This window comes from Mycobacterium sp. NGS33, from assembly GCF_059812885.1.
Map to the genome: position 1 here is coordinate 1 of NZ_JCALDN010000003.1, position 56,005 is coordinate 56,005.

Here is a 56,005-nt window from a genome sequence, read left to right on the forward strand (position 1 = left end):
AGCCCAGGATGCCCATCATCGCGCGGATCGCGCCCGCGTGCCGCAGCGCGCCTTCATGATCGCCGGAGTCCAGCGCCCGGTTGCCCTCGGCGCGCGCCTGGTGCACCTCGGCCAGCGCGGCCGGCACGGCCAGGTCGTCGTTGAGGGCATCGGCGAAGCGGTCGGTCCATTGCCCGGGTTCGACGCCGCCCACCCGCACCCGGACGCGGTGCAGAAATTCCTCAACGCCGACATAGGCTTTCACCGCGTCCTGCAGCGCGGTCTCGGAGAATTCCAGCATCGAGCGGTAGTGGGCGCTGCCCAGGTAGTAGCGCAGCTCGGCCGCGCGCACCCGCTGCAGCAGCGCCGGTATGGCCAGCACGTTGCCCAGCGATTTGCTCATCTTCTCGCCGCCCATCGTCACCCAGCCGTTGTGCAGCCAGTAGCGGGCGAACCCGTCGCCGGCGGCGCGGCTCTGGGCGATCTCGTTCTCGTGGTGCGGGAAGACCAAATCCATTCCGCCGCAATGGATGTCGAACTCCGGACCCAGGTAGGTGCGGGCCATCGCGGAACATTCGAGGTGCCACCCCGGGCGGCCGCGGCCCCACGGGGTGGGCCAGGACGGCTCGCCGGGCTTGGCGGCCTTCCACAGCGTGAAGTCGCGCTGATCGCGTTTGCAGGTGGCCACGCCCTCGCCCTGATGGACGTCGTCGATCTTGTGCCCGGACAGCTGCCCGTATTCGGGGTAGCTGAGCACGTTGAAGTACACGTCGCCGCCCGCGGCGTAGGCGTGATCGGTGTCGATCAGCCGTCCCATCAATTCGACCATCTGGGTGATGTGCCCGGTGGCCCGCGGCTCGGCCGACGGCGGCAACACGTCCAGCGCGTCGTAGGCGGCGCTGAAGGCCCGCTCGTAGGTGGCCGCCCATTCCCACCACGGCCTGCCCGCCGCGGCGGCCTTGTTGAGGATCTTGTCGTCGATGTCGGTGACGTTGCGGATGAACGCGACGTCGCAGCCGCGCGCGATCAGCCATCGGCGCAGGATGTCGAAGGCCACCCCGCTGCGGACGTGGCCGATGTGCGGCAGCCCCTGGACCGTCGCGCCACACAGATAGATGGAGACGTGGCCCTCGCGCAGCGGAACGAAATCACGCACGGCACCCGCCGCCGTGTCGTGGAGCCGCAAGCGGGCCTGATCGGTCACGACGTGCCAGCTTACCGGGTAGTTCCGCGGCCCCCGGCGCTGAGCGTGCTTACCCGGCGGAGACGACCAGCGCGGTGGCGATGGCGGCGAGGCCCTCACCGCGTCCGGTCAGGCCCAACCCGTCGGTCGTCGTCGCCGACACCGACACCGGGGCGCCCAGCAATTCCGAGAGCACCCGCTGCGCCTCGGCGCGGCGGGGACCGATCTTCGGCCGGTTCCCGATGACCTGCACGGCCGCGTTGCCCACCCGGAAGCCGTGGTGCGACGCCAGATCCGCGACGTGGCGCAGCATGTCGGCGCCGCTGACCCCGGTCCAGCGCGGATCGTCGACCCCGAACACCTCCCCGAGGTCGCCCAGCCTGGCGGCCGACAACACCGCGTCGCACAGCGCGTGCGCCGCGACGTCGCCGTCGGAATGCCCGGCGCAGCCGTCGGCGTCGGCGAACTGCAGGCCCAGCAGCCAGCACGGCCGCCCGGGTTCGATGGGGTGCACGTCGACGCCGAGGCCGACTCTTGGCAGGGCGTTCACCGGCGCACGACGGCTTCGGCCAGCAGCAAATCGAGCTGGGTGGTGATCTTGAATGCCAGCGGGTCGCCGTCGACCACCTGGACCCGGCCACCGACATGCTCGACCAGCGACGCGTCGTCGGTGAAGCCGGCGTGCCGACCGGCCCGATAGGTCCCGTAGGCGCGCAACAGCAGAGCGGTCGCGAAGCCCTGCGGGGTCTGCACGGCACGCAGCCCGGCGCGTTCCGGCGTCCCCAGCACCGCCCCGTTGGCGTCCACGGCCTTGATGGTGTCATGCAGGGGCAGGGCGGGCACCACGGCGTCGTGGCCGGCCCGCAGCGCCGCCACCACACGGGCGATCAGCGACGGGGGCGTCAGCGCCCGCGCCGCGTCGTGCACCAGCACGAACTCGGGCGCGGCCGTGGGTATGGCCGCCAGGGCCAGGTGGACGGACTCGGTGCGGTCGGTCCCGCCGGCGACGACGGTGGCGTGGCCGGCCCCGACGTGATCGGCCAGAACCCGTGTGGCCTCGTCGATCCGGTCGGCGGGAACGGCCGCCACGACGTGATCGACCACCCCGGAGTCCAACAAACCGGCGACCGCGCGCTGCAGCAGCGTGCGGCCGTCGACCAAACAGAATGCCTTGGGAATTCCTGCGGCCAGTCGTTCGCCCGACCCTGCGGCGGGGACGACTGCGACTACGTTGCCTGACGCGCCCGTCTCCGGGGCCACCGAAGTGTCAGGACCTTCAGGAAGCGGCGGCGAGCACCTCGTCGAGGATGGTCTCGGCCTTGGCGTCGTCGGTGCTCTCGGCCAGCGCCAACTCACCGACCAGAATCTGGCGGGCCTTGGCCAGCATCCGCTTCTCGCCGGCCGACAAGCCACGCTCCTGATCGCGACGCCACAGGTCGCGGACTACCTCGGCGACCTTGTTGACGTCGCCGGAGGCGAGCTTTTCGAGGTTCGCCTTGTAGCGGCGCGACCAGTTCGTCGGCTCCTCGGTGTGCGGGGCCCGCAGCACCTGGAACACCTTGTCCAGACCCTCTTGTCCGACGACGTCGCGGACACCCACGTACTCAGCGTTGTCGGCGGGAACTCGAACGGTCAGGTCGCCCTGCGCCACCTTCAAGACGAGATATTCTTTTTGTTCCCCTTTGATCGTCCGGGTTTCGATCGCCTCGACTAACGCAGCACCGTGATGCGGGTAAACAACGGTGTCGCCGACCTTGAAGATCATCTGATTCGAGCCCCTTTCGTTACTTCATCCTAACACGGCCGCCCAACTACGCGCGAAGCAACGATGCAGGTCAGGGGCACAACACGCGCAGATTAGGGGTTGACATGCGGACCAAGTCGTGCAGTGCAACACCTTACCAACGGCCCCGACGCGGCCCGGCGGCGGCCTTGAAACCCTCGCTGGCAGCGCTCCGGCGCTGGTCTGGCGCCCCGCGCTACCGCGCGCGAGACGTCCCTACTACTGTGCATAGTTGCATCAGTCGAACAGCAGGAGGCTCGAGAGAGTGAACCGCTTCAAGATCCGCCTCGGCCTTCCCGCGCTCGCCGTCGCCGGCGTGCTGGCCGCTCTGGCCGCTCTGGTGAGCGGTTGCGGAGCCGGACAGGTCTCGCAGATGGCGGTCCAGGAGCCCGCCATCAACGGCAACAAGGTCACGTTCAACAACGTGGCGCTGCGCGACATCCGGATCCAGGCCTACCAAACCGGCGACTACCTGCAGCCCGGCCGCACCGTGGACCTGGTGCTGGTGGCGGTCAACCTGTCGCCGAACACGCCCGACCGGCTCGTCGGCGTGAGCAGCGACATCGGCACGGTGACGGTCAGCGGCGACGCCCGGCTGCCCGCCGGCGGATCGCTGTTCATCGGCACGCCCGAGGGTGAGAAGGTGGCGCCGGGTCCGGTCGGTGCGAACACCGCCGCGGCCAAGGCGACCGTCAATCTGACCAAGCCCATCTCCAACGGGCTGACCTACAACTTCACCTTCAATTTCGAGAAGGCCGGCCAGGCGACCGTCTCGGTGCCGATCTCGGCCGGGCTGGCGCCTCCGCAGCGAAACCAGGCGGGCTAACCGCCTGTCGTGACACGGGCTTGTCGTAGCGGCTCGATACCGTCATGGCGTGGCAACCGCGCGCAAGCAATACCGCTGTTCGGAATGTCGGCACGTCACCGCGAAGTGGGTGGGTCGCTGCCTGGAGTGCGGCACCTGGGGCACGGTTGACGAGGTCCCGGTTCTCAGCGCGGTCGCCGGGCGCCGCAGCGGCCTGGCCGCGGCCGCACCGGCCGTGCCGATCACGTCCATCGAGCCCAACGCCAGCCAGCACCGCACGACGGGGGTAGACGAACTCGACCGCGTGCTCGGCGGCGGCGTGGTGCCCGGCTCGGTCACGCTGCTGGCCGGCGATCCCGGGGTGGGCAAGTCGACGCTGCTGCTCGAGGTCGCGCATCGCTGGGCGAAGTCGGGCCGCCGCGCCCTGTACATCTCCGGCGAGGAGTCCGCCGGCCAGATCCGGCTGCGCGCGGACCGCATCGGCTGCGGCAGCGACGAGCTCTACCTGGCGGCCGAATCCGACCTGCACACCGTGCTCGAGCACATCGCCACGGTCAAGCCCGCGCTGGTGATCGTGGACTCCGTGCAGACCATGTCCACCACCGAGGCCGACGGCGTGGCCGGGGGCGTCACGCAGGTCCGCGCGGTGACGTCGGCCCTGACCGCCGCGGCCAAGACGAACGGGGTGGCGCTGATCCTGGTCGGGCACGTCACCAAGGACGGGGCCATCGCCGGGCCGCGTTCCCTCGAGCATCTCGTCGACGTGGTGCTGCACTTCGAGGGCGACCGCAACGGCTCGCTGCGGATGGTGCGGGGGATCAAGAACCGGTTCGGCGCCGCCGACGAGGTCGGCTGTTTCCTGTTGCACGACAACGGGATCGAGGGCGTCGCCGACCCGTCGAACCTGTTCTTGGATCAGCGTCCGGCCCCGGTGCCGGGCACCGCGATCACGGTGACACTCGACGGCAAACGACCGCTCATCGGCGAGGTGCAGGCGCTGCTCGCCACGCCGCAGGGCGGCTCGCCGCGCCGCGCCGTGAGCGGCATCGACCATTCCCGGGCCGCGATGATCACCGCGGTGCTGGAAAAGCACGCCAAACTACCGGTCGGGGCCCACGACATCTACCTGTCCACCGTCGGGGGCATGCGGCTGACCGATCCGTCGTCGGATCTGGCGGTCGCGGTGGCGCTGGCGTCGGCGCTTGCCGACCTGCCGCTGCCCACCACGGCGGTGATGATCGGCGAGGTGGGGCTGGCCGGGGACCTGCGCCGGGTCAGCGGGATGGAGCGGCGGCTGAGCGAAGCCGCCCGCCAGGGCTTCAGCATCGCGCTCATCCCGGACGGCGACGACCCCCGGCGCGAGATCGTGCCGGCCGGGATGCGGGCGCTGCGCGCGCCGACCATCGTGGCGGCGATGGAGCACATGCTCGCCATCGCCGACCGGCGCGGCGGCATGCCCGCAAACGTGCGACGGCTGGACGGACGGCGCTTCGGGCCTGAAGAATGATTCGCTGTGAACCGTCCGACCCTGCGTGAAACCGTCGCCCGCCTGGCCCCTGGCACCGGGCTGCGTGACGGCCTGGAACGCATCCTGCGTGGCCGCACCGGCGCGCTGATCGTGCTCGGCAACGACGAGGCCGTGGAGGCCATCTGCGACGGCGGCTTCGCCCTGGACGTGCGCTACGCGCCCACCCGGCTGCGCGAGCTGGCGAAGATGGACGGCGCCGTCGTGCTGTCCACCGACGGCAGCCGCATCGTGCGGGCCAACGTCCAGCTGGTGCCCGACCCCTCGATCGCCACCGACGAGTCGGGAACTCGGCACCGGTCCGCGGAGCGGGCGGCGATCCAGACCGGCTACCCGGTGATCTCGGTGAGCCACTCGATGAACATCGTCACCGTCTACGTGGGCGGGGAGCGCCACGTGGTCGCGGACTCGGCGACGATCCTGTCGCGAGCCAACCAGGCCATCGCCACCCTGGAGCGGTACAAGATCCGGCTCGACGAGGTCAGCAGGCAGCTGTCGCGCGCCGAGATCGAGGATTTCGTCACGCTGCGCGACGTCATGACGGTGGTGCAGCGGCTCGAGCTGGTCCGGCGGATCGGCCAGGTGATCGACAACGACGTCGTCGAACTCGGCACCGACGGCCGCCAGCTGCGGCTGCAGCTCGACGAGCTGCTGGGCGGCAACGACAACGCCCGGGAGCTGATCGTGCGCGACTATCACGCCAGCCCGGAGCCGTTGTCCGAGGCGCAGATGACGGCCACGCTCGACGAGCTGGACGCGCTATCGGATACCGAGCTGCTCGACTTCACCATCCTGGCAAAGGTTTTCGGATATCCGACCACCACCGAGGCGCAGGATTCGGCGGTCAGCCCGCGCGGCTACCAGGCGCTGGCCGCCATTCCCCGGCTGCAGTTCGCGCACGCCGACCTGTTGGTCCGTTCGTTCGGGACGCTGCAGAACGTGCTGGCGGCCAGCGCCACCGACCTGCAGTCGGTCGACGGCATCGGCGCGATGTGGGCCCGCCATGTGCGCGAAGGCCTTTCGCAGCTGGCGGAGTCGACGATCACCGACTCGTTGAGCTAGGTGCGCGATCGGCCTCAGCCGGCGGGCGGCGGGGCCATCGGCGGCGCCTCCGGCTGCGGCACCGCGCCCGGCTGACCCGGTCCGGGCACCGGGCCCGGCGGCGGTGGCGGCTGGTTCATGATGAACGGAACCGGCATCGAGCGCAGGTTGCCCAGCTGCACGACCAGGTTGTAGGTGCCCGGCCCGATCGCCGGCCGGGGCAGCGGGCAGTGCGGCGCCGAGCCCATTCCCGTCCACGTCACCGCGGTGGTCACCTGCTCGCCCGGGGTGAAGGTCTTGATCAGCGTCTCGTTCGACGGCGCGCAGTCCAGGTTCGACCACAGCCGCTTGTTGTCCAGCGAGTAGACGTAGGCCGCCAGCACCGCCGCGCCGACGTCGCGCTTGCAGGCCACCAGCCCGATGTTGGTGACGACCATGGTGAACTTCGGCTGGTCACCGATGAAGTACTGGGGCGCGTTGGTCAGGCCCTTGACCGCCAGCGTCGAGTCGGGGCAGTCGTCGCCCTCTTTGAGCACCGGCGGCGGCTGCACCGCGGCGGTGGGGGTGGGTGTCTCGGGGTTCTGTCCCTGCCCCGGCGGCACCGCGGGGGCGGGGCCCTCGGGTCCGGGCGGCGGGGGCACCTGGGGCGCAGGCGATCCCGGCTTGTTCGCGGCGGCGCTGGCCTTGTCGGCGTTGGCGGGCTTGGCTCCCCCGCTGTGCCCCATGAAGGCGATGACGACGGCGGCCACGATCCCGATCACGACGACCGCGATACCAATGGCCAGGCCTCTGCGCCGCCAATAGATCTCGGTGGGTAGCGGGCCACGCGGTTCCAGATCGAGCACGTTCGCAGCGTAGGCCCAGGTCACGTCGATTCGGCTGACCCGCCCCGGCGTGTCGCGAGGTTTGCTGGCCGGCCGGCGTGTAGGGGCGGCCGATGTTCGGCCCCCGCGTGCCTATTGGGCGTTACTCACCGATGTCGCCGGCGTGATCGCACAACTCCGCCCGCCCGTCGGCGAGGTGGTAGGTGACTCCGGCCACGGCCACCGTTCCCGCGGCCACCCGCTCGGCGATGACGGCCGACCGAGACGTCAGCTGCGCAACCGTTTCGCAGACGTGTCGCTTCTCGAACTCGTCCACGCGGCTCAGGCCCTCGCGGCGGCCCATCAGGATCGACGGCGCCACGCGTTCCACCACGTCCCGCACGAAACCCCCCGGGATGGTGCCGTCGTCGATCGCGGCCAGCGCCGCCTTGACCGCGCCGCAGCTGTCGTGACCCAGCACGACGATGAGCGGCACGTCGAGGACCGCCACGGCGAACTCGATGGAGCCCAACACCGCCGAGTCGATGGCCTGCCCGGCGGTGCGCACCACGAACATGTCACCCAGGCCCTGATCGAAGATGAGCTCGGCGGCCACTCGGCTGTCGGCGCAGCCGAAGACGACCGCGGTGGGGCTCTGGCCCGCGGCCAGGCTGGCTCGATGCTCAACACTTTGGCTGGGATGCTGCGGCTTACCGGCGACGAATCGCTCGTTACCCTCTTTGAGTGACTTCCACGCGGTTACCGGGTTGGTGTTAGGCATGGCTGACATCATGCCGCAACCGGCGGTGGCGGGCGCAGGGTTCATATCAGTCGCCAATCTTGTTCACTGGTACGACAGCTCGCGCCGCGATCTGCCGTGGCGCGAACCGGGGGTCAGCGCCTGGCAAATCCTGGTCAGCGAATTCATGCTGCAGCAGACCCCGGTGTCGCGGGTGCTGCCGATCTGGACGGATTGGGTGCGGCGCTGGCCCACCCCGTCGGCGACGGCCGCGGCCAGCGCTGCGGACGTGCTGCGCGCCTGGGGCAAGCTGGGCTATCCGCGCCGGGCTAAGCGGTTGCACGAATGCGCCACGGTGATCGCGCGCGATCACGGTGACGTGGTGCCCGACGACGTCGACACCCTTTTGACGCTGCCCGGCGTCGGCGCCTACACCGCCCGCGCCATCGCCTGTTTCGCCTACGGCCAGTCGGTACCGGTGGTGGACACCAATGTGCGCCGCGTGGTGGCGCGCGCGGTGCACGGCCTGGCCGACGCGGGTGCGCCGTCGGCGACGCGCGACCACGCCGACGTGGCGGCGCTGCTGCCCACCGACGCCACCGCACCGAAGTTCTCCGTGGCGCTGATGGAGCTGGGCGCGACGGTGTGCACGGCGCGCGCGCCGCGCTGCGGGCTGTGCCCACTGGACCGGTGCGCCTGGCGCGACGCCGGCCATCCGCCCGCGCAGGGGCCGGCGCGCCGCGTGCAGACCTACGCCGGGACCGACCGCCAGGTCCGTGGGCGCTTGATGGATGTGTTGCGCGCCAACGATTCTCCGGTGACCCGCGCCGAGCTGGACGTGGCGTGGCTGACCGACACGGCGCAGCGCGACCGGGCGCTGTATTCGCTGCTGGCCGACGGCCTGGTGGCCCAGACGCGCGACGGACGCTTCGCCCTAGCCGGCGAGGAATGACTCCACCGCTTGGCGGTACAGCTGGGGCGCTTCGTCGTGGATCAGGTGGCCGGCTTGCGGAGCCTTCAAATAGGTTGCGGCGCTTGATATTTCCGCCATCTCTTGCATCTGGCCCGGCGGGGTGACCGAGTTGCCGGCCTCGATGAGCAGCGCGGGGGCGCGCACCGCGCGCCACTGCGCCCAGTAGTCGCGGGTGCCCCATTCCGCGGCGATCTCGATCCAGCGCGCGGTGTGTCCGTGCAGCCGCCAGCCTGCGTCGGTGCGGTCGAAGGCCTCCAGGAAATACTGGCCCGCGACGGGGCCAAACTCGGCGAAAACCCGCTCGGCGGAATCGAATTCGACCGGAAGGGCATGCAGCCACGGTTCCCAGGGGCCGGTGGTGCGGCCGCGGAAGTCCGGCGCCATGTCCTCGAGCACCAGGGCGGAAACCAGGTCCGGGTGCTCGGCGGCCAAGCACCACGAGTGCAGGGCGCCCATCGAATGCCCGACCATCCGCACCGGGCCCCGCAGCGCGCTCACCGCGTCGGCCAGATCGGCCACGAACCGTTCGGTGCTGATCGGGTGTGGATCTGCGACGTCGCGGCCCCGATGCCACAACGCGTCGTAGGTGTAGACGGTGCCCAGCCGCGTCAGCCACGGCAGTTGGCGCGGCCAGGTGGTTCCCCGCCCCATCAGGCCGTGCACCAGCACCAGCGGCTCACCGTCTCCGCCGTGACACGTCAACAGATCGCTGGGCATGGCACCATCTTGCGTGCACCGCCCAGGGCCGCCGCACCGGGATGGGCGAGGTAGCCTAGCGGCATGTCGCCTGTGGTGAAGATCAACGCAATCGAAGTACCCGCCGACGCAGGCCCGGAGCTGGAGAAGCGGTTCGCCCACCGGGCGCACGCCGTCGACAATCAGCCCGGCTTCCTCGGCTTTCAGCTGCTCCGTCCCATCAAGGGCGAGAACCGCTACTTCGTGGTGACCCAGTGGGAGTCCGAAGAGGCATTCCAGGCGTGGGCGCAGGGGCCCGCCATCGAAGCGCACTCCGGGGAGCGGGCGAAGCCGGTGGCCACCGGGGCCTCGCTGCTGGAATTCGAGGTTGTGATGGACGTTGCCGGCAACAAGCAGGCTGGCTAGCGGCGCATCGGCCCGGCGCCGCGCATTGACGCTGAGCGCGGCCGCCGCACTGATAGTGACATTGGCGCCCGGTTGCGCGCCCAATCCGTCCCCGCAGGCGAACGCGGCGAATCCGGGACGCCAGATCGACACCCGGACCCCGCCCGGCGTCCGGGCCCAGCAGACGCTGGACATGCTCAACTCCGACTGGCCCATCGGTCCGGTCGGGGTCGGCACCCTCGCCGCCCCCGACAAGGTGGAGTCGGTCGAGACCACCATGGAGGCGCTGTGGTGGGACCGTCCGTTCACCCTCAACGGCGTCGACCTGGGCGCGAGCGTGGCGACGCTGCACCTGACCTCGTCCTACGGTGCCCGGCAAGACATTCGGATCCACACCGACGACGGCGGTTATGTGGATCATTTCGACCTCGACACCCAGGCGCCCACCATCAATTCGTGGCACGACATCGACGCGGTGCTGGGCAAGACCGGTGCGCGCTACTCCTATCAGGTCGCCAAGGTCAACGACGGCGACTGCGATCCGGTGGCGGGCACCAACACACACCAATCTTTGCCGCTGGCATCCATTTTCAAGCTTTACGTGCTGCATGCGCTGGCGGGCGCGATCAAGGACGGCACGGTGTCCTGGGACGACCAGCTGACCGTCACCGAAAAGAGCCGGGCCGTCGGCTCGTCGGGATTGGCATTGCCTGCCGGAGCGCATGTTTCGGTGCGGACCGCCGCCGAGAAGATGATCGCCACCAGTGACAACATGGCCACCGACCTGTTGATCGGGCGGATGGGCACGCACGCCATCGAACAGGCGCTCGCCACGGCCGGCCATCACGACCCGGCCAGCATGACCCCGTTCCCCACCATGTACGAGCTGTTCTCCGTCGGCTGGGGCAGGCCCGACCTGCGCAGCCAATGGGAGCACGGGTCACCGCAGGTCCGCGGGCAGCTGCTCGAGCAGGCGAACGCGACGCCGTATGACCCGGATCCGATGCGGGCGCACTCGCCGGCGTCCTCCTACGGCGCGGAGTGGTACGGCAACGCCGAGGACATCTGCCGGGTTCATGCGGCGCTGCAGGCCGACGCGGTCGGCAAGGCCGCACCGGTGCGCGAGATCCTGTCCGCGGTCGCGGGCATCCAGCTCGACCACAACGTCTGGCCGTACATCGGCGCGAAAGCCGGTGGCCTGCCGGGCGATTTGACGTTCAGCTGGTATGCCGTCGACAAGACGCAGCAGCCGTGGGTGGTGAGCTTTCAGCTGAACTGGCCGCGCGACCACGGGCCCACCGTGACCAGCTGGATGCTCAAGATCGCCAAACAGGCCTTCGCGCTGATCGCGCCGCGCTGAGTCTTTACAGGCGCAGCGTCCAGCGTCCGCTGCGGAAGTGCATGGCGACGCGGCCGGCCGGTGCGACGTCGACGCGCCAAAACGATGCCGGGGTGATGTCCAGGGCCGCCACGATCGCCGCGCGGATCACCGCCGGATGGGTCACCGCCACCGTGCGTAAGGGGTTGGCGGTCAACGACTCTAGCCAGTGCGACACGCGTGAGATCAGGTCGGTGATCGACTCGCCGCCGTGCGGCGCGGCGCCCGGCCGGCTCAGCCACACCTCGAGTTGCTCGGGCGCCACGGCCGCAAGCGCCTCGCCGCGCCACCGTCCACAGTCGAGATCGGCCAACCGTGGCTCGATTTCGGCTTGCAGCCCAAGCAATTCCGCGGTCTGCCCGGTACGCCGCTCGGGTCCGGCCAGCGCACGCGGCGCGGCGCCGGCGAGGTCGCCGGCCGCTTCAACCTCGCGACGGCCGATCGCGTTCAGTGGTTCGTCGGCGGGAAAGCGCCTGTGCGCCATGGCATCGGTCATGCCATGGCATACCAGGGTCAGCCGGACGACGACGTCGGTCACGCCGCGATGCTCGACTCCTGCCCTGCCCGCGCGCCGAGCAGGCGCCCGCTGATCGCCGCGAACACCAGGCCGATACCCGCCCACAGCACCAGCTGGGTGGCCAGCGACAGCAGCCGGAACTCGTAGAGGTCGTCGGCGGGAAATCCCGGATAGACGATCGTGCCCGCGGCATCGCGCAGCGGCCCGGGTGTTTCGTCGACGCTCGGCAACAGCACCGCCACCACGACGACGGCCACCAGGTACCCCGCGGCCGCCAACAGCCCGGCGTTCCACGCGCCGACGCGCGCGGCCAGGCGCCGGGCCAGCCACACCGCGCCGATCGCCAGCCCCACCGAGACCAGCATCATCAGCAAGTACCAGCCGGTGCGCGCGCCGATGGTGTCGGCCTGCCCGACCGCCGGCGGATTCGGCGGATACTTCACGAACGGCACCACGTACACCGCCCCGAACGCGGCGGCCGCCAGCCGCAACGAAAGCGCTTGCGGTCGAGCCGTTTCCGTGCGCGCATAGGCCACGCTGAACAGCACGGCGAACAACGCACCCATGGCGAGACCGAAAATCAGCACGCCGAATCCCAGCCCGGGACCCGATTGCACGCCGCGGGTGAACAACTCCGCGCCGTGCTCGTGCACGCCGTGCGCGTTCTCGGCGTCGGTGCGGCCGTCTTCAAAAGCGATCGCGCGGCCAATGACGGGCTCGGCGCACAGGCGGGCGAAAATGAACGCCAGCACCGCACCGACAGCACCCGCCAGCAGACCGCCCGCGATCAGGCGTTTCTCCACGAGACGGGGTCAGTGGCAGGGGAAGCCGAGCAGGTGGCGCGCGTCGTGCACGAACTCGTGCACGTGCGAGTCGCTGCCGAACAACGACACCGCCCCCTGGTCGACGCCGACGAAGTACAGCGCCAGCAACGCGAGGAAGAGGGTCGCGGCCAGCCAAAGCGCGGTGCTCGCCGCTGAAAGATCGATCGATCGGGTGCGGCCGCCGGTGAGCTGCGGATGGGACACAATCGGCTCCTTCTGGGGATTACGCGTCCCCGCTGGGTAATGACGAGTCTCGGGTCTGACTGTGGACAGTGGCGCGACCGTTCTGGACTTTCACCAGATTCCGTGACTCGTCGATGACAACGGTCAGTGTAGGGCGCAGCGAAAACGGGCGGTAGTCCGACTGAGACTAATCCGAGGTGGCGACCCGCTTCGCCCGGCTCCGCCGCGCTCGCGATCGCCACGCCGCCCGTTTTCGTTGGCCTGCTACTGCGCGTCCGGGCCCGGGTCCGCGGCGCTGTGCGCGCCCGCCTTGGCCAGGTCCGGCTCGGCCGGCGGCTTGCGGGTCCCCGTGAAGGTGAACGTGGCCTCCTCGCCGGCGCTTTCGCCGTCCCAGTTGTCCACGTCGACCGTCACGATCTGACCCGGACCGACCTCCTCGAAGAGGATCTTCTCCGAGAGCTGGTCCTCGATCTCGCGCTGAATGGTGCGCCGCAGTGGGCGGGCACCCAGCACCGGGTCGAAGCCGCGCTTGGCCAGCAACGCCTTGGCCTTGTCGGTCAGCTCGAGGGCCATGTCCTTGCTCTTGAGCTGGGTCGCGACGCGGTTGATCATCAGGTCGACCATCCGGATGATCTCGTCCTTGGTCAGCTGGTGGAAGACGATGATGTCGTCGATGCGGTTGAGGAACTCCGGGCGGAAGTGCTTCTTCAGCTCGTCGTTGACCTTCTGCTTCATCCGCTCGTAGTTGTTCTCACCGCCACCCTGGGTGAAGCCCAGGCCCACCGGCTTGGAGATGTCGCCGGTACCGAGGTTCGACGTGAAGATCAGCACGGTGTTCTTGAAGTCGACCGTGCGGCCCTGACCGTCGGTGAGCCGGCCGTCCTCGAGGACCTGCAACAGGCTGTTGTAGATCTCCTGGTGGGCCTTCTCGATCTCGTCGAACAGCACCACCGAGAACGGCTTGCGCCGCACCTTCTCGGTGAGCTGGCCGCCCTCCTCGTAGCCGACGTATCCCGGCGGGGCGCCGAACAACCGCGACGCGGTGAACCGGTCGTGGAACTCACCCATGTCGATCTGGATGAGCGCGTCGTCGTCGCCGAACAGGAAGTTGGCCAGCGCCTTGGACAGCTCGGTCTTACCCACACCGGACGGGCCGGCGAAGATGAACGAACCCGACGGGCGCTTGGGGTCTTTCAGCCCGGCCCGGGTGCGGCGGATCGCCTTGGAGACGGCCTTGACGGCGTCCTCCTGGCCGATGATCCGCTTGTGCAGCTCGTCCTCCATGCGCAGCAGGCGGGTGGTCTCGGCCTCGGTGAGCTTGAACACCGGGATGCCGGTCCAGTTGCCCAGCACCTCGGCGATCTGCTCGTCGTCGACCTCGGCGACCACGTCGAGATCGCCCGAGCGCCACTGCTTTTCACGCTCGGCGCGCTGACCCACGAGTTGCTTCTCGCGGTCACGCAGGCTCGCGGCCTTCTCGAAGTCCTGGGCGTCGATCGCCGATTCCTTCTCCCGGCGCGCCTCGGCGATCTTCTCGTCGAACTCGCGCAGGTCTGGCGGCGCGGTCATCCGGCGGATCCGCATCCGGGCGCCCGCCTCGTCGATCAGGTCGATCGCCTTGTCGGGCAGGAACCGGTCGTTGATGTACCGGTCGGCCAGGGTGGCCGCGGCCACCATCGCGCCGTCGGTGATCGACACCCGGTGGTGCGCCTCGTAACGGTCGCGCAGGCCCTTGAGGATTTCGATGGTGTGCTCCACCGTCGGCTCGCCCACCTGCACGGGCTGGAAGCGGCGCTCCAGAGCGGCGTCCTTCTCGATGTACTTGCGGTACTCGTCGAGCGTGGTGGCGCCGATGGTCTGCAGCTCGCCGCGGGCCAGCTTCGGCTTGAGGATGCTCGCGGCGTCGATCGCGCCCTCGGCGGCGCCGGCACCCACCAGGGTGTGCAGCTCGTCGATGAACAGGATGATGTCGCCGCGGGTGTTGATCTCTTTGAGCACCTTCTTCAGGCGCTCTTCGAAGTCACCGCGGTAGCGGCTGCCCGCCACCAGCGAACCCAGGTCGAGCGTGTAGAGCTGCTTGTCCTTCAGCGTCTCGGGAACCTGGCCGTGCACGATCGCCTGCGCCAGGCCTTCGACGACGGCGGTCTTACCGACACCGGGCTCGCCGATCAGCACCGGGTTGTTCTTGGTGCGACGGGAGAGCACCTGCATCACCCGCTCGATTTCCTTCTCGCGGCCGATGACCGGGTCCAGCTTGCCTTCCATCGCGGCGGCGGTCAGGTTGCGGCCGAACTGGTCGAGCACCAACGACGTGGACGGGCTGCCGGATTCGCCGCCGCGGCCACCGGTGCCGGCCTCCGCGGCCTCCTTGCCCTGGTAGCCACTCAGCAGCTGGATCACCTGCTGGCGCACCCGGGTCAGTTCGGCGCCCAGCTTCACCAGCACCTGCGCGGCGACGCCCTCGCCCTCGCGGATCAGCCCCAGCAAAATGTGCTCGGTGCCGATGTAGTTGTGTCCGAGCTGCAGCGCCTCGCGCAGGCTCAGCTCGAGGACCTTCTTGGCGCGCGGCGTGAACGGGATGTGTCCCGACGGGGCCTGCTGGCCCTGGCCGATGATCTCCTCGACCTGGCTGCGCACGCCCTCGAGCGAGATGCCCAGCGACTCCAGCGACTTCGCCGCGACGCCTTCACCTTCGTGGATCAAACCCAGCAGGATGTGCTCGGTGCCGATGTAGTTGTGGTTGAGCATCCGGGCTTCTTCTTGCGCCAAGACGACGACCCGCCGTGCTCGGTCGGTGAATCTTTCAAACATCGGGTTACCTGCTCTCCCTCAACATCGGTACAAACTAGTTAGCGGCCCTTCGAGCAATCCTGCCGGTTCCCTGTGGCCGGAATCGCGTACCTGTCTCCACTGTAATGGTCGGCTTGCCGGCGGGCCTAACCTTGCCGGCGCCATCTTCGCTGCGGGCCCGCTCGGTCTTTGGGTGGCCTTTCTATGGCCGGTCTCGCCTGCGACTGTCTGCGGCGTTGCGCGCCGTACCTGAAGAAACGTCGCGCGCTCCCAATTCGTTTCCCGCGCCGCCCGGCTATTGTTTCGCGCCCAGCGAAATGACAAACCGGCGCCCAGGCTCGGGGCCCGGGCGCCGGTTGGTACGGCCGCTACGTCGCCGCGTGGAATGCGTCGATCACGTCGGCCGGGATGCGGCCGCGGGTCGACACGTTGTGCCCGTTGCGGCGAGCCCAGTCGCGGATCGCTGCGCTCTGCTCGCGGTCGATCGCGCCGCGCCCGCGTCCCGACCCGGACCGGCCGCGCCGGCGGCCGCCGACGCGGCGGCCGGCCTCCACCCATTGCTTGAGATCGCCGCGCAGTTTCGCGGCATTCTTGGACGAAAGATCAATCTCGTAGGTCACCCCGTCAAGCCCGAATTCCACCGTTTCGTCGGCCGCGCCGGCACCGTCGAAATCATCGACCAAGGTGACGGTCACTTTTTTTGCCATTGGCTTACCCTCGCATTTCGTCCTGAGCGGATACTGAACAGATTGGATCGGACCTCCCCGGTCACCAATCTGCCATAACAGCGAAGCATACTCAATCTGTACGGAAGCCGCACAGTTGAAAGTTTGAACTACGAGTGCGGCCGAACAATCGGGAACAAAACTGTCTCTCGAATTGACAGACCAGTCAATGTCATCAACAACCTGTCGATACCCATTCCCGTTCCCGTGCATGGCGGCATCGCATACTCGAGTGCGGCGAGGAAATCCTCGTCGAGCACCATGGCTTCGTCGTCACCCGCGGCGGCAGCACGCGCTTGCGCGGCGAATCTCTCGCGCTGCACGACGGGATCGTTCAGCTCGGAGTACCCGGTGGCCAGTTCGACGCCACGCACATACAGGTCCCACTTCTCGGTGACACCCGCGATACTGCGGTGCTGCCGCGTCAAAGGCGTTGTCTCGACCGGGAAATCCCGCACGAATGTCGGGGCGACGAGCTCATTGCCCACCGTGTGCTCCCAGAGCTCCTCGACGATCTTTCCGTGCCCGTAACCGCGGTCGCGGGGGATCTCGACCCCGAGCCGATCGGCGATGCCCACCAGTTGTTCGACGGACGTCTCGGGCGTGATCTCGTCACCGAGTGCCGCGGACAACGACGGGTACATTTCGATGGAAGCCCATTCCCCGTCTATGTCGTAGACGCTGCCGTCGGGCAGCGGGAGTTGTCGGGTTCCGATCGCCTCATCGGCCACCTCTTGAATAAGGTCGCGCGTCACTACTGCCGAATCGTCATAGGTGCCGTAGGCCTGGTAGGTCTCCAGCATGGAGAATTCCGGAGAATGGGTGGAATCCGCACCTTCGTTTCGAAACACGCGATTAAGTTCGAAAACTCTGTCGAAACCGCCGACGACGCACCGCTTGAGGAACAGTTCCGGTGCGATCCTCAAGTAGAGATCGATGTCGAGCGCATTGGAATGCGTGATGAAGGGCCGCGCCGCCGCCCCTCCGGCCAGCGTCTGCAACATTGGGGTTTCGACTTCGAGAAACCCGCGCCGTTCCAACGCGTTGCGCACTGCGCGGACGACGGCGATCCGCTGCCGGGCCACCCCGCGCGCCTGCGGGCGCACGATCAGGTCGACGTAGCGCTGCCGTACCCGCGCCTCCTCGCTCATGTCCTTGTGCGCGACGGGCAGCGGCCGCAACGACTTGGACGCCATCTGCCAGGAGTCGGCCAGCACGGACAATTCGCCGCGCCGTGAGCTGATCACGTTGCCGTGCACATAGACGATGTCACCGAGGTCGACGTCGGCCTTCCACGCGTCAAGGGATTGCTGGCCGACCTTGTCCAGGCTGATCATTACCTGCAGGCTGGTGCCGTCGCCCTCCTGCAGCGTGGCGAAGCAGAGTTTGCCGGAGTTGCGCGCAAAGATCACCCGGCCGGCGACGCCGACGATGTCCTCGGTCGCGGTGTCGACGGGCAGGTCGGGGTGGGCGGCGCGGACTTCGGCCAGCGTGTGGGTGCGTTCGACGGCGACCGGGTACGGGTCGTGCCCCTCGGCGAGCAGCCGAGCGCGCTTATCGCGGCGGATTCGGTACTGCTCGGGAATGTCTAGGTCGTCGGCACTCACGACGTGCCAGCTTAAAGGACCGTGCTTTGAGGTCGCGGTGACGTCAGCGTGCCGTCTTCAGCCGCCCGCGCTGGGCGTCTCGGTTGCGTTCGAAGATCAGCCGCAGGCCGTGCAGGGTCAGGTGCTGGTCGTAGTGGCTGACCGTCTGCAGTTCGGGCAGCAGCAGCGGCGCGGTGTGGCCGGTGGCGACGATCGCGACGTCGTCGCCGGCAAAGCCGTCCACGTCCTCGCGAATGCGCCCGACCAAACCGTCGACCAGCCCGGCGAAGCCGAACACCGCACCGGCCTGCATGCACTCGACGGTGTTCTTGCCGACCACCGAACGGGGCCGGGTCAGCTCCACCCGGCGCAGCGCGGCCGAGCGGGCCGCCGCGGCATCGGAGGACACCTGCAATCCGGGCGCGATCGCACCGCCGAGGAACTCACCCTTGCCCGACACGACGTCCACACAGATCGAGGACCCGAAGTCGATGACGATGGCGGGGCTGTTGAACCGGTGAAAAGCCGCCAGGCAGTTGACGATTCGGTCGGCTCCGACTTCCTTCGGGTTGTCGACAAGCAGCGGGATGCCGGTGCGCACCCCGGGCTCGATCAGCACGTGGGGCACCGACGGCCAGTACTGGTCGAGCATCAGCCGCACCTCGTGCAGCACCGAGGGGACGGTCGACAGCGCCGCGGCGCCGGTGAGCCGTTCGGAGTCGTCGCCGATGAGGCCGTCGATGGTCAGCGCCAGTTCGTCGGCGGTGATCTCGGCTTCGGTGCGAATCCGCCACTGCTGCACGACGTTTGCGTGCTCCTTGGATCCCGATATCAGCCCGACGACGGTGTGGGTGTTACGGACGTCGATCGCCAGCAGCACGGCTACCGCGCAACGATCCGGGGATCCAGCAGCTCGGCCGCGTCAGCGGGCACGAACGCCGGATCGTGGCCGAGGTCGATCGGCTTGTTGTCGGCGTCGACGAAGACGATCCGCGGCTGATACGCCCGCGCCTCGGCCTCTGCCATAGTGCCGTAGGCGATCAGGATCACCAGGTCGCCCGGGTGGACGAGATGCGCCGCCGCACCGTTGATTCCGATGACGCCGCTGCCGCGCTCGCCGGTGATGGCGTAGGTGACCAGCCGGGCGCCGTTGTCGATGTCGACGATGGTCACCTGTTCGCCCTCGAGCAGGTCCGCGGCGTCCATCAGATCGGCGTCGATGGTCACCGAGCCGACGTAGTGCAGGTCGGCCTGCGTGACGGTGGCCCGGTGAATCTTCGACTTGAGCATCGTCCGTAGCATCAATTCCTCCAAGGTGATTGGGCGTATTGTCCGTCCGGCCCAGCGGTGCCGGCGGGTGTTTCGATCTGCATTTCGATGTTGTCCAGCAGCCTGGTGGTGCCCAGCCGCGCCGCGACCAGCAGGCGGGCCGAGCCGTGGGCGGGCGCCGGGCCGAGACCGGCGTCGCGCAGCTCGAGGTAGTCCACGGTGAGGTCGGGCGCGGCGTCGAGCACCGCGCGCGCCGCGGCGAGTGCGGCCGCACCGCCGTGGTGCGCCGCGTGCGCGCCGGCGGTCAGCGCCGCCGACAGCGTCACGGCCAGTTCGCGTTGGGTGGGGTCCAGGTAGCGGTTGCGCGACGACATCGCCAAACCGTCGGATTCCCGGACGGTCGGCACCCCGACGACCTGCACGTCGATGTTGAGGTCGGCGACCATCTGGCGGATCATCACCAGCTGCTGATAGTCCTTCTCGCCGAAGAAGATTCGATCCGGGCGCACGATCTGCAGCAGCTTGCACACCACGGTCAGCACGCCGGCGAAATGGGTCGGCCGGGCGCCACCCTCGAGCTCGGCGGCCAGCGGCCCGGGCTGCACGGTGGTGCGCAGCCCGTCGGGATACATCGCGGCGGCCGTGGGGGCGAAGACGATTTCGACGCCCTCGGAGCACAGCAGCGCGACGTCGTCGTCGAGGGTCCGGGGGTAGGCGTCGAGGTCCTCGCCGGCGCCGAATTGCAGCGGGTTGACGAAGATCGACACCACAACCACGGCGCCGGGCACCCGCTTGGCCGCACGCACCAATGCCAGGTGCCCGTCGTGCAGCGCGCCCATGGTGGGCACCAACATCACCCGGCGTCCGGTGTGGCGCAGGGCCCGGCTGACGTCGGTGACATCGCGCGGGGCGGAGTAGACGTTGAGTTCGCCCACCGTGAAGGCCGGCGGCCTGCCGGGGCTCATGACGACAGCACCTCCACGACGTCCCGGGGGGCGTGTGCGCGCTGGGCGGTCCGCAGGGCGTTCACCCGGTAGGCCTGCGCCAGCTCCGGGGCGGCCTGGTTCAGCGCGGCCAGATGCCCGGCGACGGCGGCCGCGTCGCCGCGCGCGACCGGGCCGGTCAGCGCGGCCTGCCCGCGCTGCAGGGTGTTCTCCAGCGCGGCCCGGGCCAGCGGCCCGATGATGCGTTCGGCGATGCCGCCCGGCTGGTCGTCGACGGACTGCTGTCCGAGCAGTTCACTGCCGCGCAGGGCGGCGCGCAGCGCATCGAGCGCGTCGGCGACCACGGTCACGATGTGGTTGCCGGCGTGGGCCAGCGCGGCGTGGTACAGAACGCGGGCGTCCTCGGCCACGCAGAACGGTTCCCCGCCCATCTCCAAGACCAGCGACTGCCCGATCGCGTATCCGACCTCGTCGGCCGCGGTGACGCCGAAGCACGAATCCGCCAGCCGGCTGATGTCTTCGTCGGCGCCGGTGAACGTCATCACCGGGTGGATCGCCAGCGGGATGCAGCCGTCCTGGGCGAGCGGCTCGAGAATGCCGATCCCGTTGGCGCCCGAGGTGTGGACCACGATGGTTCCGGGCCGCACCGCCGACGTCGCCGCCAGACCGGACACCAGCCCGGCGAGTTCGCTGTCGGGCACGGCGAGCAGCAACAGTTCGGCACCGGAGGCCACCTCCGGCGGCGTCGCCACCGGTGTGTCGGGCAGCCGGCGCTGTGCGCGCTGCCGGGACGTATGAGAGATGGCGCTACAGGCCACCACGACGTGGTCCGCGCGCTCCAGCGCGACACCGAGCGCGGTGCCGACCCGGCCGGCCGAGATGATGCCCACCTTGAGCCGAGCCGGGCGCAGACCGTCGAACTGCACCATCGCAGACGACCTCACAGAATCTTGTTTCGTTCCGGTCCCACCTGGTGGGTACCGTTCGGTCAGTACGACTGTAGTCGATTACCAGGCATTACCCAATGTGAGGAAGCTCCCAGCTCAGCCCTCGCGGCGGCGTCGGCGGCCGCCCTCGGAGGGCTGCACCTGCAGGCGTGCCAGCAGGTCGGCGACCGACTGGCCGCCCGTGGAGGCGCCGTCTCCGGCGCCGTCGGGGCCGTCTTGCTGTGGGTCACCGCCGTGCCGGGGCGCCTGCTCGGGCGTCGGCGGCGGCGCCAGGCGCGGTGGCGGGGGCGCACCGGCGGACGGGCCCGGGTGCATCGGAGGCGGCGGCGGGGGCGGGGTCGCGGCGGCCGGTGGGGGCGCGCCCGGTGGGGGCGCGGCCGGGGCCTCGTCGCCGGGTGAGAAATTGCGCACGCCGTAGTCGCGGTACTCGGCCGAATGACGCGACCGCGCCCGGCGGCCGGAGTCGCCGTACGGCGCGGGAGGTGCCGGGTCGACGGGCAGGCCATCCCGGGCGTCGTCGACGCCCGAATGCCGTGCGCGTCGCCGCCCGCCGGTCGATTCGCCCGGCGAATCGCCGCCGGCCCAATTGCTGGCGGGCGCCCCGGGCGGCAACCACTGCCCTTCCGCGGCGGCCGGCTGCCAGCCCTGGCCGGGCCAGTGCGCCTGCTGCCGTCGTTGCGGTTCCGGCTCGGGCTGCGGTTCGGGTTCTGGCTGCGGCTCCGGTTGGAATTGGGCCGCCGGCGGGGGTGACGGTTGCTGACGCGGCTCGAACCGCGGTTCCGCCGGTCGCGCATACGGGGAGTCCTCGGCGTACGCGGGTTCCTCGGCGTATGCGGGATCCGGTGCCGGTTCGTACTGGTGACGGACCCGTTCGCGGCGGGGCGGCGGCTGCTGGCGAGGCGGGATCAGCGGTTCTTCGGGCACGTCGATGATGGCGTCGTCGGCGCGGCCGGGGTTGTCCTGCGGCACCGAGGTCACCCGGTCGCTGGGCACCCAGTCCACCGGGTTGTCGCGCGGGTTTTCGCCGTTGCGGTCCCACTCGCTGTACGCGCGTTCCGGTTGGGGCTCGGCCTCGGGCGTCCCCCCGAGGGCCGGGCGCTGCGCCAGGTCGGTGTCGAACAGGATTTCCAGGCTGGTCCGCAGGGCGGACAGTTCCGCGCGCAGCTCGGCGAGGTCGTCGGCGGCCTGGGCCCGCAGCTCGGAGGCCAGCTCGCGGCGCAGCTGCGACTCGACGGTCAGCTCGTATTCGCGCCGCGCCGAGATCTCCCGGTCCAGCTGCAGGTCGTAGACCAGCTTGAGGTCGCGGACCCGGGACTGGTCGGCGTCGCTTTGGCGGCGATAGAGCACGGACACGAAGGCGCCGGCGACTGCGGCCCACAGCGCCAGGATTACAGCGAGCTTGAGAAGTTCCACCCGATTGGTGAAAACCAATGCGGAACTGGCCCCCATCGCGAGGACCAGCAACGCGGTCAAGAGCACCCACCCCGGCCTGCGGCCGCCGCGCCGCACCCGGGCGCCGCGGGACAGAACGGTCATGGCCTGAGAGTACCTGCGCGAGGTCAATCCGCGTGTCGCGTGGCTCCGGCGATTCTCACCCGGGTTGGTCGCGGGGCCGCGGGGGTTGCTCGCCCGGTGACCGCGGGCAATCCCGGCGCCGGGCTAGCTTTCGGCGCCCTCGCCGTGCTCGGTCGGATCCGGCGGTGACTTGCAGCAATGTTGCAGCCAGAGCGCGGCGACGACCAGGGCCAGCGCGCTGACGGCCGCGACCACCGTCCCCGTGGTGTCCTCGGCGGCGGCCCGCAACCAGGACTTGCGCGGCAGGAAGTACACCAGGATGCCGACCCACCAGCCCAGCATCAACGCGCCGACCCAGGCCGAGGCCTTGGCGACCACCAGGCTGCGTGCCACCGCCAGTGGATGCAGCCAGCCCGGACCGGACCCGATCTCGCCCTGGCCGATCTTGGCCCGCACGTGGCGCGCCCACAGCGCCTCGGCGACGGCCACCGCCAGCAGCGACAGGCCGGTCCACACCGTAATCGGCGGAAACCACCGATACAGGCCCTTGACCAGCAGGTACCCCACCACGGCGGCGCCCACCACCGCGGCGGTCAGGTCACGCTTTCGGGTGGGGCCCATCAGGTCGCCGGCCCCCGATCGGCCGGCCTCCCGTTGGGCCGAAGGGTCAGGCCGGTGGGCCGCACGCCGTCCCGGTCGGCCGCTTCCAGCTGGGCGAGCAGGCCCGCGACCGGCTGTGGGCCATCGGCCAGCGTCAGCCGGGCGTCCGGCTCGACATCGAGCCAGGGGATGAGCACGAAGGCGCGCAGGTGGGCCAGCGGGTGCGGCAGCGTGAGGTTGTTCTCCCGGGAGATCACCTCGGTCGGGTCGTAGCAGGCGACCAGGTCGACGTCGAGGGTCCGCGGCCCCCAGCGCTCGCCGCGCACCCGGCCCGCTGCCCGCTCGAATTCCTGCGCGCGGCTCAGCCAGCCTTGCCCGTCGCGGGCCGGGTCGTCGGCGATCACCACCGCGTTGAGGAACGGTGCCTGATCCACCCGGCCCCAGGGGTCGGTCTCGTACACCGGTGACACCGCGAGCACCGTCTCCCCCAGGCCGTCGACAACGGACTGCAGCCGGGCCAGCCGGTCACCCAGATTGGAGCCGATCGACAGCACCACGCGGGTCATGGGCGCCACTCCTCGCCCCCGGCTACGCCGGCGTCATCGTCGTCAGCGCGCGTCATAGCGCCCCGCCCGCCGGAACCACCGACCCGCGCCCGCCGCGCCGCGACCGCCGCACCACCACCGCGACGTCGGCGAACTGCTGCGGGATCGGGGCCTGCGGCTTGTGCACCGTCACCTCGACGGCGTGCACGCGCTCGTCGTCCATCACCTGGTCGGCGATCTGGGCTCCGACGGTTTCGATCAGGTTGCGCGCGGGGCCGGCCACCACGTCGGCCGCCAGTCGGGCCAGCGCGGCGTAGTCGTAGGTGTCGGCCAGGTCGTCGCTGGCGGCCGCGCCGGCGAGGTCGATCCACACGGTGATGTCGACGACGAAGTCCTGACCGTTGGCGCGCTCGTGGTCGAAAACCCCGTGTTGTCCGCGAACCTTCAAGCCGCGCAACTCGATTCGATCAGCCATCGTCTCCCGCCAGTTCCGTGCGCAACCCGCCGGTCCAGGCCGCTACGACTTTGAGGGCATCGACGGTGGCCCGCACGTCGTGCACACGCACCCCCCAGGCACCATGGAGGGCGGCCAGCGCCGAAACCACCGCGGTCGCCGTCTCGCGCCCATCGGGCGGTCGCGGGGCCCCGTCGGCCCCGGCCAACAACGTACCGAGGAACCGTTTGCGCGACGCACCCAGGAGCACCGGGATGCCGGTCGCGACCAGCCGCGGCAGGGCGTGCAGCAGCGCCCAATTGTGTTGTCCCGTCTTGGCGAATCCCAATCCGGGATCGATCATCAACTGGCCGGGTTCGACACCGGCGGACACCGCCGCGTCCACGCTGGCCAGCAGCTCGGCGCGCACCTCGCCCACCACGTCGCGGTAGTGCGGTGCGGCGTGCGGACGCTCGGCCGACACCGATCGCCAATGCATCAGCACCCAGGGCACTTTCGCGTCGGCCAGCAGCGGCGCCATCGCGGGATCCGCGCGGCCACCGGACACGTCGTTGACGATCCTCGCCCCGGCGCACAGCGCCGCGCGCGCAACGTCGGCGTGCATGGTGTCGATGCTGACGGTGATTGCTTGCGCAGCAAGGGCCTTGACGACGGGGACGACCCGTGCGGTTTCGACCCGGGGGTCGACCCGGGGGGCGCCGGGGCGGGTCGACTCTCCCCCGACGTCGACGATGTCGGCGCCGTCGGCGACCAGGGCCAGCCCGTGGGCCACCGCCTTGTCCGGGTCGAGGTAGCGGCCGCCGTCGGAGAACGAATCGTCAGTGACGTTCAGAACTCCCATTACCTGCACGGGCGCCGGACTCACTTACGCAGGATCAGGTCGAGCGCCTCGGCTCGAGAAGCCGCGTTGGTCTTGAACAGGCCGCGCACCGCCGAGGTGGTGGTGACCGCTCCGGGCTTGCGCACACCGCGCATCGCCATGCACAGGTGTTCGGCCTCGACCACGACGATCACGCCCCGCGGGTTGAGCTTTTTGACCAGGGCGTCGGCGATCTGGCTGGTGAGCCGCTCCTGCACCTGGGGCCGTTTGGAATACAGGTCGACCAGCCGGGCGATCTTCGACAGCCCGGTGACCCTGCCGTCGTTGCCGGGGATGTAGCCGACGTGGGCCACGCCGTGGAACGCCACCAGGTGGTGCTCGCACGTGGAATACAGCGGAATCTCCTTGACCAGCACCAGTTCGTCGTGTTCCTCGTCGAACATGGTGTTGAGCACGCTGTCGGGGTCGGTGTAGAGCCCGGCGAACATCTCCCGGTAGGCGCGCGCCACGCGGGCCGGTGTCTCGCGCAGGCCGTCCCGGTCGGGGTCTTCGCCGATCGCGTGCAGCAACTCGCGGACCGCGGCCTCGGCGCGCTCCTGATCGAATGCGCGCGTCGCGGGCATCGCGGTATCCGGCCCCAAACCGCGTAAGGCCATCGAATCCTCCGTTTGCTCAGCCGTGCGCCGGCGGGTTGGACCGGCTCACGTCGTCATCCTGGCGGTCGGGCGACCCGCCCTCCGGGGCGGGCTGACCGGGCGGTGGATACGGCGGATACGGCGGGTACGACGGGCGCGCCTGACCCGGGTGACCCGCTCCCCCCTGCTGACCGGGATAACTTTGCTGACCGCCCGGATGGCCCTGCGGTCCCGGATAACCCTGGGGGCCCGGGTAACCGCGCGCCGGTTGCTGCCAATAGGGCTGCTGCCCGGGCTGCGGATGCCAGTAGGTCGGCTGTTGTTGCTGCGGCGGCCATCCCGGCGCGCGCCAGCCTGCCGGGGCGCCGTAGTCGGGCTGGGTGGGACCCTGCGGCTCACCCTGACGACTAGCGCCACCCTGAGTGCCATGAGAACCGTTGCCGCCGTTGGCGTTTCGGTCGGCCTCCAGGCGCGCGGCGGCGGCCGCCTCGCTGGCCCGGGCGATGGCCGCCTTGAAGGCCGGCTCCGGGGTCGGCGGCGGCCACGGCTCGCCGCGCTCGATGGCCAGCTCGCCGGGCGTCTTGATCGGCGGCTTGTCCGACGGGATGCGGCCACCGAAATCGTCGAACATTGTGAGCCGCGGCCGCTTTTCGACACCCGAGAAGATGCTCTCCAGCTCGGCCCGGTGCAGGGTCTCCTTTTCCAGCAGCTGGCCCGCCAAGGTGTCGAGAATGTCGCGGTATTCGGTGAGAATCTCCCACGCCTCGGTGTGGGCGGCCTCGATGAGTTTGCGGATCTCGTCGTCGATGTCGCGGGCGACCTCGTGCGAATAGTCGGCCTGCGTTCCCATGGTGCGGCCCAGGAACGGGTCGCCGTGCTCCGAACCGTATTTGACCGCACCGAGTTTGGAGCTCATCCCGAATTCGGTGACCATCGCGCGCGCGATCTTGGTCGCCTGCTCGATGTCGGACACCGCGCCGGTCGTCGGCTCCCGGAAGACCAGCTCCTCGGCGGCGCGCCCACCCATGGCGAACACCAGCTGCGCGATCATCTCCGAACGGGTCCGCAGGCCCTTGTCTTCCTCCGGCACCGCCACCGCGTGGCCACCGGTGCGCCCGCGAGCCAGGATCGTCACCTTGTAGATCGGCTCGATGTCGGGCATCGCCCAGGCCGCCAGCGTGTGCCCGCCCTCGTGGTAGGCGGTGATCTTCTTTTCCTGCTCGCTGATGATCCGGCCCTTGCGGCGCGGCCCACCGATCACCCGGTCGACCGCCTCCTCCAGCGCGGCGCTGGTGATTACGGTGCCGTTCTCGCGGGCGGTGAGCAACGCGGCCTCGTTGATGACGTTGGCCAGGTCGGCGCCGGTCATGCCGACGGTGCGCTTGGCCAGCCCGGCCAGGTCGGCGTCCGGGCCGATCGGCTTGCCCTTGGAATGCACTTCCAGCACCGCTTTGCGGCCCGCCAGGTCCGGGTTGGAGACCGGGATCTGGCGGTCGAAGCGGCCGGGACGCAGCAGCGCGGGGTCCAGGATGTCGGGCCGGTTGGTGGCCGCGATCAGGATGACGCCGGCGCGCGGGTCGAACCCGTCCATCTCGACCAGCAACTGGTTCAGCGTCTGCTCGCGCTCGTCGTGCCCGCCGCCGAGGCCCGCGCCGCGCTGGCGGCCCACGGCGTCGATCTCGTCGACGAAGATGATGCACGGGTTGTTCTGCTTGGCCTGATCGAACAGGTCACGCACGCGCGACGCACCGACGCCGACGAACATCTCCACGAAATCGGAGCCCGAGATCGTGAAGAAGGGAACCCCGGCCTCCCCGGCCACCGCGCGGGCCAGCAGCGTCTTACCGGTCCCCGGCGGGCCGTAGAGCAGCACGCCCTTGGGGATCTTGGCGCCCAGCGCCTGGTAGCGGCCCGGGTTCTGCAGGAAGTCCTTGATCTCGTAGAGCTCCTCGACCGCCTCGTCGACGCCGGCGACGTCGGCGAAGGTGGTCTTGGGCATGTCCTTGGACAGCTGTTTGGCCCGCGACTTGCCGAACCCGAAGCCCATCCGGGCCCCGCCCTGCATGCGGGAGAACATCACGAACAACCCCACCAGCAGGAGCAGCGGCAGCACGTAGACCAGCAATTCGCCCAGGATGCTGCCCTGGTTCACCACGGTGCTGACCTTGGCGTTCTTGGCGCTCAGCGCGTTGAACAGGTCGACCGCGTAGCCGCTGGGGAACTTGGTGATGACCTTGTCGGAATTGTCGGTGTCGCCATTGCCCTTCTTCAGGGTCAATCGCAGTTGCTGTTCGCGGTCGTCGATCTGGGCGCTTTTGACGTTGTCGCCGTTGATCTGGGACATCGCCACCGAGGTGTCGACGGGCTTATAGCCGCGGGTGTCGTCGCTGAAGTAGAAGAACGACCAACCGAGCAGCACCACGACAGCGATCGCCGTGACGGTGCGAATCACGTTTTTCCGGTTCATCAATCATCGGCCGTGCCGGCCAGGTCCTTCCCCGATATACACGCAGCTGAAAAAGTCCAGGCTACCGCTAGCGGAGATCGCCAGCTCCGGCAGAGCCGGGCGCCGGGGGTACTCCCCTACCTTCGGTGTGGGCCCTCCCGCTCGCGGTGGACGCGTCTTCGCCGCCCTGCTCAGTTAACGACCGGCAGTTCCCGGCTACTCGTAATAACGGGCCTCGATCACGTTGCCGTCGGGATCGGCGAAGTAGTACGTATGCGGCGACCATCCGCGGGCCCCGAAGCTGTGGTTGAGTCGCGTGCTGGTGTCCACGCCCGCCGTCGTCAGACGCGCATCCAGCGCGTCGAATTCGCCTTTCGGCAAGGCGAGACAGATGTGGTTGACCGGATGGCCGGCACTCCCCTCGGCCACCACCGACGAGGCCCCGGCCGGCACCATCTCAAGCGGCATCAAGTCGATGATGGAGTCCGCGCACACCCGCACGCTGGGAAACGGCGCGTCGCCGGCCTCGAATTCCTCGAACCGGACGGGCTCGAGCCCCACGACGCGGGTGTAGAAGTCCATCGAGATCCGGGGGCGCTTCGTCCAGAGCACCACGTGGTCCAGTCGCATCGGTTCGAGTATTCCCGGCTTTCGGCCACCGGTCCCGCAATTCGGACAAGCCGAACCGGTTCGGGGCCTTCTCAGCCAGCAACCGTTGTGCTTGGGTTGGACGGTGCCCCCAACCGAACGGTTAGTAGACACCAATGGCGTGCGGCTCAGGGTGATCGAAGCGGGCGACCGTGGGGCGCCCGTGGTGCTCCTGGCGCACGGGTTCCCGGAGCTGGCCTACTCCTGGCGCCATCAGATATCCGTCCTCGCCGATGCCGGCTATCACGTGCTGGCGCCGGATCAGCGCGGCTACGGCGGTTCGGATCGGCCGGGCGGCGTCGACGCCTACGACATCCATCAATTGACGGCCGACCTGGTCGGCCTGCTCGACGACGTCGACGCGCAGCGCGCCGTGTGGGTCGGGCACGACTGGGGCGCCGCCGTGGTGTGGAACGCCCCCTTGTTGCATCCGGACCGGGTTGCGGCCGTCGCCGCGCTGAGCGTGCCGGTGACTCCGCGCCCGCACGTGGCGCCGACGAAGGCGTGGCGCAAGATGTTCGGCGAGAACTTCTTCTACATCCTGTATTTCCAGGAGCCCGGTGCCGCCGACGCCGAATTGAACGCCGATCCCGCCCGGGTGATGCGGCGCATGATGGGCAGCCTGCGAGCCGACGGCAAGGATGCGCTGGTGCGGATGGCCACCCCCGGTCCGCAAGGCTTCCTCGACCGCCTTCCCGAGCCGGACGGACTGCCGGACTGGATAACCCAGGACGAGCTGGACCACTACATCGCCGAGTTCTCCCGCACCGGCTTCACCGGCGGACTGAACTGGTACCGCAATTTCGACCGCAACTGGGAGACCACCCCCGAACTCGACGGCGTCAAGATCTCGGTCCCGTGCCTGTTCATCGGCGGGACGGCCGATCCGGTCCTGTCGTTCACCCGCACCGACCGCGCCTCCGACGCGATCTCCGGGCCCTACCAAGAGGTGATGATCGACGGCGCCGGGCATTGGCTGCAGCAGGAGCGCCCCGACGAGGTGAATGCGGCCTTACTGGAATTCCTCAACGGATTGGAGCTGCAATGAGCGCGCCCCTGCGTTTCGGAGTCTTTATCACGCCGTTTCACCCCGTCGGCCAATCTCCCACGGTGGCACTGGAATACGACATGGAACGCGTCGTCGCGCTGGATCGGCTCGGATTCGACGAAGCGTGGTTCGGCGAGCACCACTCCGGTGGCTACGAGCTGATCGCCTGTCCGGAGGTGTTCATCGCCGCGGCGGCCGAGCGGACCAAACACATCCGGCTGGGCACCGGGGTGGTGTCGCTGCCCTACCACCATCCGCTCATGGTCGCCGATCGCTGGGTGCTGCTGGACCACCTGACCCGCGGGCGGGTGATGTTCGGGACCGGTCCCGGCGCGCTGCCCTCGGACGCCTACATGATGGGCATCGACCCGATCGAGCAGCGCCGGATGATGCAGGAGTCACTCGAGGCGATCCTGGCGCTGTTCCGTGCCGCACCCAACGAACGCATCGACCGGCACTCCGACTGGTTCACCCTGCGCGACGCCCAATTGCACATCCGGCCCTACACCTGGCCCTACCCCGAAATCTCCACGGCGGCAATGATTTCACCGTCGGGCCCGCGATTGGCCGGCGCGCTTGGCACGTCGCTGCTGTCGCTGTCGATGTCGGTGCCCGGCGGCTACGCCGCGCTGGAAACCACCTGGGACGTGGTTCGCGAACAGGCCGCGAAGGCAGGTCGCGACGAGCCGGACCGCGCCGACTGGCGCGTCTTGAGCATCATGCACATCGCCGACAGCCGCGAGCAGGCCATCGACGACTGCACCTATGGGCTGCAGGATTTCGCGAATTACTTTGGCGCCGCGGGATTTGTGCCGCTAGCTAACAGCGTGGAAGGCACCCAGACGCCGCACGAGTTCGTCGCCGACTACGCGGCCAAGGGCAACTGCTGCATCGGCACGCCCGAGGACGCCATCGCGCACATCGAGGACCTGCTCGACCGCTCCGGCGGCTTCGGCACGCTGCTGATGCTCGGCCACGATTGGGCATCGCCGCAGGCGACGTACCACAGCTATGACCTGATGGCGCGCAAGGTGATTCCGCACTTCAAACGACAACTCGAAGCGTCGCGCTCGTCGCACGACTGGGCCAAGGCCAAGCGCGACCAGTTGATCGGCCGCGCGGGCGAGGCCGTGGTCAAGGCCATCACCGAGCACGTCGACGAGCAGAAAGACGCGGTGCACTGATGCGCGCGGCGGTGTTGCGCGACGGACGCATGGTCTATCGGGACGACGTGCCCGACCCGATACCGGAGGCCGGTCAGGTGTTGGTGGGCGTGCGGGCATGCGGAATCTGTGGCTCCGACCTGCATTTCGCCGCCCACGGCGCCCAGGTGCTGGAAATGAGCGACCGGGTGGCGGGCGGCGCGGGCGGCATGCACGTCGACCTGGGCCGCGACATCTTCATGGGTCACGAGTTCAGCGCCGAGATACTCGAAGCCGGGCCGGACACCGAGACCCATCCGCCGGGCACCATGGTGACGTCATTGCCGGTGTTGTTGTCCGCCAAGGGCGTCGAACCGATCGTCTACAGCAACAGCACCGTCGGCGGCTACGCCGAACGAATGCTGCTCTCGGCGCCGCTGCTGCTGCCCATCCCCAACGGCCTGGACCTCAAGCACGCCGCGCTCACCGAACCGATGGCCGTGGGGCTGCACGCGGTCAACAAGTCCAACATCGCGCCCGGCGAGACGGCCCTGGTGCTCGGCTGCGGCCCCATCGGCATCGCCATCATCGCCGCGCTGCGGGCGAAAGGCGTCGAAACCATTGTGGCGTCGGACTTTTCACCCAAGCGGCGCGAGCTCGCCACCGCGATGGGTGCCCACCAGACGGTGGACGCGGCGCAGGGGTCACCCTTCGACACCGTCAAGCCCGCGGTGGTGTTCGAGGCGGTCGGCGTGCCGGGAATCATCGACGACGTCATGCTTCGGGCCCGGCCCGGTACCCGCCTGGTGGTGGCCGGCGTGTGCATGCAGCCCGACACGGTGCATCCGTTCTTCGCGATCGCCAAAGAGATCAATGTGCAATTCGTGCTCGCCTATACGCCCGACGAGTTCGGCGATTCGCTGCGCGCCCTGGCCGAGGGCGACATCGACGTCAGCCCATTGATCACCGGCGAAGCCGGCCTCGATGGGGTGGGCGCGGCGTTCGACGACCTGGCCGACCCCGAGCGGCACTGCAAGATTCTCGTCACGCCCTGAGGTTCGTCGCGGAGGTTTCGCCTTCGAATCAGCCTCCCGCCGGGGGTTGTGCGATGACGGTGGGCTTGAAACCGTATCGGGGCGTCACAAAGTGGGCGGCCGAGGCGCGCCCCGCCCCGCCGGTGGGCGCCATCGGCACCCCGCCCATCGTGTTGGTGGCACGTTCGACGGCCCCCGCGGCGGTGGCGCCGTTGAGCGCGGCCGCGACCGCGGGTGTCGTCGGCGCCGCACCGGCCCAGGCCGCCGGGACCGAAAGGCCACCGACGGACGCCGCCTTGCCGACGGCGCCGCCGATCGCGCCCAGGCCGCTCAACCCGGCGCCCGAAACGGCGGCGGGCACAGCCGCTTCCGCTGCCTTGGCGACGCCCTCGGCCGCCGACTTCGCGGCCGGCATGAAGCCCTGCGCCAGGCTCTGGATGTCCTTGAACGAGGTGGTGAAGAGCCGCGTCGGAGAGATCAACCGAATGAACGCGTCGAAGGGCGTGCTGGCGTCCAACGTTTGCGACCCCGTCAGGCCCTCCAGCAGATCACCCAGCGGGCCCCCCACCACCAGGCCGTCACCTTCGGGATTGAGGCTGATGCCACCCAGGGACAGCGTGGGATTGGCCGACGACGGGGCGTTGTTGGTCAATCCGCCCAGGGCAGCGAGTGTTTGGGGCACCGCGTCTATGCCCTGCGCACTGTCACTTCCGCTCGCGGCGGCCGCTTGAGCCACCGCCGCGGCCTGCCCGGCGGCCCCGGTGGGATTGGTCGTGGGCACGGCCGGCTCGAACGGCGGCAACGTCGTCGCCACCGCCGACATACCGGCGTATCCATACATCGCGGCGGCGTCTTGGGCCCACATCTCGCCGTACTGGGCTTCGGTGGCGGCGATGTACGGCGTGTTCTGACCGAGGAAGTTCGTCGCCAGCAATGCCGCCAGCAGTGCCCGATTCGCCGCGATCGCGGGCGGCGACACCGTCTCGGCGAACGCCACCTCATAGGCGGCGGCGGCCGCCATGGCCTGAGTGGCAATGTGTTCCGCCTGTGCGGCCGTGCCGGTGAGCCACGCCACCTGCGGCGCGGCCGCGGCGAGCATCGACGCGGCGGCCGGGCCCTGCCATGGTCCGTCGGTGAGGCCCGCAATCACCGCCGCGTAAGCGGATCCGGCGGACTGCAGCCCGGCGGCCAGCGCATCCCAGGCCGTCGCGGCGGCCAGCAGCGGCGCCGAGCCAGGTCCCGAATAGATCAGCGCGGAGTTGATCTCCGGCGGTAATTGCGCGAAGTTCAACATCGCGGCCTAACCGACCGCGGCGGTGTTGGCGGACTCCGTGGCGGCATACGAAGCGGCGCTGATGCCAAGCATCGTCGCCAGCTGCTCACGCACCACCGCGGCCTGCGCGCTGACCTCCTGAAACAGCTGGGCGTGCCGGGAGAACTGGGCGGCGGTCAAAATCGACACCACATCGGCCGCGGCGGAGGCAACTCCCACCGTCGGGCCCGCCCCGGCCGAATTTGCCTCCCGCACTGCGCTATTGATGCTGTGCAACTCACGGGAAACCGCATCCAGCATTTCCGGCTGCGCCATCAAGAATGACATGACTTACCAAACTCCTTCGGAATCAACAGCTCTCGGCACGGGCTGCCGTACCGAGTCAGACGACTGGACACGTTAAGCCAGTCATGTCCGCAGGTGACAGCCCCGCGGGCGCTAATTCATGGCGGAGTCAGCAGGTGTTCACCGATATCCCGCAATATATGCGTCTTAAATGAAAGATATTGCAAACCAATATGATTGGAGACATATATGAACTTATATGTCTTTCGGGCCGCGGTTGAGCACCTATGCGTGGCGCGCCGCAACGCCTCTGGGCATCACTCGCGCGTCGGTGCGCGTCGCCTCGAACGTGGGCACGACCTGGTGTCGAGCCGGCGATCTATCCAGGGCAGGCGGGCGCGCGAAGCGCCGGATCGATCACGTCGACGGCGGCACGGGCGCTAGGGTGCCAGGCATGCCGGTCGCACCGAATGCCTCGAGGTTTGTCCGCCGATCGATCGCCGCGGCCGCGGCCGGCTTGACGATCGCGGCAATGTCGGCGTGCGACAAGCACAACGCGGCGCAGCCCGGGGCCAACCCCCGCCAGGTCACGGTGGTGGGCACCGGGCAGGTCCAGGGCGTCCCGGACACCCTGACCGCCGACGTCGGCATCGAATTCAGCGCGCCCGACGTCACCACCGCGATGAACCAGACCAACGACCGTCAACAGGCGGTCATCAACGCACTGACCGGCGCGGGCATCGACCGCAAGGACATCAGCACCACCGAGGTCTCGCTGTCTCCCGAATACAACAACCCGGCGCCCAGCGGCACCGCCGCCATCACCGCCTACCGCGCCACCAACGCCATCGCCGTCAAGATCCACCCGACCGACGCAGCGTCGCGATTGCTGGCCCTCATCGTCGGCACCGGTGGCGACGCCACCCGGATCAAGTCGGTCCGCTATTCCATCGCCGACGATTCGCAGCTGGTGAAGGACGCCCGGTCGCGCGCGTTCAACGACGCGAAGAACCGCGCCGAGCAGTACGCCCAGCTGTCGGGTCTTCGGCTGGGCCGGGTGCTGACCATTTCGGAGGCCACCGGCGCCACCCCGCCACCGGTGGGCGCCCCGCGGGCCATGCCGTCCATGGTTCCGCTGGAGCCCGGCCAGCAGACCGTCAATTTCTCGGTGACCGCGGTGTGGGAGTTGGACTAGCCCGATGGCGGCGACCCGCCGCGCCCGACGGGCGCGGAGCTACTGCTGGTAGACCCTGGGGTCCAGGGTGCCGATGTAGGACAGGTCCCGGTAGCGCTCGTCGTAATCGAGGCCGTAGCCGACGACGAAGTCGTTGGGGATGTCGAAGCCCACGTAGGCGATGTCGACGTGGGCGCCCTGCGCGTCGGGCTTGCGCAGCAGCGTGCACACCCGCAGCGAGCGCGGGTGCCGCGTCTTGAGGTTGCGCAACAGCCAGGACAGGGTGAGACCCGAGTCGACGACGTCCTCGACGATCAGCACGTCGCGGCCCTCGATATCGCGGTCCAGGTCCTTGAGGATCCGCACCACGCCCGAGGAGGACGTCGAGGACCCATACGAGCTGACGGCCATGAATTCGAACTGGGTGGGCAGCGGGATCGCGCGAGCCAGGTCGGTGACAAAGATCACAGCACCCTTGAGCACGGTGATCAGCAGCAGGTCCTGACCGGTCTCGGCCGCGGCATCGCGGTAGCGATCCCCGATCTCCTGGCCGAGTTCGGCGATTCGCGCCTGAATTTGCGCCGACGTCAGCAGGACAGACTTGATATCCCCGGGGTAAAGCTCCGCGGGCTGAGCGGGGGTGATCGCCGAGGAGATCTGGGCCACGCCCACAGAGTGCCACGACGGCGGGCGAATAACCAACGGCAGTCCCGATATTGCGGCTACCGGACCGGCTCGCGCCACAGCGTCAGCACGCCGTCGCGGCGGCCGGCGAACAATCGCTCGTCCGGCGTCGACGACCCGACCGCGACCCCGCCCTGCCCGTGCCAGCCGGTGACCAGGGCGTCGACCCCCCGGATTTGCTTGTCGGTCAGGCCCGTCGCGCCGCCGGCCAAAAGCCACGCCCGGATCACGCGGCGCCGCACGGGGGCGTCCAGCGGTGCCAGCGCCTGCACCCGCAGGCCGGCGTCCGCCCGGGCCCCGGGCAGCGCCCGCGCGGCCAGCGTGTCGATCAGCTCGGAGTCCTCGCGCAGCGCGATGGCGGTGCGGGCCAGCGCCTCGGCCACGCCGCCGCCCAGCACGTCTTCCAGCAGCGGCAGCACCTCGGTGCGCAGCCGGGTCCGGGTGAAGCGGCGGTCGGTGTTGTGCGGATCCTGCCAGGGGTCCAGCCCCAGCTCCCGGCACGCGGCGTGCGTCACTGCCCGCCGCACCGACAGCAGCGGCCGGCACCACGGCGGATCGTAGGGGCGCATCCCGGCGATCGACCGCACCCCGGACCCGCGGCCCAGCCCCAGCAACACCGTCTCGGCCTGGTCGTCGAGCGTGTGGCCGAGCAGCACCGGGCCGCTGTGCTGGGCGCTCAACGCGGCGTAGCGGGCGGCGCGCGCCGCCGCCTCGGGGCCGCCCTGATTGCCCACCTGCACCCGAACCACTTGGGCCGCAACGCATCCCAATGCCAGGGCCTGCTCCCGGGCGGTGCCGGCGACGGTGTCCGAGCCGGGTTGCAGGCCATGGTCGACGACCACCGCCGTGGTGGGCCGCAGCCGGGCGGCCACCGCGGTGAGCGCCAGGGAATCCGGGCCGCCGGACAGCGCCACGCACCACTGGTCGCCGGCGGCGAGGTGGGTCGCGGCGAACGCCTCGACAGCCGCGCGCAGCCGGCCTACAGCACCCTGTCGATCCATCGCTGGGGCTCTTCGATCTCGATGGGCAGCGGCAGCGTCTCGGGACCCGTCCAGATGGCGTTGAACCGGGCCATGCCCACCTGGCCCACCACGTGGTCGACGAAGGCCTTGCCGCGGGTGTACTGGCTGAGCTTGGCGTCGAGCCCCAGCAGCGCGCGCAACAACCGCTGCAGTGGCGGTTGCTTGCGGTGGCGGCGCTCGTCGAACCGGCGGCGGATGGTGGCTACCGACGGCACCGCCATCGGCCCGACCGCATCCATGACGTGGTCGGCGTGGCCCTCCAGCAGGGTGCCCAGCACCAGCAACTGGTCTAGCGCTTGGCGCTGCGGTTCGGACTGCACCGCGCGCACCAGGCCGAGGATCCCCTCCGAGTTGGCGTCGGACTCCGAGGCCCCGCTGCCGCGGCTTCGCGCGTAGTCGGCCAGCCGCCCGATCACCTGCCCCATGTCCTCACCGGCGTCGCGGGTCAACACGCCCAGGGCCTGCGACATGTAGTCGGGTAGCCACGGGTTGGCGGTGAACTGCACGCGATGGGTGACCTCGTGCAGGCACACCCACAGCCGGAAGTCGGACGGGTCGATGCGAAGCTGCCGCTCGACGGCGATGACGTTCGGATACACCAGCAGCAGGCAGCCGGTTTTCGCCCCGTTGTCAGTGGCGAACGGGTCGTACTGACCCAGGATCCCCGAGGACACGAAGGCCAGGACGGCGCCCGTCTGCGCGCCGGTGATGCGTCCGGTGAAAAAGCCGTGCGGCTTCTCGGCGCCGTTCATCATCACCCGCATCGACTCGGTGGCCGCGGCGATCCAGTCGGGGCGGTCGACGATGCGGGCGGCCGGCACCTGGCCCCTGTCAAAGCCGTCGGTGATCAGGCCGGTGACGTCACGCACCAGCGGTTCGGCCTTGACCGACGACCTGGCGAGCTCGTCGATCACCTGGCGGCGGGTGTAATCGCTGGACGGCGGACCGGGCCTGGCCAGCCGCCGACCCACCGTGGCCGCGAACCGCCAGTCGACCGCGGTGCCCAGCGTCAGGTCCGACGCCGGCGTCATGAGCACCCGCAGGACCACAGCCGGGTGGCCAGCGCATCCATCACGTTGCGGCCGTTCGGGCCGGCGTTGTTGGAGATGAACGCGAAGGTCAGCACCCGGCCGCTGCGATCGGTGAGCACTCCCGCCAGCGCGTTGATTCCGGTCAGCGAGCCGGTTTTGGCGCGCAGCCAGCCCGCGGGGCCCTGGGCCGTGGAGGCGTCGGTGAAGCGGTCGGCCAGCGTCCCGCTACCCGCGGCGATCGGGAGCAGATCCAGCAGCGCCCGCAGCGACGGCTGGTCGGGCCCCGCCGCGGCCTGCAGCACGCCGTCGAGCGTCTTGGCGGTCAACCGGTCGTCGACCGAGAGCCCACTGGAATCCAGCAGCGCCACGCCCGCCGTATCGACGTGGGCGGTGGTCAGCCGGTTGGTCACCGCGTCGGCGGCGCCGGCGAAGCTGCGCGGCCGGTTGATCGCGGCCGCCACCTCCCGGGCGATGCTCTCGGCCAGCACGTTGTCGGAGTGGTCCATCATCTCGGACAGCCGCTGCACCAGCGGCGCCGACTGCACCACCGCGAGCTGCCGGGCTCCCGACGGCGCGGTGGCGATCGTCACCGCGTTGGGGTCCAGGCCCAGCGCCTTGGCCAGCTCGCGGCCGGCATCCAGCGCCGGGGTACGGGACCGCCGCGAGTTGACCGTACTGGGCTGGATGCGTCCGGCGTCGATCATGACCGACTCGATCGGCGCGATGTCGCCGTTGTCGACGTCGGCGAGGTCCCAGCCCTGCGCCATCGTCGGCCCGCTGAACGCCGAGGTGTCCACCTGCACCGCCGTCGGCGTGACGCCGCTGCGGCGGATCTGCTCGACGAGGTCGCTGATCCGCGCCGATCCCCGGTACCAGGTGGGGACGCCGGGCGGCGCCGCCGACAGCGCCGGATCGCCCGCCCCGACCAGCACGACGGGGCCCTGGGCGTTTTGGCTGCCGGCCACCACGCGCGTGCTGATCCGGGCCTGGCGGTCCAGCGTCAGCAGCGCCGCGGCCGCCGTGAGCACCTTGTTGGTCGACGCCGGCACCAGCGGCATGTCGCCGGCCACCTGCCACAGCTCCTTGCCGGTGATGGCGTCGGTGACCCGGCCGCCCAGCCGGCCCAGGTTCGGGTCACCCGCGAGGGGCGCCAGCATGGCGGCAACGCCGGGCCCGCTGGGGAGCTCGGCGGTGTCGCTCACCGGGACCATGCCCGGCTTCACCGTCGGTGCGTGCGGGGGCGGGATCGGGGCGTGCGCGCTGTTGGCGCCGTGTCCGGCCGTGGTGAAAAACGTTGCCGCCACCACGACGGCAGCGACGAACGCCAGCACGCCCAACCCGATGAACACTGGGGTGGATTTCTGCCAGCGAGTACGGGCCATGACTCTCCTGACTGTCCGAAGACCCATTCTGCCGAATCGGCGCCGATGCGCTCGACTAGGGTGTAGCAGGGCAAAATTGGCCTGCCCCAACAGACGCCTTCCTTACAGACGCCTTCCCAATAGACGCCTTCCCAATAGACGAGGAGCCGACGCGGTGGAATTCGACGTGACCATCGAGATTCAAAAGGGCCAGCGGAACAAGTACGAGGTCGACCACGAGACCGGCCGGCTACGCCTGGACCGCTACCTCTACACCGCGATGGCCTACCCGACCGACTACGGCTTCATCGAGGACACCCTCGGCGAGGACGGCGACCCGCTGGACGCGATGGTGCTGCTGCCGCAGTCGGTGTTCCCCGGGGTGATCGTAGAGGCGCGTCCGGTGGGAATGTTCCGGATGACCGACGAAAAGGGCGGCGACGACAAGGTGTTGTGTGTGCCGGCCGGCGACCACCGCTGGGACCACATCCAGGACATCGGCGACGTGCCGGAATTCGAGCTGGACGTGATCAAGCATTTCTTCGTGCACTACAAGGACCTGGAGCCGGGCAAGTTCGTCAAGGCCGCGGACTGGGTCGGCCGCGAGGACGCCGAGGCGGAGATCCAGCGCTCGATCGAGCGGTTCAAGGCCCAGGGGCACTGACGCCCGCCGGCGCGCGCTAATCGCGCCGGGCGCGCGCCTCGTGGCGATTGCGCAGGATGCTCCAGCCCAGCGCGGCCGCGATGAACACCACCCCGACCGAGGCGGTGACCGGCTCGGGGACCTCGAACCGCGGCTCGATGGAGGCCAGCATGATCACGGCCAGCGCCCCGATCGCCCAGTGCGCGCCGTGTTCGAGGTACACGTACCGGCCCAGCGTCTCCTGGCGAACCAGGTAGATGGTGATCGACCGGACGAACATCGAGCCCACCAGGCCCAGCCCGAGCGCGATGACGACGGGGTCCGAGGTGATGGCGAAGGCGCCGGTGACGCCGTCGAACGAGAAGGCGGCGTCGAGGACTTCCAGGTAGAGGAACAGGGTCAGGCCGGCCCAACGCGTTGCCGCGGCGGGGGTGCCGGATTCGGGATCGGATTCGGTGTCGGACGGCCGAAACGCCCGGCTCAATCCGTTGACCACCAGGTAGATCACCATGCCCACCAGCCCGGCCGTCAGCACCGTCGCCGCCTCGTCACCCGAGTGCGTCAACCGCGTGCCCACGCCGACCAGGACGAGACCGGTAACCACCAACGACACCTGCCCCAGCCGGCCGATGCGTGCGAACGGGATCTCAATCCACTTGAGCCACTTGATGTCTCGGTCATAGAACAGGAAATCCAGGAACAGCATCAACAGGAAGATGCCGCCGAATGACGCGATCTGCGGGTGCGCCGCGATGACGAGCTTTTCGTAGCTGGGCGAGCCGTCCGGGAACTCCAGCGCGCCGTGCGGCGGCGGATGCAAAGCCAACTCCATCGCCCGCACCGGATCCAGGCCCGCGGTCGCCCACACGATGAGCAGCGGGAACAGCAACCGCATGCCGAACACGGCGACGAGGATCCCCACCGTCAGGAACATCCGCTGCCAGAAGCGGCTCATCCGCTTCAGGATCGACGCGTTGATGATCGCGTTGTCGAACGACAACGACACCTCGAGGACGGCCAGCACCACCAGCAGGTAAAGACCCTTGCCGCCGCCGTAGGCATATCCGAGGCCGAGGGCCGCCGCGGTGACCAACAGCGAAACCCCGAAGGTACGCAATGCGGACATGGATCCTTTCCGGCCGCCGCCCACACTAGCGAACCGGATCGTCGCGGCCGGCGACCGCTGCGGTCCGCATAGAATTTTCACATTGTGGCGAAACATCGGGGCAGTCGGCCGAAAGCGCCGCCGCCCCGATGACCGAGATCAGCGCCTCGCAGGGGCCGGTGGCGCGCGGCAGCATGGCCAGGGTCGGCACCGCCACCGCCGTCACGGCGCTATGCGGTTACGCGGTCATCTATCTGGCCGCTCGTGACCTGGCGCCGAGCGGCTTCTCGATATTCGGCGTGTTCTGGGGGGCGTTCGGGCTGGTCACCGGCGCGGCCAACGGCCTGCTGCAGGAGACCACCCGCGAGGTCCGCTCGACGCCCTATGTCAGCGACCTCGCCGCGCTGCCGGTACCCGGCGAGCCGCGCACCCACCCGATGCGGGTCGCGATGCTGGTCGGGGTGGCCGCGGCCGTCCTGATCGCCGGCAGTTCGCCGTTGTGGGGCGGGCGGGTGTTCGTCGAGGCGCGGCTGCTGTCGGTGGCGCTACTGTCGGTCGGGCTGGCCGGGTTCTGCGTGCACGCCACCCTGCTGGGCATGCTGGCCGGCACCAACCAATGGACGCGCTACGGGGCGCTGATGGTGACCGATGCCGTCATCCGGGTGATGGTGGCTACGGCCACCGTGGCGCTCGGGTGGCGCCTGGTCGGCTTCCTGTGGGCGACGGTCGCGGGCGCGATCGCCTGGCTGATCTTGCTGGTGGCCTCGCCGGCGACCAGGGCCACCGCCCGGCTGCTCACCCCGGGCGGCACCGCGACCTTCCTACGGGGCGCCGCGCATTCGATCACCGCCGCCGGCGCCAGCGCCATCCTGGTGATGGGATTTCCGGTGCTGCTGAAGCTGACCAGCGCCGAACTCGGCGCCCAGGGCGGGGTCATCATCTTGGCCGTGACGCTGACCCGCGCGCCGCTGCTGGTGCCGCTGACGGCCATGCAGGGCAATCTGATTGCGCATTTCGTCGACGAGCGCAGCGACCGGATCCGCGCGCTGCTCGCCCCGGCCGCGATCGTCGGGGCGATCGGCGCGATCGGGGTGCTGGCCGCGGCGGTCGTCGGGCCGTGGCTGCTGCGGGTCGCCTTCGGGCCGCAGTACCACGCCAGCAGCGCGCTGCTGGCGTGGCTGACCGCGGCCGCGGTGGCGATCGCCATGCTGACGCTGACCGGGGCGGCGGCGGTGGCCGCCGCGCTGCACCGGGCCTACTCGCTGGGGTGGGTGAGCGCCACCGTGGCGTCGGGATTGCTGCTGTTGCTGCCGTTGTCCCTGCAGATCCGGACCGTGGTCGGGCTGCTGTGCGGCCCGGTGGTAGGCATCGGCGTCCATCTGGTGGCGCTGTCGCGCGCCGCGCGCTCTACCGGCTGATCTGGCCTGCACCGGCGTGTACCTTGTGGGCTTAGATGGGTACTGAAACGCATTATTCGGTCGTCTGGGTCGTCATTCCCGCCTTCAACGAAGCCGCTGTCATCGGTGAGGTGGTCGCCGATGTGCGCTCGGTATTCGACAACGTCGTCTGCGTGGACGACGGCAGCACCGACGACACCGGTGAGATCGCCCGGCGGGCCGGGGCCCACCTGGTGCGCCACCCGATCAACCTCGGGCAGGGCGCGGCCATCCAGACCGGCGTGGAGTACGCCCGCAAGCAGCCGGGGGCCCAGATCTTCGCCACGTTCGACGCCGACGGCCAGCACCGCGTCAAAGACCTCGCGACCATGGTCGACCGGTTGCGCGCCGGGGACGTCGACGTCGTCATCGGCACCCGGTTCGGCACGCGGCAGGGGACCCGACCGCCGCTGGTGAAACGGATCGTGCTGCAGACCGCGGCGCGGCTGAGCCGGCGGGGCCGCCGGCTTGGCCTGACCGACACCAACAACGGGTTGCGGGTGTTCAACAAGAAGGTCGCCGACGGCCTGGACATCACCATGAGCGGCATGAGCCACGCCAACGAATTCATCATGCTGATCGACGAAAACCATTGGCGCGTCGCCGAAGAGCCGATCGAGGTGCTCTACACCGAGTACTCGAGGTCGAAGGGGCAGCCCCTGCTCAACGGCGTCAACATCATTTTCGACGGGTTCCTGCGCGGGCGGATTCCGAGATGAAAAGGGTTGGAACATGAACTGGATTCAGGTGCTGCTGATCGGCTCGATCGTCGCGCTGCTGGTCTATCTGCTGCGCTCACGGCGCAACGCGCGGTCCCGGGCCTGGGTCAAGGTCGGCTACGTGGTGTTCGTGCTGGGCGGCGTCTACGCGGTGCTGCGTCCCGATGACACCACGGTGGTGGCCCAGTGGTTCGGGGTGCGCCGCGGCACCGACCTGATGCTCTACGCGCTGATCATGGCGTTCTGTTTCACCACGCTCAGCACGTACATGCGGTTCAAGGACTTGGAGCTGCGCTATGCGCGGCTGGCCCGTGCGGTGGCGATGGAATCCGCGCAAGCCCCCGAAACGGGCTAGTCGGCCGCTAACTGGCCTGCGCCCGGCGGAAGTACTCCACCGTGCGGGCCACGCCATCGGCGAGCCCGACCTTGGGCCTCCACCCCAAAACCTCTGCCGCAGAAGCGATGTCGAGGCAGGACCGCTTGAGGTCGCCCAGCCGCGGCGGCGCGAACTCCGGGTCGTCGGACGCCCCGATGGCGGCCGCCACCGCCGAATGCAGTTGGCGGTCCGAGGTTTCGATGCCGGTGCCGACATTGAAGCGCTGCCCGCCGCCTGCGTCGCCGGAAGCCTTGACGAAGGCGTCCACGACGTCGTCGACGAAGACGTAGTCGCGGGTGTTGCTGCCGTCGCCGAAAACCTTGGTGGGCTTACCCGACAGCAGCGCCTGGGCGAAGATCGCCACCACGCCGGCTTCACCGTGCGGATCCTGGCGCGGGCCATAGACATTCGCCGGGGCGATATGCGAGCAGTCCAGGCCGTAGAGGTGGCGGAAGGTGTTCAGGTAGATCTCGCCCGCCACCTTGCCCGCCGCATACGGCGAGGCGGGATCGGTCGGCACGCTCTCGGGCGTGGGGTAGCGCGGCGGGGTGCCGTAGATGGATCCGCCCGAGGAGGTGTGCACGACCTTGCGGACCTGCGCCCGGCGTGCCGCCTCGGCCAGGCGCACCGTGCCGATCACGTTGACCGAGGCGTCGAACTGCGGATCGGCGACCGAGTGCCGCACGTCGATCTGCGCCGCCAGGTGAAACACCACCTCCGGGCGGTGCTCGCCGAGGATGGCCTCCAGGTCTGCGGTCACGATGTCGGCCTCGACGAAGACGTTTGCCGGGTTGTCGGCCAGATGCTCGAGGTTGGTCGCGCGGCCGGAGGCGAAGTTGTCCAGCCCCACCACCGCGTGACCGTCGGCTAACAGACGGTCGACTAGCGTCGAGCCGATGAATCCGGCTGCCCCGGTAACCAGTGCACGCACCGGCCCACCATACATAGCGGTCGTGGCGGTCGCGCTCATCGCGGTGCAGCTGGCCGTGCGCGCGGTGCTGGCCTTCGGCGGCTACTTCTACTGGGACGACCTGATCCTGATCGGCAAGGCCGGCACCCACAACCTGCTGGCGCCGTCCTATCTGTTCGACGACCACGACGGGCACGTCATGCCCGGCGCATTTCTGCTCGCGGGCACCATCATCCGGCTCGCACCACTGGACTGGACCTGGCCGGCGGTCAGCCTGCTGGCGCTGCAACTGCTGGCGTCGCTCGCGTTGTTGCGCGCCTTGCACGTCGTTCTGGGCTGGCGGCCCGTGCTGCTGATCCCGTTGACGTTCGCGTTGTTCACCCCCTTGGCCGTGCCCGGGTTCGCGTGGTGGGCGGCCGCGCTGAACTCGCTGCCGATGCTGGCCGCGCTGGCCTGGGTGTGCGGCGACGCCGTGCTACTGGTGCGCACCGGCAAACAGCGCTACGCGGTGAGTGGGGTGCTGGTCTACCTCGGCGGGCTGCTGTTCTTCGAGAAGGCCGCGGTGATCCCGTTCGTCGCGTTCGCGGTGGCCGCGCTGCTCGGCCACGTGACGGGCGATCGCAGCCTGCGAGCGGCGCTGGCGACGGCGTGGCGGGCCGGCTCACGATTGTGGATCGCCGCGCTGGCGCTCACCGCCGCCTGGATCGCGGTGTACCTGGCGGTGGTCAACCAGCAGCGGTGGAGTTCCGACCTGTCGATGACGGGCCGGCTGCTGGCGCGCTCCGTCACGCACGGCATCGTGCCGGGGCTGGCGGGCGGGCCGTGGCATTGGGACCGGTGGGCGCCGGCCTCACCCTGGGCCACGCCGCCCACGTCGGTGATGGCGCTGGGGTGGCTGGTGCTGGCCGGGACGCTGGCGGTGTCGCTGGTGCGCAAGGACCGCATCGGGCCGGTGTGGGTGGTCGCCGTCGGCTACGCCGTGGCCTGCCAGGTGCCGATCTATTTGATGCGCTCGTCGAAGCAGACCGCGCTCGAGCTCGCGCAGACGCTGCGCTACCTGCCGGATCTGGTCGTGGTGCTGGCGCTGCTGGCCGCGGTGGCGTTGAGCGCCCCCAACCGGCGGTCCGGGCAGCGCTGGCTCGACGCCTCGCCGCAACGCACCGCGGTGGCCACCGGGCTGGCGGTGCTGTTCGTGGCCAGCAGCCTGTACTCGACGGCCACGTTCTTGACCAGCTGGCGCGACAACCCGGCCCAGCCCTATCTGCGCAACGCCCGGGCTTCGCTGGCCGCGGCCCGCGCCGCCTCCGACACGCCGCTGCTGGATCAGGAGGTCGACCCGTTCGTGTTGCAGCGGGTGGCCGCGCCGGAGAATCTGGCCAGCCACCTGTTCGCTCTGCTGCCGGACAGGCCCGAATTCGCTTCCGCGACAACACAATTACGCATGTTCGACAGCTCGGGTCGGCTGATCAAGGCCCGGGTGACCTGGGTTCGCACCATCGCGCCCGGGCCGATGCCGCGGTGCGGCTACTTCGCCCAGCCCGACAAGCCGGCGCGGCTGATCCTCGACGGCCCGCTGCTGCCCGCCGACTGGACCGTCGAACTGAACTACCTGGCCAACAGCGACGGCTCGATGACGTTGTCGATGACGCAAGGCCCCGAGGTCAAGGTGCCGGTGCATCCCGGGCTCAACCGGGTCTTCGCGCGGTTGCCGGGCGCCGGCGACGCGATCACGGTGCGGGCCAACACCGCCGCGCTGGCGTTGTGCATCGCGTCGGGCCCGGTGGGGTTCGTCGCGCCGGCCTGAACGCGCGCCGGCCGAAAAGATGGAGCCGCCTGGGGGAATCGAACCCCCGACCTATTCATTACGAGTGAATCGCTCTACCGACTGAGCTAAGGCGGCTGGTGCCTCACGCTGGGCGGCACGAGTCTACGGCAGTCGGGCGGGCACCACGAAATCAATCGCGCAGTTGCTGGCCGATGGTGGCGACCATGGCGTCGACGGCGAACTTGGGCTTGACGTTGATCGCCAGCGCCTCGCGGCACTCCAGCACCGCCTCGATGCAGCGCAGCAGCCGCGCGGGTGTGGCGTGGGCGGCCAGCGCGGCGACCTTCTCGGCCATATCGGGATGGTTGGCCCGGATGTCGCCCGCGCTGGACGAGGCCAGCAGCGCGTCCCGGAAGTAGGTCGCCAGGTCGATCAGCGCGCGGTCCAGCGCGTCGCGCGAGGCCCGGGTTTGACGCGACTTCTGCCGTCGCTCAAGGTCCTTGATCGCCCCGGCCGCGCCGCGCATCGCGCCCGCGGTGCCCTTGCCGGTGCCGCCGGCGCCCAGCGCCGTGCGCAGCTCTTCGGTCTCGGCCTCGGCGCGGTCCGCGGTCAGCACGACGGCCTCGGCTTCCGCGGCGGCCACCAGCTCCTCGGCGGCGGCGTAGGCCCGCGACGGGGTCGCGGCGTCGCGCACCAGCGTCAGCGACCGCTCCCGGCGCGCCCGGGCCTCGGGGTCGGTGGCCAGCCGTCGCGCCCGGCCCACGTGACCGCCGCTGACCGACGCCGCCCAGTTCGCCGTGTCGGGGGTCAGGCCGTCGCTGTCGACCAGCACCCGCGCGATCGCCTCGGCCGACGGCGTCACCAGCGCCACATGCCGGCACCGGGAACGCAACGTGATGGCGATGTCCTCGGGATCCACCGACGGCGCGCACAACAGGAAGACCGTCGACGGCGGCGGTTCCTCGACCACCTTCAGCAGGGCGTTGGCGGCGCCCTCGGTCAGCCGATCGGCATCCTCGATCACCACGATCTGCCAGTTCCCGGTGGCGGGGCGCCGCGACGCGATCTGCACGATCGCGCGCATCTCGTCGACCCCGATGGACAGGCCCTCGGGGATCACCCGGCGCACGTCGGCGTGGGTGCCGGCCATCGTCGTCGTGCACGCGTGGCAGCGCCCGCACCCGGGCTCACCGTCGTCGGCGCTCGACGTGCACTGCAGCGCGGCCGCGAAGCACAGCGCCGCCACCGAGCGCCCCGAACCGGGCGGGCCGGTGATCAGCCACGCATGTGTCATAGTCCCGGCGCCCGGCGCACTGTGGCCGGCGTCACCGCGAGCGGCCCTGGCGGCGGACAGCAACTCGGCCGTCACCGCGTCCTGGCCTACCAGCCGCGTAAACACCCCGGACATCACCGGTAACAGTAGTGGCGGCCCCGACAGATACCGAACGGCCACCGGACCGCGACCATTCCGTTATCTTCGGCGGCGCGGCGGCGCCCCGCGCGACCTGCCGAGATCGCAATTAAGTTTCCGCGACGTCGCCGCCGCCCGATACGGTGGGTTAGTGACTACGGCGGCAGCACTACCCGGGCGGATCAGCGCATTCGTCCGCTGGGTGATGCGCACACCGTGGCCGCTGTTCTCGCTCAGCATGCTGCAGGCCGACATCATCGGCGCCCTGTTCGTGCTCGGCTTCCTGCGCTACGCGCTGCCGCCCGAGGATCGCATCCAGCTGCAGGACCTGCCGGTGCTCAACGTGGCCATCTTCGCCACCGCGCTGGTCGTCGTGTTCCTCACCGGCTTGGCCGTCACGCTGCGGCTGCTGCTGCCCGTGTTCCGGTGGCAGCGCCGCGACAACATGCTCGCCGAGGCCGACCCGGCCGCCACCGAACTGGCGCGCAGCCGCGCGTTGCGAATGCCGTTCTACCGCACCCTGATCAGCATCGTGGCCTGGGCCATCGGCAGCGTGGTGTTCATCATCGCCAGCTGGTCGGTGGCCCGATACGCCGCGCCCGTCGTGGCGGTGGCCACCGGGCTGGGCGCCGCTGCCACCTCGATCATCGGCTACCTGCAGTCCGAGCGGGTGCTGCGGCCCGTGGCGGTGGCCGCCCTGCGCAGCGGGGTGCCCGAAAACGTCAAGGCGCCCGGCGTCATCCTGCGCCAGATCCTGACCTGGATGCTGTCCACCGCCGTGCCGGTGCTGGCGATCGTGCTGGCGGTGGTGGCGGACAAGACCTCGCTGCTGCACGCCACGCCGGAGAAGCTGTTCACCCCGATCCTGTTGCTGGCGATGGCGGCGCTGGGCATCGGCCTGGTCAGCACGCTGCTGGTGGCCATGTCGATCGCCGATCCGCTGCGCCAGCTGCGCTGGGCGCTCTCGGAGGTGCAGCGCGGAAACTACAACGCGCACATGCAGATCTACGACGCCAGCGAGCTCGGCCTGCTGCAGGCCGGCTTCAACGACATGGTGCGCGACCTGTCCGAGCGGCAGCGGCTGCGTGACCTGTTCGGCCGCTACGTCGGTGAGGACGTGGCCCGCCGGGCGCTGGAGCGCGGCACCGAGCTGGGCGGCCAGGAGCGCGACGTCGCGGTGCTGTTCGTCGACCTGGTCGGCTCCACCCAGCTGGCCTCCACCCGGCCACCCGCCGAGGTCGTCCACCTGCTCAACGAGTTCTTCCGGGTGGTGGTGGAAACCGTTGGCAAGCATGGTGGTTTCGTCAACAAGTTCCAGGGTGACGCGGCGCTGGCCATCTTCGGCGCGCCGATCGAACACCCCGACTCCCCCGGCGGGGCGCTGGCCGCCGCCCGGGAATTGCACGACGCGCTGCTGCCGGTGATCGGTTCGGCGGAGTTCGGCATCGGGGTGTCCTCCGGGCGGGCCATCGCCGGTCACATCGGCGCGCAGGCCCGCTTCGAGTACACCGTGATCGGCGACCCGGTCAACGAGGCCGCCCGGCTGACCGAGCTGGCCAAGCTCGAGCCGGGCCACGTGCTCGCGTCGGCGATCGCGGTCAGCGGGGCGCTGGACGCCGAGGCCCTGTGCTGGGACGTCGGCGAGGTGGTCGAGCTGCGCGGCCGCCGGGCACCCACCCAGCTGGCGCGCCCGGTGCACCTGGCCGGAACCACCGATCCCGCGCCCACCCGGCCGCGGACCGAGGAGATGTCCGGCGAGGCCATCGGCCCGGGCTACTGAGAGAACCCGAGCCGGATCAGCTGCGCTTCGCGGCCTTCTTCGCCGCCGCCTTCTTGGCCGGGGCCTTGCGGGTCGCCTTCTTGGCGGGGCGCTTGGCCGGGCCCCGAGCCCGGCGGTCGGCCAGCAGTTCGGCGGCGCGCTCGTCGGTGATCGATGCGACGTCGTCGCCCTTGCGCAGGCTGGCGTTCGTCTCGCCGTCGGTGACGTAGGGACCGAACCGGCCGTCCTTGATCACCATCGGCTTGCCCGTGGCCGGATCGGCGCCCAACTCGCGCAGCGGCGGCGCGGCGGCGCCCTGCCGGCCGCGGCGCTTGGGCTCGGCGTAGATCTTCAGCGCTTCCTCGAGGGTGATGTCGAACATCTGCTCCTCGGTCGCCAGCGAGCGAGAATCGGTGCCGCGCTTGAGGTATGGGCCGTACCGGCCGTTCTGGGCGGTGATCTCCTCACCGGTGGTGGGGTCCACACCGACCACCCGGGGCAGCGAAAGCAGCCGCAGCGCGTCCTCGAGCGTGACCGTCTGCAGGTCCATCGTGCGCAGCAGCGAACCGGTGCGGGGCTTGGGGCCGGTGGGCTTCTTGCCCTTCTTCGCGGGCGCGGCGCTGCCGTCGTCGTCGGGCGGTTGCTCCGGCAGGACCTCGGAAACGTATGGCCCGTATCGGCCGTCCTTGGCGACGATCTCGTGACCGGTCGCCGGGTCCACCCCCAACACCCGACCCTCCTGCGGGGTGGCGAAAAGCTGCTCGGCCACCTCCAGCGTCAGCTCGTCGGGCGTCAGCGAGTCGTTGAGGTTGGCCCGCTGCGGCTTGGGCTCACCGTCGTCGCCGGTCACCATGCGCTCGAGATACGGCCCGTTCTTGCCGACCCGCACGTACACCGGCCGGCCCTGCTCGTCGTCAAAAAGCCTGATGGAGTTGACTTCTCGGGCGTCGATGCCTTCCAGGTTGACGCCGACGAGTTTCTTCAGCCCGCCTGAGCGCGCCACCGAGTCGGCCACCCCGTGCTCGCCGCCGAAGTAGAAGTTGTTGAGCCAGTCGGTGCGCCGCTCCTGGCCCGAGGCGATCGCGTCGAGCTCGTCTTCCATCGCCGCGGTGAAGTCGTAGTCGACCAGGCGGCCGAAATGCTGTTCCAGCAAACCGGTTACGGCGAACGCCACCCAGGACGGCACCAGCGCGCTGCCCTTCTTGTGGACGTAGCCGCGGTCCTGGATGGTCTTGATGATCGACGAGTACGTCGACGGGCGGCCGATGCCCAGCTCTTCGAGCGCCTTGACCAGTGACGCCTCGGTGTAGCGCGCCGGGGGGTTGGTGGCGTGGCCGTCGGGGGTGAGTTCGATGGCGTCCAGTCGCTGGCCCTGGGTCAGTTGCGGCAGCCGGCTCTCGGCGTCATCGGCCTCGCCGCCGGCCAGTTCGTCTACCGTCTCGACGTAGGCCTTCAAGAAGCCGGCGAAGGTGATGGTGCGACCGCTGGCCGAGAACACCACATCTCGGCCGGTTGACTGGCCGTTGATCCGCAGGCTCAGCGTGGTGCCGCGGGCGTCGGCCATCTGCGAGGCCACGGTGCGCTGCCAGATCAGCTCGTAGATGCGGAATTCGTCGCCGTCGAGTTCGCGGCGCACCGCGTCCGGGGTCGCGAACGTCTCACCCGCGGGGCGGATCGCCTCGTGGGCCTCCTGCGCGTTCTTGACCTTGCGGGTGTACTGCCGCGGCGACGGCGACACGTATTCGGCGCCGTAGAGCTGGCGGGCCTGCGTGCGCGCGGCGTTGATCGCCGACTCCGAAAGCGTGGTGGAGTCGGTACGCATATAGGTGATGTAGCCGTTTTCGTAGAGCCGCTGGGCGATGCTCATGGTGCGCTCGGAGGAGAACCGCAACTTGCGGCCGGCTTCCTGCTGCAGCGTCGAGGTCATGAACGGCGCGTACGGGCGCCGGGTGTAGGGCTTCTCCTCCACCGACGCGACGGACAGCTGGGCCCCGCGCAGGCCCGCCGCCAGCTGCGTGGCGCTCGCCTCGTCGAGGATGGTCACCTCGTCGGCCTTGCGCAGCTGGCCCAGCGAGTCGAAGTCGCGGCCGGAGGCCACGCGCAGACCGTCGACCCCGGTCAGGCGGGCGGTGAAGGTGGGCGGCGCGGCCTGCGGGTCGGACACGCTGGCGTCCAGCTGGGCCACGATGTCCCAGTAGGAGGCGCTGCGGAACGCCATGCGGTCGCGTTCGCGCTGCACGATGATCCGGGTGGCCACCGACTGGACCCGGCCGGCCGACAGCTTGGGCGCGACCTTCTTCCACAGCACGGGGCTGACCTCGTAGCCGTACAGCCGGTCCAGGATGCGCCGGGTTTCCTGCGCGTCGACCAGATCGATGTCCAGGTCGCGCGGGTTTTCGGCGGCCTCGAGGATGGCCGGCTCGGTGATCTCGTGGAACACCATCCGCTTGACCGGGATGTTCGGCTTGAGGGTTTCCAGCAGGTGCCAGGCGATGGCCTCGCCCTCGCGGTCACCATCCGTGGCCAGGTAGAGCTCGTCGACTTCCTTGAGCAGGCCCTTGAGCTCGGTGACCGTGCTCTTCTTCTCGGGGCTGATGATGTACAGCGGTTCGAAGTCCGCGTCGACGTTGACCCCGAGGCGGGCCCAGGGCTCCGACTTGAACTTCGCCGGCACGTCGGCTGCGGCCCGGGGCAGGTCGCGGATGTGGCCGCGCGAGGACTCGACGATGTACCTGGAGCCCAGGTAGCCGGCCAGTTTGCGCGCCTTGGTGGGCGACTCGACGATCACGAGTCGCCGGCGGCTGCCGTTCCCGCCGCTGCCGGTGTCCTTTAGTTTCGGGTCAGCCAACTGCCCTTACGCTCCATCCGTGATTGGTCCCCCCTGCGAGACCACCTGCAGGAAGAATGACAGGTCGGCATCGAAAATTCCGGTGAAATTCAGGTACGCGACCGTTCCTTCGCCCTGCGGCACCTGACAATTTCGCACCCTTGGGCGGGCCTGCGCAAACTGACCCTCGCGAAAACGGCCGAAAGCCGACGCGATTCCGGGCGCCACCGCGCGGCTAGACTCGCGGCCACCGCGCGGACGCCTCGGCGCCCGCCGGCGCCTCCCCCACGTTCTCTACCAGGCGCGATAGCCTGCGGCGTCCGCTGATCCGCAGCGCCGGCCGACCGCCGCGGGTGCCGATCAGGGTGGGCGCGATCCCGACGCGCATCAACGCCGACGCCAGCGGCGAGTGCGTGTCCGGCGCGTGCGGGTCCAGCGCCAGCAGGTAGTGCTCGCCCTCCGGGTTTCCGGCCGCCAGCGTCCACGCTCGCAGTTCGCGCGGCCCGGGCAGCCAGCGCGGCGGCACGGTCTTGACCGCCCCGCGCGTCCATTCGGCGGCCAGCGTGCTCAGCGAGGGGTCCACGGCGGTGCGCACCAACGGGGTGTCCTCGTCGGTCCGGCTGATCTCGGCGACCAGACCCGCCTCGCGGATCATCTCGGCCAGCGCCGAGGCCCGCCAGGGCTGATCCACGACCACCGACAGCCGAGCACCCGCAACGGGATTTTCACCGGTGGCACCGACGGTGACGATCTGCCCGGACGCCGCCAGCACCCCGGAAAGATCGGCGACCGCAGGCGGCACCGACTCCGCTGTGAAGAAGGAAAGCTGGCTCACGCCACCGACAGTAGGCCAGGGTGCCCGCCCGCGTCTTGAGGCAACCGGCGCGGCGTCAGGCATCGACGGGGATGCACAGCCGGTTGCCGCAGTAAAGGAGGAAACCCCCCGGCTGAACCCGCTGGGCGGGTCTGCACGGGGGGTATCCGTTCAGGTCTGCTCTCGTCTAGACGGAGCGGACTCCGGTGGCCTGGGGGCCCTTAGGGCTATGGCCGATCTCGAACTCGACCTTCTGGTTCTCTTCGAGGGTGCGGAAGCCCGAACCCTGGATCTCCGTGTAGTGGACAAATACATCCGCGGAACCGTCTTCAGGGGCGATGAAGCCGAAGCCCTTCTCCGCATTGAACCACTTCACAGTTCCCTGTGGCATCTCTCGATCTTTCCTTTTCTTCTGGGTGCGGGGCATCGCTTTTCGATGCCCCGGGCCTGGTACGACCGCCATACCTCGCTGAGTCGCCGGAACTTCACCCGACCGATTAACCTCGCAGGAACCGCGGCCGCAACGTCGATCCTGCGAAAGTTTGACACGAACACAGAAGCTGCGACCGCAAATAGTCAACCATGTTCATCGCGTCGGCGACAGACTTGTGTCATCCGCCGATTCGAAGGCCGCTGCGACGGCCGATTTCACGATCGGATCCCGGAGGAAGTGAGATGGCGAGTTTCGGCAGCGACCTGCTTGCCGCCGCACTCGCCGGGACCGCGGCCGACGAGCAGCCGCTGCGTCACGTCGCCGAACTGCCACCGCGCAGCGGCCGGCCGCACGAGTGGCCGGATTGGGCCGAGCCCGACGTCATCGGCGCGTTCGCCGCGCGCGGGATCACCTCACCGTGGTCGCATCAGTTCGCGGCCGCCGACCTGGCGTACGCGGGTCGGCACGTCGTGCTCAGCACCGGTACCGCTTCGGGCAAGTCGTTGGCCTATCAGCTTCCGGTCCTCAACGCGCTGGCGACCGATCCGCGGGCGCGGGTGCTCTACCTGTCCCCGACCAAAGCGCTGGGCCACGACCAACTGCGCGCCGCGCACGCGCTGACCGCGGCGATTCCGCGCTGCCGGGACGTCGGGCCCACCGCTTATGACGGCGACAGCCCCGACGAAGTCCGCCGGTTCGCGCGGGAACGTTCGCGGTGGTTGTTCTCCAATCCCGACATGATCCACTTGTCGATCCTGCGCAACCACGCCCGCTGGGCCGTCCTGCTGCGCGGTCTGCGATTCGTGGTCGTCGACGAATGCCATTACTACCGCGGGGTATTCGGCTCGAACGTGGCGATGGTGCTGCGCCGCCTGCTGCGGCTGTGCGCCCGCTACTCGTCGTCGCCGACGGTGATCTTCGCCAGTGCGACAACGGATTCGCCGGGCGCGACGGCCGCCGAGCTGATCGGGCTTCCGGTCGAGGAGGTCACCGAGGACGGTTCGCCGCAGGGCGCCCGGACCGTGGCGTTGTGGGAGCCCGCGCTGCGGGCCGACCTGACCGGCGAGAACGGCGCGCCGGTGCGCCGCTCCGCCGGCGCCGAGGCGGCGCGGGTGATGGCCGACCTGATCGCCGAGGGCGCTCAGACGCTGACGTTCGTGCGGTCCCGTCGCGCCGCGGAACTGACCGCGCTGGGCGCGCAGGCGCGGCTGGACGACATCGCTCCGGAGCTGTCCCGCGCGGTCGCGTCGTATCGGGCCGGCTACCTGGCCGAGGACCGCACCGCGCTGGAGCGCGCGCTGGCCGAGGGCCGGTTGCGGGGCCTGGCCACCACCAACGCGCTGGAGCTGGGCGTGGACATCGCGGGCCTGGACGCGGTGGTGCTCGCCGGCTTCCCCGGCACGGTCGCCTCGTTCTGGCAGCAGGCCGGCCGGTCCGGGCGGCGCGGCCAGGGAGCGCTGGTGGTGCTGGTCGCCCGGGACGATCCGCTGGATACGTATCTGGTGCACCACCCCGCGGCGCTGCTGGACAAGCCGGTCGAGCGGGTCGTGATCGACCCGGCCAATCCGTACATCCTGGGCCCGCAGCTGCTGTGCGCGGCAACCGAATTGCCACTGGACGAGGCTGAGGTGCGCACCCTGGGGGCCACCGAGGTGGCCGACGGCCTGGTCGATGACGGGCTGCTGCGGCGGCGCAGCGGAAAGTATTTTCCGGTGCCCGGCCTGGAACCGCATGCCGCGGTGGATATCCGGGGGTCGGCGGGCGGCCAGATCGTCATCGTGGAGGCCGACACCGGACGGTTGCTGGGCAGCGCCGGCGCGGGTCAGGCGCCGGCCACCGTCCACCCCGGCGCGGTGTATCTGCATCAGGGCGACAGCTACGTGGTGGACTCGCTGGACACCGAGCAGGGCATCGCGTTCGTGCACGCTGAGGACCCCGGTTACGCGACGTACGCGCGGGAGATCACCGACATCGCCGTCACCGGCACGGGTGAGCGCCTGACGTTCGGGCCGGTCACCCTGGGCCTGGTGCCGGTCCGGGTCACCCATCAGGTGGTGGGGTACTTGCGCCGCCGGCTCTCCGGGGAGGTGATCGACTTCATCGAGCTCGACATGCCGGAGCACACCCTGGCCACCATGGCGGCGATGTACACGATCACCGAAGATGCGTTGCAGCGCAAGGGCATTGGGCCGACCCGGATCCCGGGAGCTCTGCACGCCGCCGAGCACGCCGCCATCGGGCTGCTGCCGCTGGTCGCCAGTTGCGATCGCGGGGACATCGGCGGCCTGTCCACCGCCGTCGGGCCCGATCCGCTCGGGCTGCCCAGCGTCTTCGTCTACGACGGCTATCCGGGCGGCGCGGGATTCGCCGAACGGGGGTTTCGTCAGGCCCGCACCTGGTTGGGTGCCACGGCCGCCGCCATCGAGGCGTGCGAGTGTCCCCGGGGCTGCCCGTCCTGCGTGCAGTCCCCCAAGTGCGGCAACGGTAACGACCCGCTCGACAAGGCGGGCGCGGTGCTGGTGCTGAAGCTGGTTCTCGCGGAGCTGACGCGGGGGCCACGGCAGGGCGATGCGGGCGGGTGACGACCGGCCACCGGGTCGTGCGCCGAAGCCCGCACTCCGCTGGGGCCGCGCCCTCACCGTAAAATCGGCCGCATGGCCCACGACTGGTTGCTCGTGGAGACACTCGGGGGTGATCCCACCGTGGTGGCGCAAGGGCGCCAACTCAAGAATCTCGTCCCCATCACCACGTTCCTGCGCCGCAGCCCCTATCTGGCGGCGGTCCGCACGGCGATCGCCGAGTCGGTGCAGACCGGCCAGGCCCTGACCAGCATCACGCCCAAGCGGGATCGCATCATTCGCACCGAACCGGTGGTGATGTCCGACGGATTCATCCACGGCGTGCATGTCTGGACAGGCCCCGCCGACGCCGAACCGCCGGAGCGGCCGGTGCCCGGTCCGCTCAAGTGGGACCTGACCCTCGGCGTGGCCACCGACACCCGCGAGTCGCTGATCAA

General features: G+C 69.7%; 55 protein-coding genes and 1 tRNA gene (1 of these 56 cut by a window edge). 18 read left to right on the forward strand and 38 right to left on the reverse strand.

Annotation, left to right across the window (positions count from 1 at the left end; genetic code table 11):
* The 4 genes from cysS to carD form a co-directional block, all read right to left on the reverse strand.
* The coding region (cysS, locus tag AC5Y5B_RS07390; protein WP_500004782.1) for a cysteine--tRNA ligase at nucleotides 1–1,183 on the reverse strand (1,183 nt) is incomplete at its 3' end.
* Between the two features lie 49 nt (nucleotides 1,184–1,232).
* Complete coding sequence (ispF, locus tag AC5Y5B_RS07395) at nucleotides 1,233–1,712, reverse strand: 2-C-methyl-D-erythritol 2,4-cyclodiphosphate synthase (RefSeq protein WP_112632134.1); 480 nt, start codon at nucleotides 1,710–1,712, stop codon at nucleotides 1,233–1,235.
* On the reverse strand, nucleotides 1,709–2,422 hold the full coding sequence (ispD, locus tag AC5Y5B_RS07400; protein ID WP_112632133.1) for a 2-C-methyl-D-erythritol 4-phosphate cytidylyltransferase: 714 nt from the start codon (nucleotides 2,420–2,422) through the stop codon (nucleotides 1,709–1,711). Before ispD ends, ispF begins: the two co-directional genes overlap by 4 nt.
* A gap of 16 nt (nucleotides 2,423–2,438) precedes the next feature.
* Nucleotides 2,439–2,927 (reverse strand): RNA polymerase-binding transcription factor CarD, encoded by a 489-nt coding sequence (carD, locus tag AC5Y5B_RS07405; protein ID WP_007166539.1) that lies wholly within the window; start codon nucleotides 2,925–2,927, stop codon nucleotides 2,439–2,441.
* Between the two features lie 283 nt (nucleotides 2,928–3,210).
* Between carD and AC5Y5B_RS07410 the strand changes: the two genes are divergently transcribed.
* The 3 genes from AC5Y5B_RS07410 to disA are packed head-to-tail and all read left to right on the forward strand — an operon-like array spanning nucleotide 3,211 to nucleotide 6,337.
* Nucleotides 3,211–3,771, forward strand: coding sequence for a copper chaperone PCu(A)C domain-containing protein (locus AC5Y5B_RS07410; RefSeq protein WP_112632132.1), 561 nt, complete (start codon nucleotides 3,211–3,213; stop codon nucleotides 3,769–3,771).
* Between the two features lie 49 nt (nucleotides 3,772–3,820).
* Entirely contained in the window at nucleotides 3,821–5,257 is a 1,437-nt protein-coding gene (radA, locus tag AC5Y5B_RS07415; RefSeq protein WP_112632131.1) for a DNA repair protein RadA, read from the forward strand.
* Nucleotides 5,258–5,263: 6 nt separating this feature from the next.
* Entirely contained in the window at nucleotides 5,264–6,337 is a 1,074-nt protein-coding gene (gene disA, locus AC5Y5B_RS07420; RefSeq protein ID WP_112632130.1) for a DNA integrity scanning diadenylate cyclase DisA, read from the forward strand.
* A 14-nt stretch (nucleotides 6,338–6,351) separates the two neighbouring features.
* On the opposite strand, the gene AC5Y5B_RS07425 is transcribed toward disA, so the two are convergent.
* Complete coding sequence (locus AC5Y5B_RS07425) at nucleotides 6,352–7,161, reverse strand: hypothetical protein (protein WP_500004786.1); 810 nt, start codon at nucleotides 7,159–7,161, stop codon at nucleotides 6,352–6,354.
* Nucleotides 7,162–7,282: 121 nt separating this feature from the next.
* Nucleotides 7,283–7,900 (reverse strand): carbonic anhydrase, encoded by a 618-nt coding sequence (locus AC5Y5B_RS07430; RefSeq protein WP_112632129.1) that lies wholly within the window; start codon nucleotides 7,898–7,900, stop codon nucleotides 7,283–7,285.
* On the opposite strand from AC5Y5B_RS07430, the gene AC5Y5B_RS07435 reads away from it, so the two are divergent.
* On the forward strand, nucleotides 7,899–8,810 hold the full coding sequence (locus AC5Y5B_RS07435; protein ID WP_500004789.1) for an HhH-GPD family protein: 912 nt from the start codon (nucleotides 7,899–7,901) through the stop codon (nucleotides 8,808–8,810). The genes AC5Y5B_RS07430 and AC5Y5B_RS07435 overlap by 2 nt on opposite strands.
* Here AC5Y5B_RS07435 and AC5Y5B_RS07440 read toward each other — a convergent pair.
* Nucleotides 8,793–9,548 carry an alpha/beta fold hydrolase gene (locus tag AC5Y5B_RS07440; protein ID WP_112635434.1) on the reverse strand — a complete coding sequence of 252 codons (756 nt, stop codon included), beginning with the start codon at nucleotides 9,546–9,548 and terminating at the stop codon, nucleotides 8,793–8,795. The two genes, AC5Y5B_RS07435 and AC5Y5B_RS07440, sit on opposite strands and share 18 nt — an antisense overlap.
* A gap of 63 nt (nucleotides 9,549–9,611) precedes the next feature.
* Here AC5Y5B_RS07440 and mhuD point away from each other — a divergent pair, with 63 nt between their 5' ends.
* Together mhuD and AC5Y5B_RS07450 are read left to right on the forward strand one after the other, a co-directional pair.
* Nucleotides 9,612–9,932, forward strand: a complete 321-nt coding sequence (gene mhuD / locus AC5Y5B_RS07445; RefSeq protein ID WP_007772332.1) for a mycobilin-forming heme oxygenase MhuD — start codon at nucleotides 9,612–9,614, stop codon at nucleotides 9,930–9,932.
* Complete coding sequence (locus AC5Y5B_RS07450; protein ID WP_112635432.1) at nucleotides 9,907–11,271, forward strand: serine hydrolase; 1,365 nt, start codon at nucleotides 9,907–9,909, stop codon at nucleotides 11,269–11,271. Before mhuD ends, AC5Y5B_RS07450 begins: the two co-directional genes overlap by 26 nt.
* Nucleotides 11,272–11,275: 4 nt before the next feature.
* On the opposite strand, the gene AC5Y5B_RS07455 is transcribed toward AC5Y5B_RS07450, so the two are convergent.
* The 18 genes from AC5Y5B_RS07455 to AC5Y5B_RS07540 form a co-directional block, all read right to left on the reverse strand.
* The gene (locus tag AC5Y5B_RS07455; RefSeq protein ID WP_500004792.1) at nucleotides 11,276–11,827 is read right to left on the reverse strand and encodes a histidine phosphatase family protein; all 552 of its coding nucleotides are present in this window, start codon (nucleotides 11,825–11,827) and stop codon (nucleotides 11,276–11,278) included.
* On the reverse strand, nucleotides 11,824–12,609 hold the full coding sequence (locus AC5Y5B_RS07460) for a CbtA family protein (protein WP_500004794.1): 786 nt from the start codon (nucleotides 12,607–12,609) through the stop codon (nucleotides 11,824–11,826). Before AC5Y5B_RS07460 ends, AC5Y5B_RS07455 begins: the two co-directional genes overlap by 4 nt.
* A 9-nt stretch (nucleotides 12,610–12,618) precedes the next feature.
* Nucleotides 12,619–12,834: a CbtB domain-containing protein gene (locus AC5Y5B_RS07465; RefSeq protein WP_112635426.1), complete on the reverse strand. Its 216-nt coding sequence runs from the start codon at nucleotides 12,832–12,834 to the stop codon at nucleotides 12,619–12,621.
* A 243-nt stretch (nucleotides 12,835–13,077) separates the two neighbouring features.
* Entirely contained in the window at nucleotides 13,078–15,624 is a 2,547-nt protein-coding gene (clpC1, locus tag AC5Y5B_RS07470) for an ATP-dependent protease ATP-binding subunit ClpC (RefSeq protein WP_112635424.1), read from the reverse strand.
* Between the two features lie 347 nt (nucleotides 15,625–15,971).
* A complete protein-coding gene (gene lsr2, locus AC5Y5B_RS07475) occupies nucleotides 15,972–16,310 on the reverse strand; it encodes a histone-like nucleoid-structuring protein Lsr2 (protein ID WP_066868403.1) in 339 nt (112 codons plus the stop codon).
* A gap of 128 nt (nucleotides 16,311–16,438) precedes the next feature.
* On the reverse strand, nucleotides 16,439–17,935 hold the full coding sequence (gene lysS / locus AC5Y5B_RS07480; protein ID WP_500004797.1) for a lysine--tRNA ligase: 1,497 nt from the start codon (nucleotides 17,933–17,935) through the stop codon (nucleotides 16,439–16,441).
* A 43-nt stretch (nucleotides 17,936–17,978) separates the two neighbouring features.
* A complete protein-coding gene (locus AC5Y5B_RS07485; protein WP_067100080.1) occupies nucleotides 17,979–18,794 on the reverse strand; it encodes a type III pantothenate kinase in 816 nt (271 codons plus the stop codon).
* Nucleotides 18,795–18,796: 2 nt separating this feature from the next.
* A complete protein-coding gene (gene panD / locus AC5Y5B_RS07490; protein ID WP_500004800.1) occupies nucleotides 18,797–19,216 on the reverse strand; it encodes an aspartate 1-decarboxylase in 420 nt (139 codons plus the stop codon).
* Nucleotides 19,216–20,148: a pantoate--beta-alanine ligase gene (gene panC / locus AC5Y5B_RS07495; RefSeq protein ID WP_500004802.1), complete on the reverse strand. Its 933-nt coding sequence runs from the start codon at nucleotides 20,146–20,148 to the stop codon at nucleotides 19,216–19,218. The genes panD and panC overlap by 1 nt, the downstream gene beginning before the upstream one ends.
* Nucleotides 20,145–21,056, reverse strand: coding sequence for a Rossmann-like and DUF2520 domain-containing protein (locus AC5Y5B_RS07500; protein ID WP_500004804.1), 912 nt, complete (start codon nucleotides 21,054–21,056; stop codon nucleotides 20,145–20,147). Before AC5Y5B_RS07500 ends, panC begins: the two co-directional genes overlap by 4 nt.
* A 114-nt stretch (nucleotides 21,057–21,170) precedes the next feature.
* Complete coding sequence (locus tag AC5Y5B_RS07505; protein ID WP_500004806.1) at nucleotides 21,171–22,610, reverse strand: DUF6779 domain-containing protein; 1,440 nt, start codon at nucleotides 22,608–22,610, stop codon at nucleotides 21,171–21,173.
* A 123-nt stretch (nucleotides 22,611–22,733) separates the two neighbouring features.
* Nucleotides 22,734–23,210 (reverse strand): DUF3180 domain-containing protein, encoded by a 477-nt coding sequence (locus tag AC5Y5B_RS07510; protein ID WP_500004808.1) that lies wholly within the window; start codon nucleotides 23,208–23,210, stop codon nucleotides 22,734–22,736.
* On the reverse strand, nucleotides 23,210–23,755 hold the full coding sequence (gene folK, locus AC5Y5B_RS07515; protein ID WP_112635489.1) for a 2-amino-4-hydroxy-6-hydroxymethyldihydropteridine diphosphokinase: 546 nt from the start codon (nucleotides 23,753–23,755) through the stop codon (nucleotides 23,210–23,212). Before folK ends, AC5Y5B_RS07510 begins: the two co-directional genes overlap by 1 nt.
* 52 nt (nucleotides 23,756–23,807) lie before the next feature.
* Nucleotides 23,808–24,209: a dihydroneopterin aldolase gene (gene folB, locus AC5Y5B_RS07520; RefSeq protein ID WP_112635491.1), complete on the reverse strand. Its 402-nt coding sequence runs from the start codon at nucleotides 24,207–24,209 to the stop codon at nucleotides 23,808–23,810.
* Nucleotides 24,202–25,053, reverse strand: coding sequence for a dihydropteroate synthase (folP, locus tag AC5Y5B_RS07525; protein WP_500004811.1), 852 nt, complete (start codon nucleotides 25,051–25,053; stop codon nucleotides 24,202–24,204). The genes folB and folP overlap by 8 nt, the downstream gene beginning before the upstream one ends.
* Nucleotides 25,050–25,664 carry a GTP cyclohydrolase I FolE gene (folE, locus tag AC5Y5B_RS07530; protein ID WP_112635495.1) on the reverse strand — a complete coding sequence of 205 codons (615 nt, stop codon included), beginning with the start codon at nucleotides 25,662–25,664 and terminating at the stop codon, nucleotides 25,050–25,052. The genes folP and folE overlap by 4 nt, the downstream gene beginning before the upstream one ends.
* Nucleotides 25,665–25,680: 16 nt before the next feature.
* On the reverse strand, nucleotides 25,681–28,110 hold the full coding sequence (ftsH, locus tag AC5Y5B_RS07535; protein WP_112635497.1) for an ATP-dependent zinc metalloprotease FtsH: 2,430 nt from the start codon (nucleotides 28,108–28,110) through the stop codon (nucleotides 25,681–25,683).
* Nucleotides 28,111–28,305: 195 nt separating this feature from the next.
* On the reverse strand, nucleotides 28,306–28,719 hold the full coding sequence (locus AC5Y5B_RS07540; RefSeq protein WP_112635499.1) for a VOC family protein: 414 nt from the start codon (nucleotides 28,717–28,719) through the stop codon (nucleotides 28,306–28,308).
* A gap of 103 nt (nucleotides 28,720–28,822) precedes the next feature.
* Here AC5Y5B_RS07540 and AC5Y5B_RS07545 point away from each other — a divergent pair, with 103 nt between their 5' ends.
* From AC5Y5B_RS07545 to AC5Y5B_RS07555, 3 genes are read left to right on the forward strand one after another with little or no spacing between them, the layout of a single operon-like run.
* Nucleotides 28,823–29,785 (forward strand): alpha/beta fold hydrolase, encoded by a 963-nt coding sequence (locus tag AC5Y5B_RS07545; RefSeq protein WP_500004814.1) that lies wholly within the window; start codon nucleotides 28,823–28,825, stop codon nucleotides 29,783–29,785.
* A complete protein-coding gene (locus AC5Y5B_RS07550) occupies nucleotides 29,782–30,969 on the forward strand; it encodes an LLM class flavin-dependent oxidoreductase (RefSeq protein WP_112635503.1) in 1,188 nt (395 codons plus the stop codon). The genes AC5Y5B_RS07545 and AC5Y5B_RS07550 overlap by 4 nt, the downstream gene beginning before the upstream one ends.
* The gene (locus AC5Y5B_RS07555; protein ID WP_500004816.1) at nucleotides 30,969–31,982 is read left to right on the forward strand and encodes a zinc-binding dehydrogenase; all 1,014 of its coding nucleotides are present in this window, start codon (nucleotides 30,969–30,971) and stop codon (nucleotides 31,980–31,982) included. Before AC5Y5B_RS07550 ends, AC5Y5B_RS07555 begins: the two co-directional genes overlap by 1 nt.
* Before the next feature lie 28 nt (nucleotides 31,983–32,010).
* Here the strand turns inward: AC5Y5B_RS07555 and AC5Y5B_RS07560 are convergent, their stop codons facing one another.
* The gene (locus AC5Y5B_RS07560) at nucleotides 32,011–33,255 is read right to left on the reverse strand and encodes a PPE family protein, SVP subgroup (protein ID WP_500004818.1); all 1,245 of its coding nucleotides are present in this window, start codon (nucleotides 33,253–33,255) and stop codon (nucleotides 32,011–32,013) included.
* Between the two features lie 6 nt (nucleotides 33,256–33,261).
* On the reverse strand, nucleotides 33,262–33,561 hold the full coding sequence (locus AC5Y5B_RS07565) for a PE family protein (protein WP_112635195.1): 300 nt from the start codon (nucleotides 33,559–33,561) through the stop codon (nucleotides 33,262–33,264).
* 412 nt (nucleotides 33,562–33,973) lie between these two features.
* Between AC5Y5B_RS07565 and AC5Y5B_RS07570 the strand changes: the two genes are divergently transcribed.
* A complete protein-coding gene (locus AC5Y5B_RS07570) occupies nucleotides 33,974–34,714 on the forward strand; it encodes an SIMPL domain-containing protein (protein WP_112635193.1) in 741 nt (246 codons plus the stop codon).
* Between the two features lie 39 nt (nucleotides 34,715–34,753).
* On the opposite strand, the gene hpt is transcribed toward AC5Y5B_RS07570, so the two are convergent.
* From hpt to dacB, 4 genes are read right to left on the reverse strand one after another with little or no spacing between them, the layout of a single operon-like run.
* Complete coding sequence (gene hpt, locus AC5Y5B_RS07575; protein ID WP_165821893.1) at nucleotides 34,754–35,365, reverse strand: hypoxanthine phosphoribosyltransferase; 612 nt, start codon at nucleotides 35,363–35,365, stop codon at nucleotides 34,754–34,756.
* A 50-nt stretch (nucleotides 35,366–35,415) separates the two neighbouring features.
* Nucleotides 35,416–36,378, reverse strand: coding sequence for a tRNA lysidine(34) synthetase TilS (tilS, locus tag AC5Y5B_RS07580; RefSeq protein ID WP_112635191.1), 963 nt, complete (start codon nucleotides 36,376–36,378; stop codon nucleotides 35,416–35,418).
* Nucleotides 36,357–37,430 (reverse strand): zinc-dependent metalloprotease, encoded by a 1,074-nt coding sequence (locus tag AC5Y5B_RS07585; RefSeq protein WP_112635201.1) that lies wholly within the window; start codon nucleotides 37,428–37,430, stop codon nucleotides 36,357–36,359. The genes tilS and AC5Y5B_RS07585 overlap by 22 nt, the downstream gene beginning before the upstream one ends.
* Entirely contained in the window at nucleotides 37,427–38,812 is a 1,386-nt protein-coding gene (gene dacB, locus AC5Y5B_RS07590; RefSeq protein ID WP_112635189.1) for a D-alanyl-D-alanine carboxypeptidase/D-alanyl-D-alanine endopeptidase, read from the reverse strand. The genes AC5Y5B_RS07585 and dacB overlap by 4 nt, the downstream gene beginning before the upstream one ends.
* A gap of 154 nt (nucleotides 38,813–38,966) precedes the next feature.
* On the opposite strand from dacB, the gene AC5Y5B_RS07595 reads away from it, so the two are divergent.
* Nucleotides 38,967–39,455 (forward strand): inorganic diphosphatase, encoded by a 489-nt coding sequence (locus AC5Y5B_RS07595; protein WP_066867566.1) that lies wholly within the window; start codon nucleotides 38,967–38,969, stop codon nucleotides 39,453–39,455.
* A gap of 16 nt (nucleotides 39,456–39,471) precedes the next feature.
* Here AC5Y5B_RS07595 and AC5Y5B_RS07600 read toward each other — a convergent pair whose 3' ends face one another.
* Nucleotides 39,472–40,560 (reverse strand): DUF475 domain-containing protein, encoded by a 1,089-nt coding sequence (locus tag AC5Y5B_RS07600; RefSeq protein ID WP_112635187.1) that lies wholly within the window; start codon nucleotides 40,558–40,560, stop codon nucleotides 39,472–39,474.
* A 128-nt stretch (nucleotides 40,561–40,688) separates the two neighbouring features.
* Between AC5Y5B_RS07600 and AC5Y5B_RS07605 the strand changes: the two genes are divergently transcribed.
* The 3 genes from AC5Y5B_RS07605 to AC5Y5B_RS07615 are packed head-to-tail and all read left to right on the forward strand — an operon-like array spanning nucleotide 40,689 to nucleotide 43,049.
* Nucleotides 40,689–41,957 carry a hypothetical protein gene (locus AC5Y5B_RS07605; RefSeq protein WP_500004822.1) on the forward strand — a complete coding sequence of 423 codons (1,269 nt, stop codon included), beginning with the start codon at nucleotides 40,689–40,691 and terminating at the stop codon, nucleotides 41,955–41,957.
* Nucleotides 41,958–41,992: 35 nt separating this feature from the next.
* The gene (gene ppgS / locus AC5Y5B_RS07610; protein ID WP_112635183.1) at nucleotides 41,993–42,694 is read left to right on the forward strand and encodes a polyprenyl-phospho-N-acetylgalactosaminyl synthase PpgS; all 702 of its coding nucleotides are present in this window, start codon (nucleotides 41,993–41,995) and stop codon (nucleotides 42,692–42,694) included.
* Nucleotides 42,695–42,707: 13 nt separating this feature from the next.
* A complete protein-coding gene (locus AC5Y5B_RS07615; RefSeq protein ID WP_112635181.1) occupies nucleotides 42,708–43,049 on the forward strand; it encodes a DUF2304 domain-containing protein in 342 nt (113 codons plus the stop codon).
* A 7-nt stretch (nucleotides 43,050–43,056) separates the two neighbouring features.
* On the opposite strand, the gene AC5Y5B_RS07620 is transcribed toward AC5Y5B_RS07615, so the two are convergent.
* Nucleotides 43,057–44,001, reverse strand: a complete 945-nt coding sequence (locus AC5Y5B_RS07620) for an NAD-dependent epimerase/dehydratase family protein (RefSeq protein WP_112635197.1) — start codon at nucleotides 43,999–44,001, stop codon at nucleotides 43,057–43,059.
* Between AC5Y5B_RS07620 and AC5Y5B_RS07625 the strand changes: the two genes are divergently transcribed.
* Nucleotides 43,967–45,784: a hypothetical protein gene (locus AC5Y5B_RS07625; protein WP_165821892.1), complete on the forward strand. Its 1,818-nt coding sequence runs from the start codon at nucleotides 43,967–43,969 to the stop codon at nucleotides 45,782–45,784. The two genes, AC5Y5B_RS07620 and AC5Y5B_RS07625, sit on opposite strands and share 35 nt — an antisense overlap.
* Before the next feature lie 20 nt (nucleotides 45,785–45,804).
* Here AC5Y5B_RS07625 and AC5Y5B_RS07630 read toward each other — a convergent pair.
* A tRNA-Thr gene (locus tag AC5Y5B_RS07630) sits at nucleotides 45,805–45,880 on the reverse strand.
* 55 nt (nucleotides 45,881–45,935) lie between these two features.
* Nucleotides 45,936–47,153: a DNA polymerase III subunit delta' gene (locus AC5Y5B_RS07635; protein ID WP_289176337.1), complete on the reverse strand. Its 1,218-nt coding sequence runs from the start codon at nucleotides 47,151–47,153 to the stop codon at nucleotides 45,936–45,938.
* 154 nt (nucleotides 47,154–47,307) lie between these two features.
* Here AC5Y5B_RS07635 and AC5Y5B_RS07640 point away from each other — a divergent pair, with 154 nt between their 5' ends.
* Nucleotides 47,308–48,936 carry an adenylate/guanylate cyclase domain-containing protein gene (locus AC5Y5B_RS07640; protein ID WP_112635508.1) on the forward strand — a complete coding sequence of 543 codons (1,629 nt, stop codon included), beginning with the start codon at nucleotides 47,308–47,310 and terminating at the stop codon, nucleotides 48,934–48,936.
* A gap of 16 nt (nucleotides 48,937–48,952) precedes the next feature.
* Here AC5Y5B_RS07640 and topA read toward each other — a convergent pair whose 3' ends face one another.
* The 3 genes from topA to cspA all read right to left on the reverse strand — a co-directional run bounded on the left by topA (nucleotide 48,953) and on the right by cspA (nucleotide 52,947).
* Nucleotides 48,953–51,763 carry a type I DNA topoisomerase gene (topA, locus tag AC5Y5B_RS07645; RefSeq protein WP_500004827.1) on the reverse strand — a complete coding sequence of 937 codons (2,811 nt, stop codon included), beginning with the start codon at nucleotides 51,761–51,763 and terminating at the stop codon, nucleotides 48,953–48,955.
* Between the two features lie 214 nt (nucleotides 51,764–51,977).
* A complete protein-coding gene (locus AC5Y5B_RS07650; RefSeq protein ID WP_500004829.1) occupies nucleotides 51,978–52,577 on the reverse strand; it encodes a hypothetical protein in 600 nt (199 codons plus the stop codon).
* Between the two features lie 166 nt (nucleotides 52,578–52,743).
* Nucleotides 52,744–52,947 (reverse strand): cold shock protein CspA, encoded by a 204-nt coding sequence (gene cspA / locus AC5Y5B_RS07655; RefSeq protein ID WP_007166602.1) that lies wholly within the window; start codon nucleotides 52,945–52,947, stop codon nucleotides 52,744–52,746.
* 284 nt (nucleotides 52,948–53,231) lie between these two features.
* Here cspA and AC5Y5B_RS07660 point away from each other — a divergent pair, with 284 nt between their 5' ends.
* Nucleotides 53,232–55,571 carry a DEAD/DEAH box helicase gene (locus AC5Y5B_RS07660; protein ID WP_112635513.1) on the forward strand — a complete coding sequence of 780 codons (2,340 nt, stop codon included), beginning with the start codon at nucleotides 53,232–53,234 and terminating at the stop codon, nucleotides 55,569–55,571.
* Nucleotides 55,572–55,643: 72 nt separating this feature from the next.
* Nucleotides 55,644–56,005: the start of a PAS domain-containing protein gene (locus tag AC5Y5B_RS07665; protein ID WP_112635515.1), read on the forward strand. It continues 676 nt past the right edge of the window; only the first 362 of its 1,038 coding nucleotides appear in the window; its start codon is at nucleotides 55,644–55,646; its stop codon lies beyond the right edge, outside the window.

Coding starts and splice junctions, on each gene's coding strand:
- carD (WP_007166539.1), bottom strand. CDS start 2,927: ATGATCTTCAAGGTCGGCGACACCGTTGTTTACCCGCATCACGGTGCT.
- AC5Y5B_RS07435 (WP_500004789.1), top strand. CDS start 7,899: ATGGCTGACATCATGCCGCAACCGGCGGTGGCGGGCGCAGGGTTCATA.
- AC5Y5B_RS07430 (WP_112632129.1), bottom strand. CDS start 7,900: ATGCCTAACACCAACCCGGTAACCGCGTGGAAGTCACTCAAAGAGGGT.
- AC5Y5B_RS07440 (WP_112635434.1), bottom strand. CDS start 9,548: ATGCCCAGCGATCTGTTGACGTGTCACGGCGGAGACGGTGAGCCGCTG.
- mhuD (WP_007772332.1), top strand. CDS start 9,612: ATGTCGCCTGTGGTGAAGATCAACGCAATCGAAGTACCCGCCGACGCA.
- clpC1 (WP_112635424.1), bottom strand. CDS start 15,624: ATGTTTGAAAGATTCACCGACCGAGCACGGCGGGTCGTCGTCTTGGCG.
- lsr2 (WP_066868403.1), bottom strand. CDS start 16,310: ATGGCAAAAAAAGTGACCGTCACCTTGGTCGATGATTTCGACGGTGCC.
- panD (WP_500004800.1), bottom strand. CDS start 19,216: ATGCTACGGACGATGCTCAAGTCGAAGATTCACCGGGCCACCGTCACG.
- panC (WP_500004802.1), bottom strand. CDS start 20,148: ATGAGCCCCGGCAGGCCGCCGGCCTTCACGGTGGGCGAACTCAACGTC.
- AC5Y5B_RS07500 (WP_500004804.1), bottom strand. CDS start 21,056: ATGGTGCAGTTCGACGGTCTGCGCCCGGCTCGGCTCAAGGTGGGCATC.
- AC5Y5B_RS07505 (WP_500004806.1), bottom strand. CDS start 22,610: ATGACCGTTCTGTCCCGCGGCGCCCGGGTGCGGCGCGGCGGCCGCAGG.
- AC5Y5B_RS07510 (WP_500004808.1), bottom strand. CDS start 23,210: ATGGGCCCCACCCGAAAGCGTGACCTGACCGCCGCGGTGGTGGGCGCC.
- folK (WP_112635489.1), bottom strand. CDS start 23,755: ATGACCCGCGTGGTGCTGTCGATCGGCTCCAATCTGGGTGACCGGCTG.
- folB (WP_112635491.1), bottom strand. CDS start 24,209: ATGGCTGATCGAATCGAGTTGCGCGGCTTGAAGGTTCGCGGACAACAC.
- folE (WP_112635495.1), bottom strand. CDS start 25,664: ATGGCCTTACGCGGTTTGGGGCCGGATACCGCGATGCCCGCGACGCGC.
- ftsH (WP_112635497.1), bottom strand. CDS start 28,110: ATGAACCGGAAAAACGTGATTCGCACCGTCACGGCGATCGCTGTCGTG.
- AC5Y5B_RS07540 (WP_112635499.1), bottom strand. CDS start 28,719: ATGCGACTGGACCACGTGGTGCTCTGGACGAAGCGCCCCCGGATCTCG.
- AC5Y5B_RS07550 (WP_112635503.1), top strand. CDS start 29,782: ATGAGCGCGCCCCTGCGTTTCGGAGTCTTTATCACGCCGTTTCACCCC.
- AC5Y5B_RS07555 (WP_500004816.1), top strand. CDS start 30,969: ATGCGCGCGGCGGTGTTGCGCGACGGACGCATGGTCTATCGGGACGAC.
- AC5Y5B_RS07560 (WP_500004818.1), bottom strand. CDS start 33,255: ATGTTGAACTTCGCGCAATTACCGCCGGAGATCAACTCCGCGCTGATC.
- AC5Y5B_RS07565 (WP_112635195.1), bottom strand. CDS start 33,561: ATGTCATTCTTGATGGCGCAGCCGGAAATGCTGGATGCGGTTTCCCGT.
- AC5Y5B_RS07570 (WP_112635193.1), top strand. CDS start 33,974: ATGCCGGTCGCACCGAATGCCTCGAGGTTTGTCCGCCGATCGATCGCC.
- tilS (WP_112635191.1), bottom strand. CDS start 36,378: ATGGATCGACAGGGTGCTGTAGGCCGGCTGCGCGCGGCTGTCGAGGCG.
- AC5Y5B_RS07585 (WP_112635201.1), bottom strand. CDS start 37,430: ATGACGCCGGCGTCGGACCTGACGCTGGGCACCGCGGTCGACTGGCGG.
- dacB (WP_112635189.1), bottom strand. CDS start 38,812: ATGGCCCGTACTCGCTGGCAGAAATCCACCCCAGTGTTCATCGGGTTG.
- AC5Y5B_RS07600 (WP_112635187.1), bottom strand. CDS start 40,560: ATGTCCGCATTGCGTACCTTCGGGGTTTCGCTGTTGGTCACCGCGGCG.
- AC5Y5B_RS07605 (WP_500004822.1), top strand. CDS start 40,689: ATGACCGAGATCAGCGCCTCGCAGGGGCCGGTGGCGCGCGGCAGCATG.
- ppgS (WP_112635183.1), top strand. CDS start 41,993: ATGGGTACTGAAACGCATTATTCGGTCGTCTGGGTCGTCATTCCCGCC.
- AC5Y5B_RS07615 (WP_112635181.1), top strand. CDS start 42,708: ATGAACTGGATTCAGGTGCTGCTGATCGGCTCGATCGTCGCGCTGCTG.
- AC5Y5B_RS07625 (WP_165821892.1), top strand. CDS start 43,967: ATGAATCCGGCTGCCCCGGTAACCAGTGCACGCACCGGCCCACCATAC.
- AC5Y5B_RS07635 (WP_289176337.1), bottom strand. CDS start 47,153: ATGTCCGGGGTGTTTACGCGGCTGGTAGGCCAGGACGCGGTGACGGCC.
- cspA (WP_007166602.1), bottom strand. CDS start 52,947: ATGCCACAGGGAACTGTGAAGTGGTTCAATGCGGAGAAGGGCTTCGGC.
- AC5Y5B_RS07660 (WP_112635513.1), top strand. CDS start 53,232: ATGGCGAGTTTCGGCAGCGACCTGCTTGCCGCCGCACTCGCCGGGACC.